41 protein-coding genes and 1 pseudogene (2 of these 42 cut by a window edge) are annotated in these 57,671 nt (G+C 72.5%); 14 read left to right on the top strand and 28 right to left on the bottom strand.

Features of this window, described 5'->3' with window-relative positions:
- The 21 genes from ACGF15_RS11685 to ACGF15_RS11585 form a co-directional block, all read right to left on the bottom strand.
- On the bottom strand, positions 1–917 hold the 5' portion of the coding sequence (locus tag ACGF15_RS11685) for a ketosynthase chain-length factor (RefSeq protein WP_392798085.1). Its footprint begins 304 nt before the window's first position; the window shows 917 of its 1,221 coding nt (coding positions 1–917); it begins with the start codon at positions 915–917; its stop codon lies beyond the left edge, outside the window.
- Positions 914–2,185 carry a beta-ketoacyl-[acyl-carrier-protein] synthase family protein gene (locus ACGF15_RS11680; RefSeq protein WP_345609772.1) on the bottom strand — a complete coding sequence of 424 codons (1,272 nt, stop codon included), beginning with the start codon at positions 2,183–2,185 and terminating at the stop codon, positions 914–916. Before ACGF15_RS11680 ends, ACGF15_RS11685 begins: the two co-directional genes overlap by 4 nt.
- A complete protein-coding gene (locus ACGF15_RS11675; protein WP_345609774.1) occupies positions 2,182–2,511 on the bottom strand; it encodes a TcmI family type II polyketide cyclase in 330 nt (109 codons plus the stop codon). The genes ACGF15_RS11680 and ACGF15_RS11675 overlap by 4 nt, the downstream gene beginning before the upstream one ends.
- A 45-nt stretch (positions 2,512–2,556) precedes the next feature.
- On the bottom strand, positions 2,557–4,023 hold the full coding sequence (locus ACGF15_RS11670; protein ID WP_362614778.1) for an FAD-dependent monooxygenase: 1,467 nt from the start codon (positions 4,021–4,023) through the stop codon (positions 2,557–2,559).
- 71 nt (positions 4,024–4,094) lie between these two features.
- The gene (locus ACGF15_RS11665) at positions 4,095–5,069 is read right to left on the bottom strand and encodes a hypothetical protein (RefSeq protein WP_392798080.1); all 975 of its coding nucleotides are present in this window, start codon (positions 5,067–5,069) and stop codon (positions 4,095–4,097) included.
- A gap of 6 nt (positions 5,070–5,075) precedes the next feature.
- A complete protein-coding gene (locus ACGF15_RS11660) occupies positions 5,076–6,833 on the bottom strand; it encodes a biotin carboxylase N-terminal domain-containing protein (protein ID WP_392798077.1) in 1,758 nt (585 codons plus the stop codon).
- On the bottom strand, positions 6,826–7,416 hold the full coding sequence (locus ACGF15_RS11655) for a flavin reductase family protein (RefSeq protein WP_345614004.1): 591 nt from the start codon (positions 7,414–7,416) through the stop codon (positions 6,826–6,828). Before ACGF15_RS11655 ends, ACGF15_RS11660 begins: the two co-directional genes overlap by 8 nt.
- 134 nt (positions 7,417–7,550) lie before the next feature.
- The gene (locus tag ACGF15_RS11650; RefSeq protein WP_345614003.1) at positions 7,551–9,263 is read right to left on the bottom strand and encodes an FAD-dependent monooxygenase; all 1,713 of its coding nucleotides are present in this window, start codon (positions 9,261–9,263) and stop codon (positions 7,551–7,553) included.
- Positions 9,264–9,810: 547 nt separating this feature from the next.
- Positions 9,811–10,755, bottom strand: coding sequence for a MarR family transcriptional regulator (locus tag ACGF15_RS11645; RefSeq protein WP_345614002.1), 945 nt, complete (start codon positions 10,753–10,755; stop codon positions 9,811–9,813).
- A gap of 198 nt (positions 10,756–10,953) precedes the next feature.
- A complete protein-coding gene (locus tag ACGF15_RS11640) occupies positions 10,954–12,423 on the bottom strand; it encodes an MFS transporter (protein WP_345614001.1) in 1,470 nt (489 codons plus the stop codon).
- Between the two features lie 82 nt (positions 12,424–12,505).
- Positions 12,506–13,165: a hemerythrin domain-containing protein gene (locus tag ACGF15_RS11635; protein ID WP_345614000.1), complete on the bottom strand. Its 660-nt coding sequence runs from the start codon at positions 13,163–13,165 to the stop codon at positions 12,506–12,508.
- A gap of 95 nt (positions 13,166–13,260) precedes the next feature.
- Positions 13,261–14,580 carry a cation:proton antiporter gene (locus ACGF15_RS11630; RefSeq protein WP_345613999.1) on the bottom strand — a complete coding sequence of 440 codons (1,320 nt, stop codon included), beginning with the start codon at positions 14,578–14,580 and terminating at the stop codon, positions 13,261–13,263.
- A gap of 33 nt (positions 14,581–14,613) precedes the next feature.
- Positions 14,614–15,228, bottom strand: a complete 615-nt coding sequence (locus tag ACGF15_RS11625) for an NAD(P)H-dependent oxidoreductase (protein ID WP_345613998.1) — start codon at positions 15,226–15,228, stop codon at positions 14,614–14,616.
- Positions 15,229–15,238: 10 nt separating this feature from the next.
- On the bottom strand, positions 15,239–15,640 hold the full coding sequence (locus tag ACGF15_RS11620) for a nitroreductase family deazaflavin-dependent oxidoreductase (protein WP_345613997.1): 402 nt from the start codon (positions 15,638–15,640) through the stop codon (positions 15,239–15,241).
- A gap of 124 nt (positions 15,641–15,764) precedes the next feature.
- Positions 15,765–16,238, bottom strand: a complete 474-nt coding sequence (locus ACGF15_RS11615) for an ester cyclase (protein ID WP_256525753.1) — start codon at positions 16,236–16,238, stop codon at positions 15,765–15,767.
- Between the two features lie 61 nt (positions 16,239–16,299).
- Positions 16,300–16,845, bottom strand: a complete 546-nt coding sequence (locus ACGF15_RS11610; RefSeq protein WP_345614021.1) for a nuclear transport factor 2 family protein — start codon at positions 16,843–16,845, stop codon at positions 16,300–16,302.
- Between the two features lie 41 nt (positions 16,846–16,886).
- Positions 16,887–17,261 (bottom strand): dehydrogenase, encoded by a 375-nt coding sequence (locus ACGF15_RS11605; protein WP_345613996.1) that lies wholly within the window; start codon positions 17,259–17,261, stop codon positions 16,887–16,889.
- Between the two features lie 267 nt (positions 17,262–17,528).
- Positions 17,529–17,732, bottom strand: a complete 204-nt coding sequence (locus ACGF15_RS11600) for a transcriptional regulator (RefSeq protein ID WP_345613995.1) — start codon at positions 17,730–17,732, stop codon at positions 17,529–17,531.
- Positions 17,729–18,355, bottom strand: coding sequence for an OvmZ protein (locus ACGF15_RS11595; RefSeq protein ID WP_345613994.1), 627 nt, complete (start codon positions 18,353–18,355; stop codon positions 17,729–17,731). The genes ACGF15_RS11600 and ACGF15_RS11595 overlap by 4 nt, the downstream gene beginning before the upstream one ends.
- 927 nt (positions 18,356–19,282) lie before the next feature.
- Positions 19,283–21,685 carry a glycoside hydrolase family 65 protein gene (locus ACGF15_RS11590; protein WP_392798067.1) on the bottom strand — a complete coding sequence of 801 codons (2,403 nt, stop codon included), beginning with the start codon at positions 21,683–21,685 and terminating at the stop codon, positions 19,283–19,285.
- Positions 21,682–22,425, bottom strand: coding sequence for a beta-phosphoglucomutase family hydrolase (locus ACGF15_RS11585; protein ID WP_345613992.1), 744 nt, complete (start codon positions 22,423–22,425; stop codon positions 21,682–21,684). Before ACGF15_RS11585 ends, ACGF15_RS11590 begins: the two co-directional genes overlap by 4 nt.
- A gap of 331 nt (positions 22,426–22,756) precedes the next feature.
- On the opposite strand from ACGF15_RS11585, the gene ACGF15_RS11580 reads away from it, so the two are divergent.
- Together ACGF15_RS11580 and ACGF15_RS11575 are read left to right on the top strand one after the other, a co-directional pair.
- Positions 22,757–24,154, top strand: coding sequence for a cytochrome ubiquinol oxidase subunit I (locus ACGF15_RS11580; protein WP_345614020.1), 1,398 nt, complete (start codon positions 22,757–22,759; stop codon positions 24,152–24,154).
- Complete coding sequence (locus ACGF15_RS11575; RefSeq protein WP_345613991.1) at positions 24,154–25,194, top strand: cytochrome d ubiquinol oxidase subunit II; 1,041 nt, start codon at positions 24,154–24,156, stop codon at positions 25,192–25,194. Before ACGF15_RS11580 ends, ACGF15_RS11575 begins: the two co-directional genes overlap by 1 nt.
- Here ACGF15_RS11575 and zwf read toward each other — a convergent pair.
- The 4 genes from zwf to ACGF15_RS11555 form a co-directional block, all read right to left on the bottom strand.
- Positions 25,157–26,608: a glucose-6-phosphate dehydrogenase gene (zwf, locus tag ACGF15_RS11570; RefSeq protein WP_345613990.1), complete on the bottom strand. Its 1,452-nt coding sequence runs from the start codon at positions 26,606–26,608 to the stop codon at positions 25,157–25,159. The two genes, ACGF15_RS11575 and zwf, sit on opposite strands and share 38 nt — an antisense overlap.
- A gap of 3 nt (positions 26,609–26,611) precedes the next feature.
- A complete protein-coding gene (gene gnd, locus ACGF15_RS11565) occupies positions 26,612–27,643 on the bottom strand; it encodes a phosphogluconate dehydrogenase (NAD(+)-dependent, decarboxylating) (protein WP_392798062.1) in 1,032 nt (343 codons plus the stop codon).
- Between the two features lie 76 nt (positions 27,644–27,719).
- Positions 27,720–29,789, bottom strand: a complete 2,070-nt coding sequence (gene tkt / locus ACGF15_RS11560) for a transketolase (protein WP_392798059.1) — start codon at positions 29,787–29,789, stop codon at positions 27,720–27,722.
- A 235-nt stretch (positions 29,790–30,024) separates the two neighbouring features.
- Positions 30,025–30,861, bottom strand: a complete 837-nt coding sequence (locus ACGF15_RS11555; protein WP_392798056.1) for a universal stress protein — start codon at positions 30,859–30,861, stop codon at positions 30,025–30,027.
- Positions 30,862–31,113: 252 nt separating this feature from the next.
- Here ACGF15_RS11555 and ACGF15_RS11550 point away from each other — a divergent pair, with 252 nt between their 5' ends.
- The 8 genes and pseudogenes from ACGF15_RS11550 (at position 31,114) to ACGF15_RS11515 (ending at position 45,631) form a co-directional block, all read left to right on the top strand.
- The gene (locus ACGF15_RS11550) at positions 31,114–31,425 is read left to right on the top strand and encodes an antibiotic biosynthesis monooxygenase (protein WP_392798053.1); all 312 of its coding nucleotides are present in this window, start codon (positions 31,114–31,116) and stop codon (positions 31,423–31,425) included.
- 166 nt (positions 31,426–31,591) lie between these two features.
- Positions 31,592–31,957 carry a hypothetical protein gene (locus ACGF15_RS11545; protein WP_392798050.1) on the top strand — a complete coding sequence of 122 codons (366 nt, stop codon included), beginning with the start codon at positions 31,592–31,594 and terminating at the stop codon, positions 31,955–31,957.
- 265 nt (positions 31,958–32,222) lie between these two features.
- Positions 32,223–32,948, top strand: coding sequence for a tRNA-dependent cyclodipeptide synthase (locus ACGF15_RS11540; protein ID WP_392798047.1), 726 nt, complete (start codon positions 32,223–32,225; stop codon positions 32,946–32,948).
- Between the two features lie 277 nt (positions 32,949–33,225).
- Positions 33,226–33,476 (top strand): annotated as a pseudogene (locus ACGF15_RS11535) (IS5/IS1182 family transposase); the annotation flags it as partial.
- A gap of 250 nt (positions 33,477–33,726) precedes the next feature.
- The gene (locus ACGF15_RS11530; RefSeq protein WP_392798044.1) at positions 33,727–35,280 is read left to right on the top strand and encodes a beta strand repeat-containing protein; all 1,554 of its coding nucleotides are present in this window, start codon (positions 33,727–33,729) and stop codon (positions 35,278–35,280) included.
- An 832-nt stretch (positions 35,281–36,112) separates the two neighbouring features.
- Positions 36,113–37,372 carry a serine/threonine-protein kinase gene (locus ACGF15_RS11525; RefSeq protein ID WP_392798041.1) on the top strand — a complete coding sequence of 420 codons (1,260 nt, stop codon included), beginning with the start codon at positions 36,113–36,115 and terminating at the stop codon, positions 37,370–37,372.
- A gap of 80 nt (positions 37,373–37,452) precedes the next feature.
- Entirely contained in the window at positions 37,453–40,437 is a 2,985-nt protein-coding gene (locus tag ACGF15_RS11520; RefSeq protein ID WP_392798038.1) for a DEAD/DEAH box helicase, read from the top strand.
- Between the two features lie 13 nt (positions 40,438–40,450).
- Positions 40,451–45,631 carry a class I SAM-dependent DNA methyltransferase gene (locus ACGF15_RS11515; protein WP_392798036.1) on the top strand — a complete coding sequence of 1,727 codons (5,181 nt, stop codon included), beginning with the start codon at positions 40,451–40,453 and terminating at the stop codon, positions 45,629–45,631.
- A 48-nt stretch (positions 45,632–45,679) separates the two neighbouring features.
- Here ACGF15_RS11515 and ACGF15_RS11510 read toward each other — a convergent pair whose 3' ends face one another.
- Positions 45,680–45,883 (bottom strand): DUF397 domain-containing protein, encoded by a 204-nt coding sequence (locus ACGF15_RS11510; RefSeq protein WP_392798033.1) that lies wholly within the window; start codon positions 45,881–45,883, stop codon positions 45,680–45,682.
- Positions 45,880–46,758: a helix-turn-helix domain-containing protein gene (locus tag ACGF15_RS11505; RefSeq protein WP_392798299.1), complete on the bottom strand. Its 879-nt coding sequence runs from the start codon at positions 46,756–46,758 to the stop codon at positions 45,880–45,882. Before ACGF15_RS11505 ends, ACGF15_RS11510 begins: the two co-directional genes overlap by 4 nt.
- 149 nt (positions 46,759–46,907) lie before the next feature.
- Between ACGF15_RS11505 and ACGF15_RS11500 the strand changes: the two genes are divergently transcribed.
- The 3 genes from ACGF15_RS11500 (at position 46,908) to ACGF15_RS11490 (ending at position 51,786) form a co-directional block, all read left to right on the top strand.
- On the top strand, positions 46,908–47,348 hold the full coding sequence (locus ACGF15_RS11500; protein WP_360650770.1) for an ATP-binding protein: 441 nt from the start codon (positions 46,908–46,910) through the stop codon (positions 47,346–47,348).
- Between the two features lie 107 nt (positions 47,349–47,455).
- A complete protein-coding gene (locus ACGF15_RS11495) occupies positions 47,456–47,917 on the top strand; it encodes a hypothetical protein (protein WP_392798030.1) in 462 nt (153 codons plus the stop codon).
- Positions 47,914–51,786, top strand: a complete 3,873-nt coding sequence (locus tag ACGF15_RS11490; protein WP_392798027.1) for an AAA domain-containing protein — start codon at positions 47,914–47,916, stop codon at positions 51,784–51,786. Before ACGF15_RS11495 ends, ACGF15_RS11490 begins: the two co-directional genes overlap by 4 nt.
- 57 nt (positions 51,787–51,843) lie before the next feature.
- Here ACGF15_RS11490 and ACGF15_RS11485 read toward each other — a convergent pair whose 3' ends face one another.
- Positions 51,844–52,902, bottom strand: a complete 1,059-nt coding sequence (locus ACGF15_RS11485; RefSeq protein ID WP_392798024.1) for a beta family protein — start codon at positions 52,900–52,902, stop codon at positions 51,844–51,846.
- Positions 52,903–53,471: 569 nt separating this feature from the next.
- Between ACGF15_RS11485 and ACGF15_RS11480 the strand changes: the two genes are divergently transcribed.
- Positions 53,472–57,671, top strand: the 5' portion of a protein-coding gene (locus tag ACGF15_RS11480) for a DEAD/DEAH box helicase (RefSeq protein WP_392798021.1). 2,709 nt of this gene lie beyond the right edge of the window; 4,200 of the gene's 6,909 nt are visible here — the first part of the coding sequence; it begins with the start codon at positions 53,472–53,474; the stop codon falls past the right edge of the window.

Here is a 57,671-nt window from a genome sequence, read left to right as displayed (position 1 = left end):
GGGACCGCGGCGGCGTCGGCGAACACCACGTCGATGTCGCCGGGCGCCAGCCCCGCGTCGTCGAGGGCGAGTTCGACGGCCTTGCGCAGACCGGGCGGGCGGCCGCTGCCGGGGGCGGGGTCGAAGGTGGAGCCGTAGCCCGCGAGGTGCCCGTAGACCGTGGCACCGCGCTCGGTCGCGGCCGCCTCGTCCTCCACGACGAGGATGGCGCCGCCCTCGCCGGGGACGTGCCCCGCGGCGGAGGGGGCGAAGGGGACGTAGGCGCTGCCCGGGTCCTCGCCGGTGGACAGCCGGCCGCCGGCGAGCTGGGCGACCCAGCCCCAGGGGCAGATCGAGGCGTCCACCGAGCCGGAGACCACCAGCCGGGTGCCCTTGCGGATCTGTCGGCGGGCCTGGGCCAGCGCGTCGAGGCCGCCCGCCTGGTCCGAGACGACGACCCCGCTGGGGCCCTTCATGCCGTTGCGGATCGATATCTGGCCGCTGTTGACCGCGTAGAACCAGGCGAAGGACTGGTAGGCGGAGACGTACTGGCTGCCCTCGGCCCACAGCTTCTGCAGCTCGCCCTGGCCGAACTCGAAGCCGCCGGAGGAGCTGGCGGTGACCACGCCCATGGAGTAGGGGGGCAGGTCGGCGGGGACCACCCCCGCGTCCGCCAGGGCCCAGTCGGTGGCGACCAGGGCCAGGCGCGTCATGTGGTCGGTCTGGGCCATCAGGCGGCTGGGCAGGTGCTCGGAGGCGGTGAACCCCGGCACCTCCCCGGCCAGCCGCGCCGGGTAGGCCGAGGGGTCGAAGCGGGTGATCCGTCCGATGCCGCTCTTGCCGACCCGGGTCGCCGCCCAGTACGCCTCGGTTCCGAGCCCGTTGGGTGCCGTGATGCCGAGGCCCGTCACCACGGCGCGCGGGGTGCCCGTGCTCATGCCGCTCTCCTCTCCGGCCGGGCGAGCACCATGGCGCTCTGGAAGCCGCCGAAGCCGCTGCCGACGGTCAGGACCGTGTCGGTGCGGTGCTCGCGTGCCGTCAGGGGCACGTAGTCGAGGTCGCACTCCGGGTCGGGGGTGTGCAGGTTGGCCGTGGGCGGCACGACGTGGTGCTCCATCGCGAGGACGGAGGCGGCGATCTCGATGGAGCCGATGGCGCCCAGCGAGTGCCCGATCATCGACTTGATGGAGGAGACCGGCGTCCGGTAGGCGTGCTCGCCCAGGCTCTTCTTGAGCGCGGCGGTCTCGTGGCGGTCGTTCTGCTTGGTGCCGGAGCCGTGCGCGTTGACGTAGTCGACGGCCTCGGCGTCCAGCCGGGCCTCCTGCAGCGCCACCCTGATCGCCTCCGCCATCTCCACCCCGTCCGGGCGCAGTCCCGTCATGTGGAAGGCGTTGCACCGGGAGGCGTATCCGGCGATCTCCGCGTAGATGTGCGCGCCGCGGCTGCGTGCGCCCTCCAGCTCCTCCAGGACGAAGACCGCGGAGCCCTCCCCGAGGACGAACCCGTTGCGGGTCCCGTCGAAGGGCCGGGAGGCGTGCTCGGCGTCGTCGTTGCGGGGGGTGGTCGCCTTGATGGCGTCGAAGCAGGCCAGGGTGATCGGGGAGATCGGCGCGTCCGTCGCCCCGGCCACCATCACGTCGGCCGAGCCCTCCCGGATGAGTTCGGCCGCGTGCCCGACGGCGTCGATGCCGGAGGTGCACCCGGTCGACACGACCGTGGCGGGGCCCTCCGCGCCCACCGCCCAGGCGACCTCGGCCGCGAAGGAGCTGGGGACCAGGTAGTTGTAGAGGTGCGGGACCGTGTAGGCGGGGTCGACCTGCCAGAGCCGGCCGCCGTCGCTCACGACGCGGTACTCCTCGTCCAGGCCCATCGTCGCGCCGACCGCGCTGCCGATGGTGACGCCCGTGCGGTAGGGGTCCGCGCCGGCCGGGTCCAGGCCGCTGTCGGCGACGGCCTCCCGGGCCGTGACCACGGCCAGCTGCGCCGCCCGGTCCATCCGGCGGATCTCCTGCGGGCCCAGCCCGTGCGCCTCCGGGTCGAAGTCGATCTCGGCGGCGACCCGCGAGCGGAACGGGGAGGGGTCGAAGAAGGTGATGCCGCGGGTGGCGGTGCGGCCCGCGGTGAGCAGGCTCCAGAAGTTCTTGACCCCGATGCCGTCGGGGGCGGTGACGCCCACCCCGGTGATGACCACGCGTCGGGCGCTCACCCCCGTCCCTCCCAGTCGTAGAAGCGGGTGGCGAGGGCGTCGGCCGGGGACCGCCAGGTGGCGGGGTCGTAGGCCTCGATGAAGGGCTTGAGGTCCTCGCTGATCCGCTGGAAGCGCGGGTCGGTCTTGGCCGCCTCGATCAGCTCGCCGCCGTTGTCGGTGTCGAAGTCCTGCAGATGGAAGTAGAGGTTGCGGTAGGAGAAGAGCTGACGGCGCCGGGTGCCCATCAGCTGCGGCATCTCGGTCGCGTCGAACTCCCGGAAGAGCCGGGCGACCTCCTGGGCGGACCCGGGGTTCATCCTGGCCACGATCAACGTGCTGTGCATGGGGTCTCCGTAGGTGTCGGGCGTCTCGTGGAGCGGGTCGCCGGTTCAGCGCGCCGGGCCGAACCAGCGGTCCAGCGCCATCGGCAGATCGGCGAAGCTGCCGGGCGCGGCCCACGCCACATGGCCGTCGGGGCGCAGCAGCAGGGCGCTGGTGTTGCCGAGGCAGCCGGCGGTGGGGCCGGGCACGGTGGCGGTGACGATGTCGACGCGGTCCGCCCAGGGGGCGGCCCGGCGGCGCAGTTCGGTGTTGTCCCGGAGGTCCAGCAGCACGCCCCGGCCGGTGCGCAGGGCCTCGGTGCTGGACGCCGGCTGCCCGGCCCCTTCGAGGGGGACGTGCGGCAGCCGCAGGCCGAGCAGCGGGTGGGAGCCGCCGTCGAGCGGGTAGTGGATGTCCAGGCCGCCGACCATGGCGGCGAAGTGCTTGCTGACCTCGGGGTAGCGGATCAGCTCGTGGAGCACGTCGCGCAGCGGCTGCATCTCCGCGCCGCTCAGGAACAGCAGCCCCTGTGCCTGGGTGTTCATCAGCAGCCGCTTGCCGACCGGGTGGCGCTCCTCGTGGTAGGTGTCCAGCAGCGGCTCCGGGGCCTGGCCCCGGACCACCGAGGCGAGCTTCCAGCCCAGGTTCACGGAGTCCTGGATGCTGGTGTTCATGCCCTGGCCGCCGGCCGGGAGGTGGATGTGCGCGGAGTCCCCGGCGAGGAGCACCCGGCCGCGCCGGTACTCGGTGACGAGCCGGGTGGCGTCGCCGAAGGAGGAGACCCACACCGGCTCGGCGTGCGAGATGTCGTCCCCGGTCAGCCGCTGCCAGGCGTCCGCCACCTCCTGCCAGCTCGGCGGGGTCTCGCGGCGGCGGGGCGGGGTGCCCCGCTCGCAGACGATCAGCCGGGTGGTGCCTCCGGGGAGCGGGCCGACCATCACCATGCCGCCGGTCAGGGTCTCCCCGATCATGCGCGGTTCGAGGGTGATGCCCTTGACGTCCGCGAGGAACATCTCCATGGTCGCGGCGGTGCCGGGGAAGTCGAAGCCGGCCGCCTTGCGCACGGTGGAGCGGCCGCCGTCGCAGCCCACGAGGTAGTCGGCGCGCAGGGTGCGGACCCCGTCCGGGCTGCGCACCTCGACCTCCACGCAGTCCTCCTTGTCGGTGACGGAGAGGAGTTCGTGGCGGCGCCGGATGTCGGCACCGAGCTGGGTGGCCCACTCCTCCAGCACCGTCTCGGTGGCGGACTGCGGGATCGTCTTCGCCGCCTGGTGCGCGCCCCTGAGGACCCCGAAGTCGACGGGCAGGCCGCCGAAGTGGCCCACGTTGCTGAGCTCGATCTCCCCGAAGCGGGAGAGCAGGCCGCGCTGGTCGAAGATCTCCATGGTCCGGGCGGTGAAGCCCAGACCGCGGGACTCCCCGGTGCGCCGGGGCAGCTTCTCCAGCACGATGACGTCGGCGCCCGCGAGACGCAGTTCGCCGGCCAGCATCATGCCGGCCGGTCCCGCGCCCGCGACGATCACTTGTGCATCCATCGGTCCTCCTCGTGGGATCCCGCCGAGGGCGGGGAACGGATCCTGCGGTGCGCTGCAAGGGGGTCGCCGCATCAACGGCGGAAGCGGGCCATCCCCTGGTTCGCCGCGTGCGCGGCCGCCGCGTGGCGGGGGTCGGGGGCGAGCGCCTGGTGGCGAACGGCGACCTCGGCGAGCTTGATGGCGTGCTCGTCGCCGATGGCCGCGGCGGTGGCGAACACCTCGGGGAGGTCCGGCGCTCCCGAGGGCACGGCCGTCGTGCCGGCGGGCCGGGTCACGGAGAACCAGCCGAGCATCGAGGCGCTGACGTCCCGTGCCACCCGGTAGGAGACGTGGTGCTGGGCGGCCGGCAGGTGCTCGACGACCAGGCGGACGGCCGCGGGCCCGGTGATGGAGTGGATCAGCGGCACCGGGTGCTGCTGGGGCACGGAGGCGTACACGCCGGAGTACTCGGCCACCAGGCCGTCGAGCAGGGCGGTCGCGCTCCCGCCGGACTCCGCCTCCTCGCCGGGGGCGGGGTAGGCGTCGCCGGGGCTGATCCGGGTGTGGGTGGCGTAGCGTGCGGCCCAGTAGCCGAGCCCCTGGGCCAGTTCGTCGCGGAGCAGCCGGTCGTCGGCGCCCGGTTGCGCGCGGGAGACGGCCCGGACCGCGTGGGCCGTGCGGATGACCCCGTGGGTGAGGACGCCCGACATCCCGGGGAGCAGCCGCGGCCACCAGCGCGCCAGCACCTCGCGCCAGGGGTCGAGGGCGAGTTCCCGGGCGAAGAGGGCGGTCCAGTCGGCCACGCGGTCGAACCGGCCCAGCGCGGAGCGCCAGTCCTCCGGGTCCGCCGGGTCGATGGTCCACCGCGCCCCGGGCGGGTCGTGGTAGGTGTGGGTGCGGAGGTTGCCGTCGACCCATCCGGGCACGGCGTCCGCGTATCCCATGCAGGCCAGTGCCTCGGCCGCCATGGGGGCGTGGTTGACGAACCGGGGGCCGTGCTCGAACCCGACTCCGCGCAGCCGCTCCAGGGCCCCGCTCACGGCATCGTGGTAGGTCAGTGGTGCCACGGGCCGTCAGTCCTTGATCTCGCAGATGGCGGCACCCGTGCTCACGGTGGCGCCGGCCTCGGCGGCCAGGCCCTTGACGGTGCCGGAGCGGTGGGCGTTCAGCGGCTGCTCCATCTTCATGGCCTCCAGGACGACGATCAGATCGCCCTCCTCGACCTTCTCGCCCTCCTCGACCGCCACCTTCACGACGGTGCCCTGCATCGGGGACGCCAGCATGTCGCCGGAGACCGCGGCCCTGCGCGCTCCGGCTGCGCGGGGGCGGGACCTGCCGCGTCCGGGGGGTGCGGCCCCCGCGCGCGCCAGGGCGGGAAGGGAGGGGAGGACCACTTCGAGGCGCTGCCCGCCGACCTCGACGACCAGCCGTTCGCGGGCGGCCTCCGCCTCGGCTCCGGGGCCCTCGCCGACAGGGGCGAAGGGCGGGATCTCGTTGACGAACTCGGTCTCGATCCAGCGGGTGTGGACGCGGAAGGGGTCGGCCGTGAACGCCGGGTCGGCGACGACGGCGCGGTGGAAGGGGATGGCCGTGGCCATGCCCTCGACCTCGAACTCCGCCAGCGCCCGGGCCGCCCGCTGCAGCGCCTGCTCCCGGGTCGCCCCGGTGACGACCAGCTTCGCCAGCAGCGAGTCCCACGCCGGGCCGATGACCGAACCCGACTCCACCCCCGCGTCCAGCCGCACACCCGGACCGGTCGGCGGGGAGAAGCGGGTGACCGTGCCCGGAGCGGGCAGGAACCCGCGGCCCGGGTCCTCACCGTTGATACGGAACTCGAAAGAGTGACCCCGCACCGCCGGGTCCCCGTACCCCAGCTCCTCACCGTCCGCGATCCGGAACATCTCCCGCACCAGGTCGATCCCCGTGACCTCCTCGGTCACCGGGTGCTCCACCTGCAGACGCGTGTTCACCTCCAGGAACGAGATCGTGCCGTCGAGCCCCACCAGGAACTCCACCGTCCCCGCACCCACATACCCGGCCTCCTTCAGGATGGCCTTCGACGCCGCGTACAGCTCCGCGTTCTGCTCCGGCGTCAGGAACGGCGCCGGCGCCTCCTCCACCAGCTTCTGATGACGGCGCTGCAACGAGCAGTCACGGGTGGAGACCACGACCACGTTGCCGTGCCGGTCGGCCAGGCACTGCGTCTCGACATGACGCGGCTTGTCCAGGTAGCGCTCCACGAAGCACTCACCGCGACCGAAGGCGGCGACCGCCTCACGGACCGCGGAGTCGTACAGCTCCGGCACCTCCTCCAGGGTCCGGGCGACCTTCAGACCCCGGCCACCGCCACCGAAGGCGGCCTTGATCGCGATGGGCAGCCCGTGCTCCTGCGCGAAGGCCACCACCTCCTCCGCACCGGCCACCGGGTCCGGGGTGCCCGCCACCAGCGGGGCACCCGCACGCTGGGCGATATGACGCGCGGCCACCTTGTCACCCAGATCCCGGATCGCCTGCGGCGGCGGACCGATCCACGTCAGCCCCGCATCCAGGACCGCCTGCGCGAACTCCGCGTTCTCGGACAGGAACCCGTACCCCGGATGCACCGCGTCCGCACCCGAGTCCGCCGCGGCCTGCAACACCTTGCCGATGTCCAGATAACTGGCCGCCGGAGTGTCACCGCCCAGAGCGAACGCCTCGTCCGCCGCACGGACGTGCAGAGCATCCCGGTCCGGATCCGCATAGACCGCCACGCTCACGATCCCCGCATCCCGGCACGCCCGGGCCACGCGGACAGCGATTTCGCCACGGTTGGCGATGAGCACCCTACGCATCGCGGCCGGCCCCGGTCCGGCCCGCCGCGGGGGCCTTCGGCCCGGTCCGGGCGAAGCGCCCGTCCGGGGCGTCCAGGGGGCCCAGTGTCCCGTCGTAGAAGATCAGCGGTTCCCGGGGGCTGCCCGGCGCCGCCAGTTCCAGCACCTCGCCGACCACGATGTCGTGGTCGCCGCCCGGGTGGACGGCCACGGTGGAGCAGGCCAGATACGCCAGGGCCTCGGTGAGGACCGGGGGGCCGTCCGGGGCGAAGTGGTGGGGGACGCCGTCGAAGCCCTCGGGCCGCCGGCGGGCGAAGGAGCGGGCCAGTTCCTGCTGGCTCCCCGCGAGGACGTTGACGGCGAAGGTGCCGTGCCGGCCGATCACCGCATGCATCCGGGATTCCCGGTGCAGGCAGAACAGCACGAGCGACGGTTCGAGGGAGACCGAGGTGAAGGAATTGACCGTCGTGCCTTCGGCCTGGCCCTCGGTTCCGGCGGTGATGACCGTCACCCCCGTGGCGAAGAGTCCGCAGACGCGCCGGAATTCCTTCGCTTCGATCGGCTGTTTCACGCGACTGTCGATCAGTGAGCGCGCTGCGGACATGTGCATCCCTTTCATGACGGTTACCGGTCTCGGGGAACGCGCGCATACCCGAGGGCTGTCCCGCGGTTCCCGATGGACCGGCGGGACGGCTCCTGGTGACTGCGGATCATTGACATGTCGTGATCGGCAGCCCCTCAGAGGAGCTTCCGCACCTTGGATCCGGCCTTGAGGATCCCGAGCAGGAATTCCCTGCCGACGTTGTTCATCTCCGGGGGCGCCTGCACCGAGGCCCAGTAGAGGAATCGGGCCATGGTCGCGGTGGACGGGTAGATGAACCGCTTGCTCTCGTCCTTCCAGCCGAAGACGGGATTGACGATCGGCGATTCCTCGAGGAGCTTGAAGACGATGTCGGCGGCCTCGTCTCCGCTCAGGGCCCCCGCCTCGTACTTCTCGCAGGTCTCGGAGGTGGTTTCGAGCAGGATCTTGAACCTGTCGCTCTGCGGCCACCACAGCCCGGGGTAGTCGTTCTCCTCCAGCTCCCGGAAGTGGCGCTGGTCCTTGTCCCGGAAGTGCTTCAGCCGGGCCCGGGTCAGACGCATCGTGCCCGGGGTGATGAACGAGCCCCACACCCGGAACACGGCGTTCCAGAGGCGGAAGTGCGAGAAGGCGATGAAGGAGCTGTTGACGATCTCGTCGTTGTAGCGGAGCAGTCCCTGCTCCAGGCGCTCCACGTAGGCGAAGCGCTCGGCCGAGAAGTCGCCGTCCTTCAGGGCCTCCAGCAGGCGGGAGGTCAGGGCGTCGACCACTTCCAGGGTGTTGGACAGGCCGCGGGAGAACAGCGGGTCGAGGAAGCCGGCGGCGTGGGACATCAGGCACCAGCGGTCGCCGATGGTCTGCTTGGAGGAGTACTGGAGCCGGTCCGTGGACACCCACTCCCTGACCCTGGCGGCGCCGTCGAACTGCCGCTTGACCGCCGGGTACTTGTCGAGGAAGAGCGCGAACTCCTCGTCGGGGGTGAGGTCCTGGGGCTTGGGGTAAGTGCGCTCGTCCATCGTGAGGCCGACGCTGCACAGCGGGTTGCGCGAGTCCTTGTGGTTGTCGAACGGGATGATCCAGAACCAGCCGCGCTCGATGAGGTGGTGCATCGTGCCGGTGTGCCAGTCGGCCGGGGGCCGCAGCGCCCGGGGGTGGCCGCTGACGTCGTCGAAGCGCTTCACCCCCACGTAGTGGGTGAACATGGAGCGGGAGTGGTGCTTGAAGCGGGCCGGCTTGTCCCGCAGGTCGAACTTCTGCGCCAGCGGGGAGCGGAACCCGGAGGCGTCCACCACGTACTTCGCGCGGAAGGACTCGGGCCGGGCACCCGGGGCGCCGCTGCGGCCGGTGACCGTGACGCCGTCCTCGTCGAAGTCGACGTCCTCGGCCCGCCAGCCCTGCTTGGCCACGCACCCGTACCGGACGGCGACATGGAACATGAACGAGTCGCTGTCCTGCCGGAACATATGGCTGTTCTGGTGGAAGATCTTGGGCAGCGCCAGCTGCGTCGCCTCACGCGGGTCGGGCTCCTTGCCGACCTCGTGCTTCATGAAACCGAAGTGGGCCTTGGTCCCGAAGGTGGGGCCGATGTCCCGGGTGCTCTGCTGCACACTGGCCAGGCTCTTGAGCTCGGGAAGGTCGTGGCGCTCGGAGAGGATGTGGATCCACTCGACGAGCTGCGGAGTCATCGATTCACCGACCGCGAATCGCGGATGCAGGGTCGCGTCGACGAGAAGAACCCTCGCCCCGTGCTTCGCGAGAATCGCTCCGGTTACCGATCCGGCGATCCCGGAGCCCAGGATGACGACATCGTACGTCGCCTCCGGGGGAATGCCGTCCGCTCCTTCGGGCCTTTCTTTCTTCTGGTCGACCACGGGCCTTCTCCTTCGTCAGGTGGGTGCGATCGGGTGCGAAGAGGGCACAAAAAAGGGGCCCTTCCGGTGGTCTGCGAAATGACCTTTGGGAGGAGCCCGAAAAACGGCACGACTGTACTACCGGAGAAAGCGTGACAGGAATGGGGCGGACGGTCAACCCCCGTCGGGGAATTGCCCTCCGGCCTCGGATGCCGGCCTTCGGGGCGGTCGACCCACGGGCCCCGGGGGGCCGGTTTGCGCCGGGGTTCGCTCCCCCGGGGCGCCCTGCGCACAGGGCCGGGGGGAGCCCGGCGGCGCCGCGGACGGGCGGCCGTCACGGCTCATGACACGCGTAGAAGCACCGGTCCGCCGACGGGGCCCCGAGGCACCGGGCACGGGCCGGACGCGCCGCCGGCTCCGGCCGGGACGGCCGCCGGGTGGGGACGGCCGCCGCGTACGGACGTCGGTGGGACGGCCGCCGGGTGGGGACGGCCATGTGGGATCGGACGGCCCCCGGCACCTGGCCGAGGGCGGGGCGAGGCGGTGCGCCTCGGGACGGGCCCGGAGCTCAGCCGCGCCGCCCGGCTCCCTGGGAGACCCCGGGGTGGGCGGGTTCCAGCAGCCGGACGAGCAGGGCGCGCAACTCCTCGTCGCCACCGGGCCCGAGCAGCTCCGCGACGTCCTCGGCCAACTCGTCGACGGCACGGGCGACGGTCTTGAGCCGGGTGTGCCCGAGTTCGGTGAGCTCCAGGGCGTGCCGGCGCCGGTCGTGCGGGTCCCGGCCGCGGTGGACCATGCCGCCGTCGACGAGTTCGTCGACGAGCTGCGAGGTGGCGGGCCCGGTGATGGCCAGCTCGGTGGCGAGCCGTTGCTGCGGGCAGGGGCCGTGGTCGGCGAGGATCGCCAGCGGTCCGTAGTGGCGGACCCGCAGGCCCGTCCCGGACAGCTTCTCGTCGCCGAGGCGGCGAAGGCGGTGGTGGGCCTGCTCGACGAGGTGCTCGGTGCCCCGCACGAGGCCCTCGGCGCCGGGCGCGAGGAGTCTCGCCAGCAGGGTGTTGAGGCGGGCCACCTGCTCGGGGGCGAGGGCGGCGGTCAGCCGCGCGTCGCGCGCGGCGACCGCGCGGCGGCCCGCCTCGACCGCGGCGCGGCCCTCGTCGGTGAGGGAGAGGACGTACTGGCGGCGGTTCTCCGGGTTGCGGGTGCGCAGGACCTGCCCTCGGCCCTCCAGGCGGTCGATGACCGCGACCATGATGGTCCGGTTGATGCCGAGGCGCTCGGCCAGGTCGAGCTGGGAGACCCAGTCGCCGCGGGTCAGCGCGTCCAGGACGAGGAAGTCCCGGGAGTCGTCGGCCGGTCCGTCGGCGAAGGTGGCGAACTGCGCGTGGACGCGGCGCAGGAGGTAGCCGACGAAACCGGTGAGGGCCTCCGGCAGGACGCCGGCGACCTCGGCCGTCGCTTCCGTCTCCGAGACGGGGCCTCGCGTCGCGTCCAGCTCGCCTCGCACGATCGTCATCTCCCCTTCGGAACCGGGTAACCGAGTATACGGCGGGCCGCCCGGGCGGGCGGCGGCCCGGCCGCGCCGCCCGCCCGGGCCGCGGTGCGGCCCGGGCGCGCGAGCGCTCCGACGCCGAACCCCGCCCGGAGGGGGGATGGCCCGGGCGGGGCGGCGGGGGAACCGGCGGCGGCCCGGGGGCGGGCCGCGGCCGGTCCGTCAGTGGGACTGCGGCTGCGGAGCCGCGGCCTTGATGGTGCCCAGGGTCACGAGGAGGGCGATCAGGTAGATGCCGCCGCCGATGAGGAGCCCGTAGGAGTATCCGGTGGTGAGCGCCTCGGAGCGGTCCCCGGGCAGGTTCGCCTCGGTGATGACCGAGGCCGTCGCGGCCAGGATGGCGAGGCCGACCGCGCCGCCGATCTGCTGGCTGGTGTTGATCAGGCCGGCCGCGATGCCGGTGTCCTCCGGGGAGACCCCGCGGACGCTGATGACGGTGACGGTCACGAAGACCAGGCCGAGGCCGAATCCGCAGACCAGCTGGGCGGGCAGCAGGACGGCCAGGGCGTTCTGGCCGGGCTCCAGGAAGCTGAGCCAGACCATGCCGACGATGCCGATGACCAGGCCGAGGGAGATGACCGAGCGTTCGGGGGCCTTGGCCAGCAGCTGCGGGCCCACGCCGCCGGCCGCGAAGCCGATGCCGATGGCGAACGGGAGGTAGGCGAGGCCGGTGATCATCGGCTCGTACCCCTTGACGATCTGCATGTAGAGGGTCAGGAAGTAGAAGGTCGCGAACATGCCCGCGCCCACCAGGAACATGACCGCGTTGGCCCCGGCCCGGCTCTTGTCGGCGACGACGGCGCCGGGCACCATCGGCGCCCGGCTGGAGCGCTGGATGGCGACGAAGGCGGCGATCAGGACGACCGCGGCGGCCAGGCCGATCAGGGTGAGGCCGTCGTCGAGCCCCTTCTCACCGGCCCGGTTGATGCCGAAGACGAGGGAGCCGAAGCCGAAGGTGGCGGTGAGGGCGCCGGGCACGTCGACCCTGCCGCGGTCCCGCTCGCCCTCCTTGAGGACGCCGGTGCCGATCAGCACGGCGATGGCGATGGGGATGTTGATGTACATGACCCAGCGCCAGCTGAGGTACTCGGTGAGCGCGCCGCCGAGCAGCAGCCCGACGACCGAGCCGAGCCCGCCCATCGCCCCGTAGACGCCGAGCGCCTTGTTGCGCGCCGGTCCCGCCGGGAAGGTCGAGGCCAGCAGGGAGAGCGCGGTGGGTGCCGCGATGGCCGCCCCCACGCCCTGGAGGACGCGGGCGAGGAGCAGGATCTCCCCGCTGCCCGCGAGGCCGCCGAGCAGCGAGGCGAGGGTGAAGATCACCAGGCCGGTGCGGAACACCCTGCGGCGTCCGAAGAGGTCGCCGGCCCGGCCGCCGGCCAGCAGCAGGCCGCCGAAGGCCAGGGCGTAGGCGGTGACGACCCAGCCGAGGTTGGCGTCGGACAGGCCCAGTGCGCTCTGCATGCTCGGCAGGGCCACGGCCACGATCGTGTTGTCGAGCACCAGCATCAGCTGGGCGGCCGCGATGACCGCGAGCGCGAGGCCGAGCCGCTCGCCGGAGGGGGCCGGCGCCCCGGAGCCCGGGGGTGCGACCGGTCCCGGCGGGGAGGCTTCGGTTCTGTCCTGCATAGACATGAACGTCTCCAGAGGTGATTCGGGGGGTGGATCCGCCCGCCCCCGCCCCGGGGGAGGGAGGGGTCGGGCCCGGGGAACGGGTTCAGGCCTCCGACGTGTCCGCGGCCGCCCAGATGTCCAGGGCCTCGTAGGCGGCGCGCCACTCGTTGTCGTAGGCGGCGCGCAGGGGAGGCGGGAGCTTGCCGAGGACGGTGGCGACCCGGGCGGCGTCGATGTCGTCCAGGAGCCAGGGGAGGTAGCGGTTGGCGTCGCTCCCGATCCGGTCCTTCTGCTCGGCGCTGAACGCGGACCACTGCTCCTGGCTCATGGTCAGGTCCATGAGCGCGAGGGCCTCCCGCTCCTCGTGGTCCAGATGGGCCCGCAGGTCCGTGCAGAGCTGGTCGACCAGGCCGCCGAGGCGGGCGGCGCCGGAGTCGCGGTCGGCCAGGGCCGCGTCGATGTCCGCCAGCAGCGGGTCGATGACGGCGTGCTCGGCCTCCATCGCGTCCAGCAGCGCGATCTCGGCCTCGGCCTCGCGTCCGGCCAGCGCCTTGTGCATCACCGGCCACACCGTGCGGTCCTCGGAGGTGTGGTGGGCGACGAGGAACTTCTTGAACAGCTCCCATCCCACGGCGGTGCTGAGCACGTGCCGCGGGTCCTCGTCCACCCGGGAGGTGATCCGCGCGATGCGCTCCAGTTCGCGGCGGAGCGCGTCGTGGATGGCGAACATCATCGTCATGTCGAGGTTCCTGAAGTCGCCCATCGTCCCATCCCTCTCCCTGCACGGGTCCGTCCTGGGACGACAGTATCGTCAATCCACCTATCTATCAACTTGAGAATCATCAGGATTCCAAAGACTCAGGGTGCCGGGACCGCTCCCGCGGCCCGGGCGCCCTCCGGCGGCCGGGTCCCCGCCGGTGCCTCCTCGGGGCGCCGCTCCTCCCCGTCCCGCATCCCCCTGCGGATCCGGTTGAGCGCGGGCGAGGTCACCACGGTCGTGGCCAGGGCCATCAGCACCAGGATCGTGAACAGGTCCCGGCCGATCACCCCCAGACCGAGCCCGACGTTCAGCACGATCAGCTCGGTCAGCCCGCGGCAGTTCATCAGCGCGCCGATGGACATCGCGTCCCGCCAGGACTGGCCGGAGAGCCGTGCCGCGCCCGCCCCGCCGCCCCACTTCGCCACCACGGCCACGACCAGGACCGCCCCGGCCCACAGCCACTGCACCGGGTCGGCGGCGAGCAGCGAGACGTCCGCCCGCAGCCCGGTGGTGACGAAGAACAGCGGGAGCAGCAGCGGGACGGCGAACGCCCTCAGCCGGGCGGCCTGGTCCTCGATGACCGGGTTCCCGCGCGGTGTCACCGCCCCGAAGACAAACGCCCCGAACAGGGCGTGCACCCCGATCAGGTCCGTGGTCAGGGCGCTCAGGCACAGCCCGCTGAAGAGCAGGACCAGGACCCGGCCGTCGGTGGACGCCCGCCCGGCGCGCGCGGCCAGCCGTGCCAGCAGCGGCCGCAGCACCCCGCCCATGAGGAGGGCGAAGCCGACGGCGAGCAGCGCGGTGGTCAGCGCCTCCGCCGGGGAGCCGGCGGTGGACACGGCGACCACCCCCGCGAGCAGGCACCAGGCGGTCACGTCGTCGAAGGCCGCACAGGCCAGCGCCAGCGCGCCCACCCGCGTCCGGTCCATGCCCCGGTCCGCCAGGATCCGCGCCATCACGGGGAAGGCCGTGATGCTCATGGCCACCGCGATGAACAGGACGAAGGGCAGCCGCGCCACGCCCTCGGGCGCGAAGGACCCGTACATCCCGAGGGCCAGGAGCGTGCCGAGCCCCAGGGGCAGGACGACGCTCGCCATGGACACCAGCGCCGCCGTCCCGGTCTGCGTGACGAGGGAGCCGATCCTCAGTTCGTGCCCGACGAGGAACATGAAGACGAGCAGTCCCAGGTTGCCCAGGAGCCCCAGGTAGGGCAGGGCGGACGGCGGGAAGAGCCACGCCTGCGCGCCGGGCCACAGCCATCCCAGGAAGGAGGGGCCGAGCAGCAGGCCGACGGCCATCTCGCCGACCACCGGCGGCTGTCCGGCCCTGCGGACGAGGCGCGCACCCAGGGTGCAGAGGATGATCACCACGGGGATGGCGACCAGGAGATCGGGGAGGGGGTCACTCGCAGCGGCCATGGCCATCGGTCCTTCAGGAGGAGGTGAGGGAGCTCAGGTGCCGTACGGGCGGACGGACTTGGCGTCGCGCAGCGCCCGGGCCCACCAGAGCAGCTGGTCGAGCATGAGCTTGGCCGCGGCCCCGGCGCCCTCGGAGTCGACCGGAAAACGCCCCTGCGCGTCGTAGTGCTCCAGGATGCGGGGGAAGAAGACCGCGTCCTTCATGCCGACCGCGTGGAACTCGGCGAAGATCTGCCGCAGGTGCTCCACCGCCCGCACTCCGCCCGACAGGGAGAGCCCGTAGCCGACGAAGCCGACGGGCTTGGCCTCCCATTCGGACTGGAAGCTGTCGATGAGCGTCTTCAGCGGGCCGGGGACGCTGCGGTTGTACTCCGGCACGACCACGACGAAGGCGTCGGCGGCGGCGAGCCGGGGACGCAGGGCCAGCGCGACCGGGTCCTGCGCGTCGAGGCTGCCGGGCAGCGTGTGCGCGGCCACGTCGACCACGTCCAGGACCAGGTCGTCCCGCCGCCCGGCCAGCGCGGTGAACCAGCCGGAGACGTCCGGGGCCAGACGGCCCTCCCGCGCCGAGGCCACCACGACGGCCACCCCGACGGGCGGCCCGCCGCCCGGTGCGCCCGCGCCCTGCGCGGCCCCCGGGGCACCCATCCCCGGCTCCTCAGCCCGTCGCCGCGGAGCGCGCGGCGACGGGCGTGAGGGAGAGGAACTGGGTCGCGTCGACCCGGGAGAGGATGCGGCGGGTCAGCGCCGGCATCTTCGTCGTACCGTCGTCGGTGAAGACCACCGGATCGGTGACCCGGATCCGCCGGCCCCGGGTGGTGATCTCGCAACCACCCTCCGCCAGCACGTTCTTGACCCAGTCGGACCCCGGCCCGTAGGGCAGGGTGATGATGATGTCCCCGCCCCGGCGGAACAGCTTGACCGGGGTGGTGAAGGCGCGGCCCGACTTGCGGCCGCGGTGGTGGACCTTGCCGAAGCCGGGCATCCGGCTCAGGACGGGGCCCACCAGGTGGTTGGCGACCGCCTTGTTGAAGCGGGCGACGCGTCTGTCGATCGGCACAGCTGCCTCCTCTTCCTCCGTCGTTCGGGGGGACCGCCCGGGGCGCGCCCGCGGGCGCGCCCCCGCGGCGGCAGGGGCGGGGGCGGCTCCCGGCGGAGCCGCCCCCGTCGTCATCGGTGCACCGTCAGGACTGCTGCGGGGCGCCGGCCTTCGGGGTCAGCGGCCCCACCGGCTTCCCGCCGGACTTCAGGAAGCGCTCCAGCGTGAAGTTGTCCACGATCCCCCAGCGCTCGGCGATCTTGTCGCCCTCGAAGCGGAACCAGATGATGGCCTGGTGCTGGACCTGGAGCCCGGTCGGCTGGATGCCGATGAAGGGGCCGGTGTGCTTGCCGTGCATCACCCAGCGGATCGCGGCCCGGTCGCCCTGCGAGATGAAGTCGAGGATCTCGTACTTGATCTCGCTGAAGGCGGACTGCTGGATGCGGATGGTGTGCTTGAAGGCCTCGGGGCCGCGCATGGAGTCGTCGTGGCTGCCGTGGTTGCGGAAGTCCTCGGTGAGGTAGCGGTCGGCGGCCGTCAGGTCCCCGAGGTCCAGTCCCTCGTGGAAGACTTTCTCGACGAGCGCGCGCTGCTGTTCGGGCGTGAGGTTGGTGGGCATGACGGTTCTCCTGTGAACTCGTGGATGGGTGGGACGGGAGAGGGCGCCGGACGGCGCGGTCTCACGAGCGGACGCGGGGGTGCTCCAGGCTCCGGGCGTCGACCTCGGTGACACCGCCGGGCGGGGTGCCGGTGCTCCACACGATCCGCAGCCGCAGCCGTGCGAAGCGCCAGCCCGCGGCGGTGCGCCGCGCGGTACCGGTGAACCGCCCGCCGATCTGGAAGTAGGCGGAGGGCTGCGGCGGCAGGGGCGAGCCGAAGTGCACATGCGAGGCGAGGAGGCTCCAGCCGATCTCGGCGCGGTCGCCGTCCGGCTCGACGAAGGCGAGGGAGCCGTGGTGGTGCGTACGGCTCCAGCGCTCCATGATCTCCCTCAGGAAGCGGTCCGCCCCGGCGAGGCCCTGGTGGCTGCCCACCGGGAATTGCAGTTCCACGTCCTCGGTGAACAGGGACGCCGCCCACTCCTCGTCGAAGCCGGACCGGACCGGACCGCCCTCGCCGGAGCCCGGCCGCGGGTCCGTCCCGGGCGGGGCGAGTCCCTCGTCCAGGCTCGTCAGATAGCGGTCGATCAGGTTGTTCAGGGCCGCGATGTCGGCCAACCGCGCCACCTCGGCGGCGAGATCGCCGGTCCCGGACCCGGGGGCCCCCGTCACGGCACCCGGTGCGCGTCGGTCCGGGCGTCCGTCGCGTAGATCACCTTGTCGTGGGTGTCGTGGACGACCGCCTTGCCCTTGCCGGTGAAGGTGCCGTCGCCCTCCAGCCGGGCCTCGAAGTCGATCTTGATGTAGGCGGCCCGGAACCCGGTGGGGCTGATCTGGGTGACGTCGGTGTTGAAGTCCTCCCTCAGGAAGAACGTGAACGTGTCGTCGCCGGTGGCCGTCCAGGAGCCGGCGCCCGTGCTCTTCTTCGTGACGACGACGAGCGAACCGTCCTCCTGGAAGGTGACGGTGTAGTCGTCCACCTCACCGTCGTGCGTGACCGTACCGGCCCACTGTCCGGCGGGGGTACTGGGGGAAACAGACATCGACCACACTTCCTCTGTCGGCTGCAGACAAAAAGAATCCGCGTCCGGCACGGGGCCGGACGCGGATTCGGGTCGGAGCGGGGGCCGCCGAGACGTCCGACCCGCCGATCGCGAAGCGATCATGGAATCAGAACGTGGAGCCGCCGGAAGAAGTGTGACACTCAATCTTCTGAACCGTCAACCCGCTTATGCGGTAATGAGCCTCCGGGATCCCCGGCGCCTACACGCAGCACGTCTCCGCAGCTCGTCAGGGGTGATGACGCTCCCTCAGACCCCTGGCCCCCCGGCGGACAGGGGCGCCGCCCGCTGCCTCAGGGCGATGAGTTCGTCGAGGTCGTACTCGGCCCGCTGCTTCCTGCCGTAGCGGGTGATCTTGCCCCGGGACGCCCATTTGCGGATCGTCGCCTCGCTGACCCCCATCGCCAGCGCGGCCAGCTCGGTCGACACCGTCCTGCGCCTCTGCCCCGTCATCGCGTCCCCCTCTCCAACTGGCCGGCCACCATCAGCCACTGCGTCGGCGGCAGCGCGTGTCCGGCGTCGCAACTGATCCGGCCGGGGGCCGCGGCCGGTCCCCCCGCCTCGCGCCCCACGGCGCGCAGGGTGCCCGTGCACTCGGGCTCCACACACGCCCCGAGCGCCACCCCGCGCACCGGCGCGGGCCCGAACAGGGCACCGAGCCGCTGGAGCAGATCACGCACCTCGTCGTCGAAGGCGACGGCCGCGTGATGCCCGGCTATCCACTCCACCTCCTCGCGGAGGAAGGGCACCAGCGACTCGACGCCGCAGCCCTGCAGCCCCTTCACCCCGCGCTCCTCCACGACCAGCCGCGCCCAGGAGGCCAGCACGTCCGCCGCCTCCGTCCGCAGCTCCACCGTCCGTTCGTCGAGCACCATGCCGACGGATCTGGTCCCGCTCACCCGTTCCCGCATCCGGGGTGAGCGCGCGACCAGGGCGTGGTCGCTCTCGCGGAACAGCTCCAGCACCGTGAGCAGCTGCCCCCGTAAGCGCTCGACGCACATCGGGCAGATGCGGCCACAGAGCGCCGCGCAGTCCCGGCCGGTGTGGTCGGCGGAAAGTTCAGGGTGCTTGTGCATGTGACTCCTCGAGTCCTTCCTTCGCTGTCCGTGCCGACGGCCCCCGGGACGCCCGGGGCCGCGCACGGGAGGGGCGGAAAACGGGACGTGGAGCGGACGGGGAACGCGGGTCCGCCGTCGATCGCTCCGGTCCGATGCGCTGATCCGAGACAGTGGTCCGACTCAGCCCGCGCCACGAGCGCGCGAGCCCACGCCCGCGGTGGCGGGACGCACTACGTACAGCTCCCGGCCTGCAGGGACGGCCCGCGCGGCGAGGGCGGCGGCGCCACCCCCGCGTCCGAACGCGAAAGACCTTGCGCACACGGCGGACAAGCGTGCGTTCACCCCCCGACGACACCGCTGCAGATGGATCCGACCGCACGTCCCCCGGGACGGGAGACCCGCGTCTACTCCAGAGCCGAGGACAGATGAGACACCCATCCGGGGACGACTGGCAACCGGACCGTACTGTCCGAAAGGGAACAGACGACTACGCGAGCGTTTCCTTTCGCGTCGAAGTGGCCGTCACACCCGGGGAGACGGACAGCGCAGCACAACACCACGCCGGAGAGCGGAATCTGACACACCGTCACTTCCAGAACGGACATTCCGGTCCGCCCGGGCAAGCGTGCAGGTGACCGGTACACGTTCCTCCGACCCCGGAGCCCACCCGGAGCCCGGGCCCTCTAAGTGAGGGATTCGGCCACCCCTGAATACGCCCGCGGCAACCTCTCCTGACTCTCCGTTCACTATATTCCCGTTCAACCACACAGTGAGACGAAGGTCACAGACTGAGCGGTAGGTCGTGTGTCCGACGCGCCCCGGGCACCCGCCCCGGGACCGCCGGAGCGGACGCCGGCCGCGGCGGCGGGCCGGGGCAGCGTGCCGGCGCCCGCCCCGACGCACGGCGTCCGTCGGCCCCGGCCCCCGGACGGGACGGAGGGGGCCTCAGGGCCCGACCTGCTCCCCTCCCCCGGCCTCCTCCGCCTCCGCCAGTCCCGCCGGATGCCTGCCCCGGGGCTGCTGGGGCTCCGGGCGTGCGGGCACCTGGGGCACCGGGCGGTCCGCCGGCGCCCCGGCGGCCACCGTCACCGGCTCCCCGTGGTGCAGCACCTCCAGCGGCTCGCCCTCCAGCAGCACGTACCGGGCGCCCGCGGAGGAGATGTCCACCTTCAGCCTGCGCCCCCGCACCGTCAGGGTGAACACCACCCGGGTCAGCGCCTCGGGAAGACGCGGGGCGAAGCCCAGGCGGTCCGGCTCCCCGTCGCGCCCGACGTGCCGCCGCATCCCCCCGAAACCGACGACCAGCGCGATCCACGACCCGGCGAGCGAGGCGATGTGCAGCCCGTCGCGGGTGTTGTGCTCCAGGTCCGCCAGATCCATCAGCCCGGCCTCGCGGAGGTAGGCGTAGGCCAGCCGCAGATGACCGGTCTCGGCGGCGAGCACCGCCTGGCAGCACGCCGACAGGGACGAGTCCCGGACGGTCAGGGCCTCGTAGTAGGCGAAGTTGCGCGCCTTCTCCTCGTCGGTGAACTCCTCCGGGCACTCCATCATCGCCAGCACCAGGTCGGCCTGCTTGACGACCTGCTTCCGGTACAGGTCGAAGTAGGGGTAGTGGAGCAGCAGGGGGTAGTGCTCGGGCGGGGTCGCGTCGAAGTCCCAGCGCTGGAGGCGGGTGTACCCGGCCGACTGCTCGTGCACGCCCAGGGACTCGTTGTACGGCACCGCCATCCGGTCCGCGGCATCCCGCCAGGAGGCGGCCTCCTCCTCGTCGACGCCGAGCTCCTCGGCCCGGTCCGGATGGCGGGTGGCCGCGTCCGCCGCGGCCCGCAGGTTCCGGCGGGCCATCAGGTTGGTGTAGAGGTTGTCGCGGGCGACCGCGCTGTACTCGTCGGGCCCGGTGACGCCGTCGATGTGGAAGACGCCCCCCGCGTCGTGGTGGCCGAGGGACCGCCACAACCGGGCGGTCTCGACCAGCAGTTCCAGCCCCTCGGCGCGCTCGAAGTCCTCGTCGCCCGTCACCCGCACGTAGCGGACCACGGCCATCGCGATGTCGGCGTTGACGTGGAAGGCCGCCGTCCCGGCCGGCCAGTACGCCGAGCACTCCGCGCCGTCGATCGTCCGCCAGGGGAAGGCCGCACCCGCCAGGCCCAGTTGGAGCGCGCGCTCCCGGGCGGCCGGCAGCGTGCGGTGCCGCCACCGCAGCACCGGGGCGACCGAGCGCGGGGCGGTGCAGGTGAGCACCGGCAGGACGAGGGACTCGGTGTCCCAGAAGGAGTGCCCGTCGTACCCCGTTCCGGTCAGCCCCTTGGCGGGGATCGCCCGCTCCTCCCCGCGGGCCGCCGCCTGGAGCACATGGAAGAGGGCGAACCGCACCGCCTGCTGGATCTGGGCGTCGCCCTCCACCTCGACGTCGGCGCCCGCCCAGAAGCGGTCCAGGAAGGCCCGCTGCTCCGCGACCAGCCCGTCCCAGCCTGCGCTGAGCGCCGCGGCGACCGCGCCGTCGACCTGGTCGTGCACCGCCGGCAGCGAGCGCTCCCCGGACCAGCCGTAGGCGACGAACTTCACCAGCCGCAGGCGCTGCCCCGGGACCAGGTCCGCGGTCACCGTCAGGCGGCTGACGTCCGGCTCGCTCTGCGCCGTCCACCGGGTGCCGTCCGGGCCCTCGACGAGGTGGTCGGCGGCCGCGCCCACCCGCTGCCCGCTGCGCTCGGTGCGGTGCACCAGCCGCAGCCGGGTGTCCTCGGCGAAGTGCTCCTCCGCCACCAGGGGCGACCGGGTCACCGCGGCCACCCGGGGATCCCCCTCGGTGTGCGGCAGCTGCTCGTTGGCGACGAGCTCGGACTGCACGGCCACCGTGGCCGGGCCCCCGAGCGGCTCCACCTCGTACACCAGCGCGGCCACCGCCCGCTGGGTGAAGGAGACCAGGCGCCGGGAGGTGATGCGGACGGTCTGGCCGCCGGGAGTGGTCCAGCGCGCGGTCCGGGCGAGCACCCCGGTGCGGAAGTCCAGCACCCGCTCGTGCTCCAGCAGCCGGCCGTAGCGCAGGTCGCAGGGGTGGTCGTTGACGAGCAGCCGGACGACCTTGCCGTCGGTGACGTTGATCATCGTCTGCCCGGACTCCGGATAGCCGTACCCGGCCTCCGCGTAGGGCAGCGGATGCTGCTCGTGGACGCCGTTGAGATAGGCGCCCGGCAGCCCGTGGGGCTCGCCCTCGTCGAGGTTGCCGCGCCAGCCGATGTGCCCGTTGGAGAGGGCGAAGACCGACTCGCTCTGCGCCAGCACGTCCAGGTTCAGCTCGGTCTCGCGCAGGCACCACGGCTCGACGGCGAAACAGGAATGGGTGATCACCGCGACTCCAGGAGTTCGGACAGGTCGCGGACCACCACGTCCGCCCCGTGTGACCTCAGACGCTCCGCCTGCCCCACGCGGTCGACGCCGACGACCACGCCGAAGCCCCCGGCCCGCCCGGCCTCGACACCGGCCAGCGCGTCCTCGAAGACCGCCGCCTCGGCGGGCTCCGCCCCGAGGACGCGGGCGCCCTCCAGATAGGTGTCGGGGGCGGGCTTGCCGCGCAGCCCCCGCTCGTGCGCCACCACGCCGTCGACCCGAGCGTCGAACAGGTCCTCGATCCCGGCCGCCGCCAGCACGTCCCGGCAGTTGGCGCTGGAGGACACCACGGCGCACCGCAGCCCGGCGGCCCGCACCGCGTGGACGTAGCCCACCGACCCCTCGTAGGGCTCCACTCCGTCCTCGCGGATCCGGCGCAGCACCAGGGTGTTCTTGCGGGTGCCGAGCCCGTTCACGGTCTCGGCACCCGGCGGGTCCTCCGGCGAGCCCTCGGGCAGCCGTACCCCGCGCGAGGCGAGGAAGGTGCGCACCCCGTCCTCGCGCGGCCGGCCGTCGACGTACTCGTCGTAGTCCTCGACCGCGTCGAAGGGCGTGAACACGGTTCCCTCGCGCTCGGCGCGAGCGCGGAGGAACCCGTCGAACATCTCCTTCCAGGCGGCCGCGTGCACCTTCGCGGTCCGGGTGAGCACCCCGTCGAGATCGAACAGGCAGGCGCGTACGTGGTCAGGAAGCCCCAGCATGCCGACGAGGCTAGGAGCGCCGGGCGGTCTCCGGCGGGAGGAGGCCCGCGCGGCGCGCCGGGAGGGAACCCGCCCGGTGGAGGCTCGGGCGGCATCCGGAGCAACGCGGCCGGGTGAGCCCGCCGGAGTCCTGCCTGCGGTGTTTGGGTGAGCGGCGACGGCGCACCCACGCGGGGAGGACCTTCACGGTGGACTATCAGGCAGGGCAGGTACGCACGGGTGCGGGCCCCGTGCGCGGCGGGGCCGGGTCCGGCGCCCGGTGGGCCCGGTGACCGGGGCCCTGCAGCTGCTGGCGCAGGACCCGCCGCAGCTGCTGCCGGCCCGGGAGCTGATGGCCTTCAGCCTCGGCACCCACATCCTGCTGGTGCCGCTCGGGGTCGCCCTGCCCTTCATCACCCTGCTGATGCACTACCGGGCGCTGCGCACCGACGACCCGGTGGCCTGGCTGCTGGCCCGCCGCTGGTCGGCGGTGATGGCCGTGCAGTTCGCGGTGGGCGTGGTCACCGGCACCGTGCTCTCCTTCGAACTCGGGCTGCTGTGGCCGGGGCTGCTGGGGCGCTGGGGCGATGTCTTCGGCCTCGGCTTCGGGGTCGAGGCCTGGGCCTTCTTCCTGGAGGCGGTGCTGATCGCCGTGTACCTGTACGGGTGGCGCAGGCTGGGGCGGCGGACCCACTTCGCCCTCGGGGTGCCGCTGCCGCTGGTGGCGCTGCTGGGGGCGTTCGGCATCCTGGCCGCGAACTCCTGGATGAACACGCCCCGGGGCTTCCGGCTGGACGCGAACGGCGATCCGGTGGACGTGGACGTGCGCCAGGCCGTGTTCACGCCCATGTTCGGCCCGGAGTACTGGCACTTCGTGGTGGCGATGTTCATGACCGCGGGCTTCGTGGTGGCGGGCGTCTACGCCACCGGAATGCTGCGCGGGCGCCGGGACCGCTACCACCGGCTGGGCTTCACCGTGCCCTTCACGGCCGCCGCGGTGCTCGCCCCCGTGCAGATGTTCCTGGGGGACTTCATCGCCCGGTCCGTCTTCCACCAGCAGCCGGTGAAGTTCGCCGCGATGGAGCTGGTCTGGGAGACCGACACCCATGTCCCGGAGTACATCTTCGGCCGCCTGAACCCGGACGGTTCGGTGTCCGGGGGAATCAAGATCCCCCAACTGGACTCGATCCTCGCCGGGTTCAGCCCGAGCACCCGGGTGACGGGGCTGACCTCGGTGCCGCCGGGGGACCGCCCGACACCCGGCCAGGCGACCATCGTGCACACGGCGTTCGACGTGATGGTCGGCATCGGCAGCGTGCTGCTGCTCCTCGCGCTCTGGTACGCGTGGGCGTGGTGGCGCCGCCGCGACCTGCCCCGGTCCCGCTGGTTCCTCATCGCGGCCGCGGGGTCGGGCGCCGCCTGCCTCGTCGCCGTCGAAGCGGGCTGGATCACCACCGAGGTGGGCCGCCAGCCCTGGATCGTCTACGGCCACATGCGGGTCGCGGAGGCCGTCACCGACACCCCCGCCGGCACCCTGTGGGTGGTCTTCGGCGTGGTGGTGGCCGGCTATGCGGCGATGCTGGCGGTGTTCCTGACCGTCCTGCTGCGGATGCGCACCCGCTGGCGCCTGGAGGACGAGCGGAGCGGGGTGCGCGAGGGCCGCCGGCCCGCCGCGGCCGAGTCCCCGGAGCACGCCACGCCCTACGGGCCCCGTCCCCCGCACGCCCCGTCCTCCGGAGGCCGCCGGTGATGGCCGATCTCGTCGCCTGGGTGCTGGTGCTGGCCGTGCTCGCCTACGCCTGCGGGGGCGGCGCCGACTACGGCGCCGGGTTCTGGGACCTCCTCGCGGGCGGGGCGCGGCGCGGGAGGCGTCCGCGTGCGCTGATCGACCACTCCATGGGGCCGGTGTGGGAGGTGAACAACGTCTGGCTGATCTTCGTGCTGGTGGTGATGTGGACCGGGTTCCCGGCCATGTTCCAGGCGGTGTTCACCGTGCTCTGGGCTCCGCTGACGCTGGCGGCGGCGGGGCTGGTGCTCCGCGGGGCGGGGTTCGCCTTCCGCAAGCCCACCCGGCGACTGGCCGAACGGCGCGTCTACGGTGCCGCCTTCGCGATCGCCTCGGTCCTGACCCCGTACTTCCTCGGTGCGGCGGTGGGGGGCGTCGCCTCGGGACGGGTCGCGCCGGGCGGCAGCGCCTCGGTGTCCGCCTGGACCAACCCGACCTCGGTGCTGGCCGGGCTGATGACGGTGGCCGCCGCCGCGTTCCTCGGCGCGGTCTTCCTCTCCGGCGACGCCCGCACCTACGGGGACCCGGACCTGGTCGGCTACTTCCGGCGGCGGGCCCTGGGAACGCTGGTGGCCCTGGCCGCGCTGGCCGGCGTGGGCATCGTGCTGACCCGGGACGACGCGCCCTACGTCCACGAGCGGTTGACCGGCGGCTGGGGGCTGGTGCTGGTGGCTGCGGCCGCGCTGTGCGCGCTGGCCGCGGCCTGGCTGCTGGTGCGCGACGCGCCCACGCTGCCCACCCGGGCGGCCGCCGTCGGCTCGGTCGGCGCGGTGGTCGTCGCCTGGGGCCTGGCCCAGCGCCCGTATCTGCTGCCCACCTCGCTGACCGTGGCCGAGGGGGCGGGCGCAGAGGCCACGATGGGCTGGCTGGTGGTCGTCTCGCTGGTGTCGGTGGTGCTGGTGGGTCCGGCGCTGGTGCTGCTCTACCGTCTGGACTCCCAGGGCGAGCTGCTGCCCGATCCGCTGCTCAGCGGTCCGGAAGACTCCAGCGGTACGGAGCGATGAGCCGGTCGATCCGCTCGGGCCCCCAGGAGCCCGGTGGGTAGGGCTCGACGGGCGGAGGCTCCTCCAGCAGCGGGGTGGCCGCCTCCCACAGGCGCTCGATGCCGTCGGAGCGGGTGAACAGGGACTGGTCCCCCAGCATGGCGTCCAGGATCAGCCGCTCATAGCCCTCCAGCGCGTGCGCCTCGTTGAACGAGCCCGCGTAGCCGAAGACCATCTCGGCCTGCTCCAGGCGCATCGAGGGTCCCGGCTGCTTGGTCCGGAAGCGGGCGGTGATGCTCCCGGGGTCGTCGAAGTCGATCGCCAGGACGTTGCCGTGCGGGCCGTCCGCACCGGCGTCCGGTGCGAACATCCGCAGCACCGGTTCGCGGAAGCCCAGGGTGACCATGTGCCGCCCCTGGGCGAGGGACTTGCCGGACCGGAGGAAGAACGGCACCCCGGCCCAGCGCCAGTTGTCCAGCTCGACGCGCAGGGCCGCGAAGGTCTCGGTGTCGGAGTGCGGGTCCACCCCGGGTTCGTCGCGGTAGCCCGTGTACTGGCCGCGCACCACGTGGGCGGGGTCGATCGGGCGCAGCGACTGGAAGACCTTCTCCTTCTCGTCCCGCAGTGCGCGGGCCGTGAGGGAGGTGGGGGGTTCCATCGCCACGAACCCCATGAGCTGGAAGAGATGGGTGACGATCATGTCCCGGAAGGTGCCGGTGCCTTCGAAGAACCCCGCCCGCCCCTCGATCCCGATCCGCTCCGGCACGTCGATCTGCACATGGCTGATGTGGTCCCGGTTCCAGACGGGTTCGAACATGCCGTTGGCGAACCTCAGGGCGAGGATGTTGTCCACCGACTCCTTGCCCAGGAAGTGGTCGATGCGGAAGATCCTCGACTCGTCGAAGACGGCGTGGAGGGTGGCGTCCAGGGACCGGGCGGACGGCAGGTCGGTGCCGAAGGGCTTCTCCACGATCACCCGCGTGCCCTCGGCCAGCCCGGTGTCGCCGAGGAGTTGGACGACGGAGGCGAACGCGGCCGGTGGCACCGCCAGGTGGCAGAGCCGGCCCGGGCGGCCGCCGAGCGACTGCTCGGCCCGCCGCACGGCGTCGAGCAGGGGCTGCGGGTCCTCGGCGTCGGCGGCGCCGAAGGAGAGCGCCGCCTCGAACTCCTCCCAGGCCCCGCCCTCCGGCTTGCTCCGGCCGAACTCGGTGACCGCCTCGCGGGCATGGGCGCGGAACTCCTCGTCGCCGAGGGCGACGGCGGCGGGGGCGGAGCCCACGATCCGGTAGTGCTCCGGCATCAGCCCGGCGTGGGCCAGGTGGAACAGGCCGGGCAGCAGCTTGCGGCGGGCCAGGTCCCCGGTCGCGCCGAAGAGCACGATCACATGGTCGTCCGGGCGGGGGCCGCGGCCCGTCGCCGGGGTCGGCAGCGGCACGGTTCAGCCCGCCTTCTCGGCGTGCCCGCCGAACTCGCCGCGCATCGCCGACAGCACCTTCCCGGTGAACTCGCCCAGTCCGCGCGAGCCGTAGCGCTCGTACAGGGCGGCGGTGATCACGGGTGCGGGCACGCTCTCGTCGACCGCCGCCAGGACCGTCCAGCGGCCCTCCCCGGAGTCGGACACCCGGCCCGCGAAGCCGTCCAGCCCGGGCGACCGGGCCAGCGCGTCGGCGACCAGGTCGACCAGCCAGGAGCCGACCACCGAGCCGCGTCGCCAGACCTCGGCGACCTCGGCGACGTCGATCTCGTAGGCGTAGGCCCCGGGGTCCCGCAGCGGGGCGGTCTCCGCGTCGACCGTCCGCTCGCGCAGACCGGCGTCGGCGTGGCGGATGATGCTCAGGCCCTCGGCGATGGCCGCCATCATCCCGTACTCCACGCCGTTGTGGACCATCTTCACGAAGTGGCCCGCGCCGCTGGGCCCGCAGTGCAGGTAGCCCTCGGGGGCGGTGCCGGTGGTCGCGGTCCGGCCCGGGGTGGGCTCCGCGCTGCCCCTGCCCGGGGCGATGGTGCGCAGCAGCGGGTCGAGGCGCCGGACCGCCGCTTCGTCGCCGCCGACCATCAGGCAGTAGCCGCGCTCCAGGCCCCAGACGCCTCCGGAGGTGCCGCAGTCGACGTAGTGCACTCCCTGCGGGGCGAGCCGGCGCGAGCGGGCGATGTCGTCGCGGTAGTAGGAGTTGCCCCCGTCGATGACGACGTCGTCCGTGTCGAGGAGGTCGGCCAGTTCGTCGACGGTGCGCTGGACGACGCCCGCGGGGAGCATCAGCCAGACGTTCCGGGGCCGGTCGAGCCGGCCGACGAGGTCCTTCAGCGAGGTGGCCGCGACGGCGCCCTCCCGCTCCACCTCGCGGACGGTGTCGGGGTCGAGGTCGTACACCACGCAGGTGTGGCCGTCGCGCATGAGGCGGCGCACCAGGTTGGCGCCCATGCGTCCGAGCCCGACCATGCCCAGTTGCATGGGGGTGTTGGTGGTCACGGTGATCCTCCCCGTCGCTTCATGGTGGCCTTCCTCCGTACGCTCTGCGCCGCGCGCCGCGGGGACGCGGGCGCGGTCATGCGGCGGACCGCGGTTGCTCCCGGCCCGCGAGCACGTCCCGCGCGACCTGGGCGACCCGCTCGGGGGTGAACCCGAACTTCGTGATCAGCTTCTTCAGCGGGGCCGACGCGCCGTAGGTGTGCATGCCGACGACCGCTCCCCGGTCGCCGACGTAGCGGTCCCAGCCGAAGGTGGACGCCTGCTCGACCCCCACGCGGGCGGTGACGCCCGGTGGCAGCACGGCCTCGCGGTACTCCCTCGGCTGCCGGTCGAACAGTTCCCAGCAGGGCATGCTCACCACGCGGGCCGCGATGCCCTCGGCGGCGAGTTCCTCCCGGGCCGACAGGGCCAGCGAGACCTCGGAGCCGGTGGCCAGCAGCAGGACCTGCGGGGCGCCGTCGGGCGCGTCGGCCAGGACGTAGGCGCCGCGGGCCGTGCCGGAGGCGGAAGCGAGGACCGAGCGGTCGAGGGTGGGCAGGGCCTGGCGCGAGAGCACCAGGGCGGCGGGCTCGTGGCGCAGCGCGGCCACCGCCCGCCAGGTCTCCACGACCTCCCCCGCGTCGGCGGGGCGGAAGACCAGCAGGCCGGGCATGGCCCGCAGGCCCGCGAGCTGTTCGACCGGCTGGTGGGTGGGGCCGTCCTCGCCGACGCCGATGGAGTCGTGGGTGAAGATGTGCACCACGGGGATCTCCATCAGCGCGGACAGCCGGATGGCTCCCTTGGCGTAGTCGGAGAAGATGAGGAAACCGGACCAGTAGGGCCGCAGCTTGGTCAGCGCCATGCCGTTGGCGATCGCCGCGGAGGCGTGTTCGCGCACTCCCAGGTGCAGGTTGCGCCCGCCCGGCTCGTCGGGCTCCAGGTCCCCCGCGCCGTCGAAGGTCAGCCGTGTCTTGGTGGACGGCGACAGGTCGGCGGAGCCGCCCAGCAGCCAGGGCACCCGCTCGGCCAGCGCGTTGAGGACCCGGCCCGAGGAGTCCCGGCTCGCCAGGCCCTTCGGGTCCGGCGGGAACTGGGGCAGGGCCGTCTCCCAGTCCTCGGGGAGTTCCCGGCGCTGCATGCGGGTGATCTCGTCGGCTTCCGCGGGCCAGGCGCGGCGGTAGGCCTCGAAGCGCTCCTCCCAGGCGGTGCGCAGCCGCTCCCCGCGGGCCCCGATGCCCCGGGCGAAGTCCTCGCGGACCGCCTCGGGCACATGGAAGCGCTCGTCGGGCGGCAGGCCGAGGAAGCGCTTGGTGCTGCGGACCCCCTCCTCGCCGAAGGGGGTGCCGTGGGCGCGGGGGGAGTCCTCCACGGGCGAGCCGTACCCGATGTGGCTGTGCACCACGACCAGGGTGGGGCGCTCGGTCTCCGCGCGGAAGGTGTGCAGGGCGCGGGCCACGGCGTCCAGGTCGTTGGCGTCCGCCACGGTGGTGACGTTCCATCCGTAGGCCAGGAAGCGGGCCGCCACGTCCTCGGTGAAGGTGATGTCGGTGTGGCCCTCGATGGTGACCCGGTTGGAGTCGTAGATCCAGCACAGGTTCGCCAGCCCCTGGTGCCCGGCGGCGGAGGCGGCCTCGGAGGAGATGCCCTCCATCATGCAGCCGTCCCCGGCGAGGGCGTAGACGTCGAAGTCGAAGAGGTCGAAGCCGTCCCGGTTGTACCGGTCGGCGAGCCAGCGCCCGGCCAGCGCCATGCCGACCGAGGTGGCGACTCCCTGGCCGAGGGGGCCGGTGGTCGTCTCCACCCCGCTGGTCCAGCGGTACTCGGGGTGCCCGGGGCAGCGGGAGTCGAGCTGCCGGAAGGCCCTGAGGTCGTCGAGGGAGACGGCGGGCCGTCCGAGCACTTCGTAGTCCGCGTCCACCGCCCGTACGCCGGACAGGTGCAGCAGCGACCACAGCAGCGCGGAGGCGTGCCCCTCGGAGAGGACGAAGCGGTCCCGGTTGGGCCAGACGGGGTCCTGCGGGTCGAAGCGCAGGAACCTCTGCCACAGGGTGTACGCCACGGGGGCGATGCCCATGGGGGTCCCGGGGTGGCCCGACTCGGCCTGCTGGATGGCGTCCATGCACAGGCCGCGGATGGTGTTCACCGACAGCGTGTCCTGATCGGTCATGGGCAGCGGTCCGATCTGTTCGTGACATCTGCCCTTCCAGTACACGCCACATCGCCGGTGGCCGCATGCCCGCGGCGGCGGCCCCGGCGCGGGCCCCCCGGGTCAGGTGCGCGGGCCCGTCTCGTCCGCGGTGCGGGCTCCTCCGGTCCGCGGTGCGGGCCCCCCGGGTCAGGTGTGCGGGCCCCTCCGGTCCGCTGGTCCAGGCCGCTCGGGTCAGGTGTGCGGGACGCCCCGGTCAGGTGTGCGGGACGACGGCGACCGGGCAGGGGGCGTGGTGGATCACCGCGTGGGCGGTGGCGCCGAGGTGGCCCCTGCGGGCCGTCGTGCGCCGCCCCACCACCACGATCCCGGCTCCCGCGGCCGCCTCGACCAGGTGCCCGGCCGCCCGTCCGACGGCGGCCTCCTCCTCCACCTCCAGCTGCGGGAACCGCTCGCGATGGGGCCGCACCGCCTCGCTCAGCGCCGTCCTGGCCGCCTCGGTGCTCTCCTCCTCGTGCGGGTGCAGGGCGTGGTGCACCGGAGTCAGGTGCCAGGTGTGCACGACGCGCAGGGGGGCGGAGCGGCGGGCGGCGAACTCGAAGGCGAAGCGCAGCAGTTCCTCGCCGGCCGACCGGAGGTCCACGCCGACGACGACACGGCCGCCCGGGTCCGCCCGGGTCCCCCGCACCAGCACGACGGGGCCGTGCGCCTGTGCCGCCACCTCCTGGCCCACGGATCCGGCGGTGAAGCCCACGGAGGCACCGACGCCGTACGAGCCGAGCACCACCAGCTCGGAGTCCGCCGAGGCGGACACCAGCACGGTGGCGGGCGCGTCCTCCACCTCCTCCTCGCTGGTGGTGACTCCGCCCTGGCGGGCCCGGGCCCGCTCCTTCATGGCGGCGAGCAGGTCCCGGGCGCGCTGGGCGCGGACGTCCCGGGCGGGCCGGACGGCCACGACGGCGTGCTCCTGCCAGAGCGAGGCGTTCACCAGGCGCAGCTCGGCGCCGCGGAGGGCGGCTTCGTCGGCGGCCCAGTCCACCGCCGCCGCACTCTCCTCGGAGCCGTCCACTCCCACCGCGATGCGTCCCGACATGCCGGCTTCTCCTCGTGTAGGCGTCGTGCTCGGACGGCCGCCGCGCGGCCTGGCCGGGAGGGCCGGGGCGGAGGGGCCGTGATGCATGACAAATGATGCTCTTCCGGACGGAGCGAGTGAGGTATCTCGGACCCGGTGTCGGGCGGGCCGGGACCGCGCCTCCCCCGCCCGGACGGCGGCGCATCGGTCACGGATGCGCCGCAGGCAGCCTCCGGGGACGGCGCGTAGCGTGGGGAGGTGGAGGCGAGGGTCATGACCGGACAGGTGCTGAGCGAGGTCAGCGCGGTCGTCGCCCCGGAGCGGGAAGGCGAACTCGTGGCGGCCTACCGAGCGCTCGTCGCGGGCCCCCTGCCCGACGGGGTGCTGCGGACGGAGTTGCTGAGCGGCCGGGACGGCCGCTGGCGCATCCAGACCCTGTGGCGCGACCGCGCGGCCCTGGAGGCCATGCGCCGGGGCCCGGAGGGCCCGGCCGCTCCCCGGCTCTTCCGCGAGGTGGGGGCCGAGCCGGAACTGGCGCTGTTCGACGTCGAGGCCCGGGGCGCGGCACCGCACTCACCGGCGTGACGCGGCCCGGCCGGACGCCCTGCCGAGCGGTGCGGTCGCCCGTCGGTGCGGAGGGGCACGAGGAGTTCCCCGAAGTTCCTCATAGGGCTCGGCTGAACAGCACACACGGGGCACTGCCCGAGGGGAGGCTTGGCGCATCGATCCCCGGCGAAAGGAACGGACGAGGGTGCGACGCTTACGCTTCAACGGGACGGGCAGCGGCGTCAACGGCTGCCCGTCCCTGCACGAGGACCTCGATTCGGGAGAGGTCATCGTGCACGGCCCGCCGCTCACCGACCCCGCGGACATCGCCCGGCTCAGGCGCCTGGGCGAAGGGGAGGTACCGATCGTGGTGCCGCGTGAACTTCTCGTGGGCTGGGGGCCCAAGGACATGACCCGCAAGGCGAAGACGATCGGCATGAACGGCTTCGGTCGGCTCTTCACACAGTTCGAGGGCACTCGCCGCACCGAGCGCGAGGTTCGCCAGTTGACCGACAACCTGACCAAGAGTCAGGCCGCGGCGAGAGCCGCCCACCTCGTACCCACGAGCTGATCACGGGCCGCCAGCACGGTGTCCTCACGCTGCCAGGATGCGCCCCCCGCGCTCTGGTCCGGGCAGCTGGGACCAGAAAAGGATTCTCACCCGACGCGACACTCGGGGCGCCGGTCCGGACTCCAGCCGCAGAGGACGAAAAAGTCCACCGATTACGCCGGCGGACCGCCATTCATCATCGAGGGCAAGATGAGTGATAGGCTATATATGGGCATGTCCGGCCTCAAACCCACTTGCCGAGACGCCCGCTGTTCAAGGAAGATACATGCCCCGAGAAGAAGAATCAGACGGGTACATCTCAGAATTCACTGCAGAGCCGATCACATCTAACTGTCGATCGATCTACAGGCGGCGTGAACACCTTGTTGTCGTTGTCAGTCCCGGCAACAGCTACTTTCGCACCCCCATTATGACCAGGCTTCTGGACTGGGCTGACCGCACTTTCCGGCACGTCGCAGTACTCCACCCAGACACGGGACTGGAGTGCTCGTTCACTGCCATCGGATATTCCCCTGACCGCGCCCGGCTTCGCGCTCGCCGCGAGATCAGCCAGAGCAGGCGCCGCGTACGCAGGGCTTGGGATCAAGCGAACGTTCCGATACAGCGACGCCTTGAAGTGCTGGTCTCCGAATTCATGAACCATCCGGCTTACCGCTCCGTACTGAAGACAGCGGAAGAGCAAATGCAGCGAGATTTGCGATTCCGTACCATGTGTCAAGGAGTAACGAGAGATGCGATCGCCCATTGGGCATTGCACGCTGGACGCCAGATCCCACATCTCGATGATCCACCCCTGGATTACATACTTGCCGAACTTCCGTTCTTCCTCGCATCGCCGCAAATCTTGCAGACCTCGTCATCGACGATGTGCTACCACCGCCGCCTGGAATTCATTGAGTACCTATACCACTCCGGAGGGCCTTTGAAGCCGAAGCGTAATCAAGGGTTCGTCCGCCTTCGATCGGCGCACCCGGCTGAGGGGCAGGAGTGAGCCCTCTTGCTCTCTTACGGCAGCTGTAGACAGCTGCTCGTGTGCTGTCTGATCATGGTGTGGTGTCGGCGTATGCGTGCCATTGCTGGTGGCAGAGGCGGGCGTGGTGTTGACAGCGGCGGCGCCAGGTGGACCACCAGAGCAGGTGCTCGCGGTCTCGCCGGGGCGGGGGCAGGCTCAAGGCCCTCAGCAGGCGGAGGAGTTCGCGGCTGCTGAGGGGGACGAGGCCCTGACCAGCTGCGATGAACACTGGAAGAGCTATCTGCAGCTGCCGTGACATGGCATCTTCCCCGCCAGACTCGCCAGGCGGATCCTTGTCCTCGCCGACCGAGTCGGCGAAGGCTCCGGCACTCCCGTCCGCACTCCGTCCACCACGAACAGCCCGATCAGTAGAGGCAGTTCAACGGCGGCTACGCCCGACTCCGGGCGCTCGGCGAACGCCGCTTCACCCTGCTGAAGTCCTGGCGACTGCTCCGGCGAGCCAGATGTGCCACTCGCCGCATCGGCACCGCCGCCCAGGCAGCCCACGCGCAGCCGACCCGGAACCGTTCAGGACGAGAAACCCGCTCCGGCCCTGGACGTGAGAAATCACCACCGCAGCTCGACCACGCGAATCGTGAGCCATGTCCAGGCTGTGCCACCCCGCATTCAAGATCTCCGGCCCCGGTGAACGGAGCGTCGACCCTGCCCGATGGCGGAAGCGTACGCTGGGTAATATTCTGTCCCCAGCTGCAGGGGGAGTCCGACCGCGAATGGTGGCGATTGTTCACTCACCGAAGTGGCCGGACTGGAAGCCTGGTTCAGACAGGCTCCGCAGCCAGCCTCAAGAAACCCCAAAGAATCAGCAGGCTTCATCATGAACGGCGGAATTCAATCCGAAGACCACCAAGAATCCTCAGGGCGGCGGAGAAAGCATCGTGTGGCCTTGAGGGCCGGGATCGGCGTAGCCGCGGCCGCGGGACTCTTCACTTTCGGACTCGAAGGTGTCGGAGCGGCTGCGGCAGAAAGTCCCAACGTATGCGTTGCCGCCAACGGCGAAGTCCGAACCCCGGAGCAGGTTTCGGGCACCGCGACGTGCTCAGCCTCCGGACAAGGGTCGGTCGCTCTCGCGAACGGCGACAGCAGCAGCGCAACGGTCGACGGTGCTCACAACACGGCCCGCGTCAGAGGCGCCGACAGTCATTCCACGGCAACCGGGGGTGACGGGAACACCGCCATCGTGACTGGTGACGGGAGCAGCGCCACGGCGAGCGGGGGTGACGGGAACACCGCCACCGTCCAAGGAGACTTCAGCACCGCGCGCGCCGATGACGGTGACGGGAACACGGCCACCGTCGAAGGCGACGCCAGCCGCGCCTTCGCAACCAACGGTGACGGGAACACTGCCACCGTGAACGGCGGAGGAAGCCTTGCCGAAGCGGGTAACGGTGATGGGAACACCGCCACGGTAGACGGGGAGCGGAGCGGCGCCAGGGCCACCGACGGCGACGGAAACACCGCGACCGTGAACGGTGATGCCAGCGGCGCGTCTGCAGGTTCGATCGGAGGCCTGGGAACAGGTGACGGGAATACGGCCGTCGTGAACGGCGACCGCAGCAGCGCCCAGGCGGGGCTCGGCGACGACAACACTGCGATCGTCAACGGAGACGACAGCAGGGCAACGACAGCAGGTGGAGGTGACGGAAACACCGCCACCGTGGACGGGAACGGCGGCAACGCCACAGCAGGTGGAGGTGACGGGAACACCGCCACCGTCCAAGGAGACTTCAGCACCGCGCGCGCCGATGACGGTGACGCGAACACCGCCACCGTGAACGGCGAGGTAAGCCTTGCCGAAGCGGGTATCGGTGACGGGAACACCGCCACCGTCGAAGGCGACACCAGCCGCGCCTATGCAACCAACGGTGACGGGAACACCGCCACCGTCGAAGGCGACGCCAGCCGCGCCTTCGCAACCAACGGTGACGGGAACACCGCCACCGTGAACGGCGGAGGAAGCCTGGCCGAAGCGGGTAACGGTGATGGGAACACCGCCACGGTAGACGGGGAGCGGAGCGGCGCCAGGGCCACCGACGGCGACGGGAACACCGCGACCGTGAACGGTGATGCCAGCGGCGCGTCTGCAGGTTCGATCGGAGGCCTGGGAACAGGTGACGGGAATACGGCCGTCGTGAACGGCGACCGCAGCAGCGCCCAGGCGGGGCTCGGCGACGACAACACTGCGATCGTCAACGGAGACGACGGCAGGGCAACGGCGACTACTGGCGGCTGCGTCGCCGAGGCAGGCGCCGGCCAGCAAGTGACGTGCCCCCCCGTCCCCGCCGTCGAGTAGAGCCCGCCGAGGGCCGCCTACCGAGGGAGAACTCGCGGTTCCGCCGGGGCTGACACGGCAGCTGTAGTTCCGGTGTCTGTGCTGGTCGGAGGGTTGTCGGGGCGGGGGTGGGTAGGGGTACGGCCACCGTGATCATGAGCGTTTGTGACGACGTATCACGACACGGTGGCCGTGGAAGCGACGAGAGCCGACCGCCGTTTCGGTCCGGCTCCCGCTGCCCGGCGCCGGGTCCCTGCCGCGCCGGCGGCACAGCGCCGACTCGCGGGGACCCTCCCGACGCGGGGCGAGTTCTTCGAGCAACTCGCCGAAGTGTGCGCGGGAGATCCCGCACAGGGCAGGACGGGAACAGGCCGTACGGGCTCAGGCATGCGTCACAACCCGCCCAACCCGTGCGGCCCTTCCCGCGTCACGGGCGCTCCCAGAGTCGCCAGCCTCGAACGTGCATGACGGTCCGTCAGCTTGCTGACGGGCCCTTTCGCTCGTCGCGGTGGCCTCTTGTGCAGGCGGGCAGGTGGGGCTTCCCGTTCCTGTGGGCGGGGAGCCCCGCCGGGCTTTCGGGCCGGGCCGTTGCCGGCGGGCGTCGCGGCCCCGCGAGGACGGTGGCCGCGGCCCGCACCGGTGGTGAGCCGATGAGGGCGACGCTCGCGGCTCCGGATCACCGCCGGCGTCCTCACGGACCGGACCTCGGCCCGCACGGCCTCCACGCCACGGCACTCCCCGACCCGTCCTTGTGCGTCTTTGACCGTACGGGAGGGATCCCCGGGCGGATACGGTGGGCGGACGCACGAGCCCGTCAGCCCTGTCCCACCCGACCCGAGCAGGAAGGCCACCGGTGCACATCGCTCCCCTGAGCCCGCACGACCCCGCCGAGCTGGGCGGTTTCGAGTTGCTCGGCCGCATCGGGCAGGGCGGCATGGGACAGGTGTACCTGGGCGAGTCGCCGGGCGGGGAGCCTGCCGCGATCAAGGTCATCAAGCCGTCGGTCGTGGACTCCGAGACCAGGCAGCGCTTCGCGCAGGAAGTGGAGATCCTCAAGACGATCTGGGGCGCGCGGATCGCCGCCCTCCTGGACGCCGACGCGGAGGCCGATCCGCCGTGGCTCGCGACCGAGTACATCGAGGGCCCCGACCTGAGCCGTCATGTGGCACGTCACGGCCCGCTCCCCTCCCTGCTCACGGCCTCGCTCGGGGCGACGCTCGCCGAGGCGCTCGCGACCGTGCACAAGCAGGGCCTGCTCCATCGCGACCTGAAGCCGGCCAATGTGCTGCTCGGCCCCAACGGGCCGAAGATCATCGACTTCGGGCTCGCGGTCTTCGCCGAGTCCAGCGTGTCGCTGACCGCGCCCAACACGGTGGTCGGCACCCCGTCGTGCATGCCGCCGGAGCAGGCGCGCGGCGACCGGCCGCTGACGCCCGCGGCCGACGTCTACGCGCTGGGTGCCGTGATGCTGTTCGCCGTCTCCGGCCACCTCCCCTACCAGGCGGCCAACATCAACGTCCTCTTCCATCAGGTGACCGATCCGGACACGGCGCCCGACCTGTCGGACATGCCGGAGGACCTGGTGCCGCTGCTGACCGCCATGCTGGCGCACCGGGCCGGGGACCGGCCGGCCCTCGCCGAGGTCGTCCGGCGCTGCCGGTCGCTCATCGAGGCCCAGGGCGTCAAGGTCGCCCAGGCGCGGCGGCGGCTGACGACGCACACGGCGGCCCCCGCCTCCGAGCGGGAGGTCCTGCTCCCCACGGTCCTCGCACCGGCCCCGCCCACCGCTCCGGCCGGCCTGCCGGACACCGAGCCGTACGCACCGCCGGTGGCGACGCTGGTCCTCCCCCATGAGGCCCCGGAACCGACCCCGACCCGCGTCGACCGCCCCGCACAGGGCCCCGGCTCCCGCGCCGCCACGCCTCCGGCCGCACCGGCCGCGCCCGCCTCCCCGGCGCCCGCCCCGGACACGGACGCGGTGCCGGAGCAGGCTGCCACGCCCGCCCCGGCCCGCCCGGCCCGGAGCCGTTCGGGGCAGCGGTTGCACTCCGCCCAGGCCCGGATCACCGCGCAGCGGCTCCGCGAGGTCTACGCGGCGACCGCGTCCTTCTGAACCCGGCATTCCGCCCCTGGCAGACCCGCGATACTGGAGGGCCTGCCCCATCCGTCACGAGACAGCACAGGAGGCGCCGGGTGACCGCCGTCCAGACCAGCCCCGAGCAGAACGGCGACGTGCCGGACGCGGCGGGGCGGGAGCAGTTCCCGGCCGGCGCGCAGGTCCTCGTGCGCGACGAGGTGTGGCTGGTCAGGAACGCGGTGCCGACCAGGGACGACGGCAGCCGGGTGGAGGTGGTCGGGGTGTCGGACTTCGTCCGGGACCAGGAGGCCGTGTTCTTCACCCGCCTGGACACCGTCGAGCTGATCGACCCGCGGGACACCCGGCTGATCGCGGACGACTCCCCCAACTACCGGCGCTCCCGGCTGTTCCTGGAGGCGGTGCTGCGCCGCACCGCCCTGCCGCAGTCGGAGCGGCGGCTCGCCCTCGCGGACTCCTTCCTGCTGGATGCGCTCCCCTATCAGCGGCGGCCCGCCGAGCTGGCCCTGTCCGGCGCCAATCTGCGGCCGCGGCTGCTGATCGCGGACGTGGTGGGCCTGGGCAAGACGCTGGAGATCGGTCTGACGCTGGCGGAGCTGATCCGCCGTGGCCGGGGCGAGCGCATCCTCGTCGTCACCCCCCAGCACGTCCTGGAGCAGTTCCAGCACGAGCTGTGGACGCGGTTCTCCATTCCGCTGGTCCGGCTGGACTCGGTGGGCATCGAGCGGATCCAGCGGGAGATCCCGGCGGGGCGGAACCCGTTCACGTACTTCAAGCGCGTGATCGTCTCCATCGACACCCTCAAGAACACCGACCAGTACCGCCACCACCTGGAGCAGATCCGCTGGGACGCGGTCGTCATCGACGAGTCGCACAACCTGATCAACCGCGGCTCGCTGCGCAACCAGCTCGCCCAGACCCTGGCACCGCGCACCGACGCCCTGATCCTCGCCTCCGCCACCCCCCACAACGGCGACGCCCGCTCGTTCGCCGAGCTGATCGGGCTGCTGGACCCGGCGGCGATCCGTGATCCGGAGAACTACCGGGCCGAGGACATCGAGCACCTCTTCATCCGCCGCACGAAGATCAGCACCGAGGTCCGGGAGCAGATGAAGGGGCAGTGGGCGGACCGCGGCCCCTCGCAGGCGGTGCACTGCCCGGCCACCCCCGCCGAGGAGAAGGTCTTCGAGGAGCTGGCCGCCGTCTGGCTGCCCGAGGACGGCCGCCCGTCGGTGAGCTCGGTCCCGCTCTTCCCGTACACCCTGCTGAAGTCCTTCCTCTCCTCCCACGCCGCGTTCAGGGCCACGGTCACCGCGCGCACCAGGACCCTTCAGAAGAAGGACGACCCGCGGGGCACGGCGGCCGAGCTCGCCGCCCTGCACCGACTGGCCGAGCTGACCGCGGACCTGACCGAGGCCGACTCGGCGAAGTTCGGCGCGCTCGTGCGGCAGCTGAAGGACATCGGGGTCGGCCCGGCCTCGGACACCCGCGTCGTGGTCTTCTCCGAGCGCGTCCAGACCCTGGAGTGGCTCGCGGGCGTCCTGCCCGCGGCCCTCGGCTTCCGGGGCCGCGCGGCGAAGGACTCACTGCGCGTCATGCACGGCGGTCTCTCCGACGAGCAGCAGATGCGGGTCGTGGAGGAGTTCGGGCTCGCCGGGGCACCGGTACGGATCCTGCTGACGGGCGACGTGGCCTCCGAGGGCGTCAACCTGCACCGCCAGTGCCACCAGCTCGTGCACTACGACGTGCCCTGGTCGCTGATCCGCATCGAGCAGCGCAACGGCCGCATCGACCGCTACGGGCAGGCCCGTCCGCCGCAGTTCCACGCCCTGATCCTGACCAGCGGGATCGAGGGTGCGAAGGACGACACCCTGGTCTCCGAGCGGCTCCTGGAGCGGGAGGACCAGGCGCACCGTTCGCTGGGCACCGCCGAGGCCGTCACCGGCCTGTACCGCGCGGAGGCCGAGGAGAAGTCCCTGATCCAGGATCTGCTGCGCGGGCGGACGGTGGACGAGTCCCTCGACGGACACCGGTCCGACGAGGGCTCCGGCACGGCGGCGATGGACGACTTCCTCGCGGACTTCTTCGGCGAGGTCGGCGAGGTCGGCGAGGTCGGCGAGGTCGGCGAGGAGCCGGACGCGCAGGCCCATGCCGCCGGGGCCCCGGGCGAGGCGGCCGGAGAGAGAACGGCCGCGGACGCGGGCACGGCGACGGGCTCCGTCCTCCCCCGCCTCTTCGACTCGACCGCCCACTTCCTCGACGAGGCGCTGCGCGAGGTCTACCCGGACGCCCGCGAGCGGCTGGACCTCGACCGCGACGAGCAGTCCGGCCTGCTGTCCTTCCGCCCGCCGGCCGACCTGCTGCACCGCCTCAAGGCCCTGCCCGTGGACTACCTGCGGGAACAGCGGCTGCGCGAACGCCTCCTGGTCACCTTCAACCGGCGCCTGGCCCAGCACTCGCTCCAGCGGGCCCGCGAGGCGGGTTCCACCTCCAGCTGGCCGGAGATCTCCCTGCTGACCGATCTGCATCCGGTCGTCGAATGGCTGACGGACAAGGTGCTGGTCCGGCTCGGGCGCCAGGAGGCGCCGATGATCACGGCCAACGTGACGGAGCCCGTCTTCCTCGTGCAGGGCGTGTACGCCAACACCCTGGGCAGGCCGACGGTCGTCAGGTGGATGGGCGTGACGCGGCACGGGGCCGTGGACGACGACATGGTGTCCCTGCTGCGCCGCTCCGGAGTCGGCCCGACGATGGCGAACAAGCTCCGCTACCGGGACCCGGCGCCGCTGGCCGAGGCCGTCCCGGACGCGCTCGCCGCCGCCGAGGCCTTCATGCAACGCCACCGGGACGCCTGGGACCGTCCGCTGCGCGAGTCGATCGAGCACCACAAGCTGCGGCTGGGCGACTGGGAGCAGCCCACCCTCGCGGGCGAGCACACCAAGCGGCGGCTCACGGACCTGGCCGACGATCTGCTGACCACCGGGCAGCGCCCGATGCTGCGGGTCCTCGCCGTCCTGCTGCCCGACCCCGACGCCCCGCCCGCCGCCTCCGTGTCCCCGTCCGCCGCGCCCGCCGCCCGCTGAGAGAGCACCTGCCATGACGTACGACTCCCTGGTGAACCGCGGCGACTACTTCTCGGCCCACTACCTGGCCGAGGTGCTGCCCAAGGACCTGAAGACGGGCCTGCTCCAGACGTGGAAGGAGCGGGAGGAGGCGGCCGGGCCCCCGTCCGGGGCGGGTGGGACGGCCCCCGCCGAGGACCCGGGCACCGCGCGGGAGGACGCCGCCACGGCCCTGCCCGTCACCCCGCGGGCCGGGCTGCGGGCCCTGCGCCGCGACTACTTCCGGGCCCGGTCCTTCTTCGCCCTCCCGGAGGACGCCGAGGGCTCCGCCGCCACGCCCGACACCGGGAACGACGCGGTGACGTACGGCGCGCCCGCCTGGCGCGAACGGGTGCGCACGCTCAACGCGGACGTGCTGCGCGCGCTGGGCTATGACGCGAAGGCGGGCACGCTCACCGTGGAGCGGGCCGGCCAGAGTTACGAGGTGACGGTCGCCCACGCCGAGAAGGGCCTGGTCGCCCTCGACTGCGGCTGGGCCGCCGAGCCGGACGCCGCCCTGGACCCCGACGGCCCCGGCCGGCTCCTGGAACCGGTCGCCCTGGACGGCTCGACCAGCCTGGCCACCGGCTCCAAGCTGGCCTCGTTCCTCTTCGCCTGCGAGGACGCCCCCCGCTACGTCCTGCTGCTGGTCGGCGGCGTCGTCGTCCTCGCCGACCGCATGGTCTGGGGCGAGGGCCGCTATCTCGCGGTCTCCCTGGACCTCGCGCTCCAGCGCAACGACACCCGGGCGGGCGGCGAACTCGACACCGTCGCCGCCCTGTTCGGCGCCGACTCGCTCCGCACCCCTGAGGAGGGCGGCGAGAACCCCCTCGCCGCCCTCGTCGGCAAGTCCACCAAGCACGCGGTGGGCGTCTCCGGCGAACTGCGCGACGGACTGCGGCTGAGCGTGGAGCTCATCGCCAACGAGGTCCTGGAGCGCCTGCGCGAGCAGGGCGTGCACCCGCAGGACATCGGCGAACTCCCCGAACTGGGACGCCAGCTGACCCGCGAGTCGCTGCGCTACCTGTACCGCATCCTGTTCCTGCTGTACGCCGAGGCCCGCCCCGAGCTGGGCATCCTGCCGTCCGACTACCCCGAGTACCAGCTGGGCTACGGCCTCGGGCGGCTCGGCGAACTCGTCGCGGAACGGGACCTCGTCGACGAGAAGTCACGCCGCGGCTTCTACCTGTACGAATCCCTGGACCTGCTGTTCCGCAAGGTCCAGGACGGCTACCGGCCGCGCCGCACGCACGGCGAGGCGACCGGGACGGCGGAGACCGGCGATGCCGCCGACGCCACCGGTTCGAAGACCAGCGAGGACCTCGGGCTGCGCTTCGAGCCGCTGCACTCCACGCTCTTCGAACGCGACTCGATCCGACTGATCGGCGCGGACACCGTCACCGACCCCCGCCACGACGCCGACGAGGCCCTCGCCCGGGGCGAGTCCGTCCGCTACCTCGACACCCGGCTGCGCAACGCGACCCTGTACGAGGTCCTGCACAAGCTCATGCTCACCAAGGGGAAAAGGGGCGAGCGCGGGGGCTTCATCTCGTACGCGCAGCTGGGCATCAACCAGCTCGGCGCGGTCTACGAGGGCCTGATGTCGTACTCCGGCTTCATCGCGGGCGAGGAGCTGTACGAGGTCGCCAAGGGCGGCGACCCGAAGGACGGTTCCTGGCTGGTGCCCAAGTCGAAGGCCGACGAGTACCCGGACGCGGTCTTCGTCCGGCGGCAGGACCGCAACACCGGCGAGGAGCTGCGGGTGCGCTACGCCCCCGGCTCGTTCGTCTACCGGCTGTCCGGCCGCGACCGCCAGACCTCGGCCTCGTACTACACCCCGGAGTCGCTGACCAAGGTCACGGTGCAGCTGGCCCTCCAGCACCGCCTGGACCAGGACGGCACGGTGACCGAGGCGCGCGAGCTGCTGGACTGGAAGATCTGCGAACCGGCCCTCGGCTCGGGCGCGTTCCTCAACGAGGCGATCAACCAGGTCGCCGCCGAGTACCTGCGCCGCCGCCAGAAGGAGCTGGGCCGCTCGATCGACACCGAGCAGTACGCCGTCGAACTCCAGAAGGCCAAGGCGTACATCGCCCTGCACAACTCCTACGGCGTCGACCTCAACGAGACGGCGGTGGAGCTGGCCGAGGTCTCCCTGTGGCTCAACACCATGCACCCGGGCATGGAGGCCCCCTGGTTCGGCCTGCACCTGCGGCGCGGCAACTCGCTGATCGGCGGCCGGCGCGAGGTGTACGGGCCCGAGCGCCTGAAGAAGGGCGGCTGGCTGGGCACCACCCCGGAGCGCCACCCGCTGGCGGACGCGCAGGCGGGCGTAACCCTGCCGGAGGGGGCGGTGCACCACTTCCTGCTCCCGGCAAAGGAGTGGGGCGCGGTCGCCGCGGAGAAGGAGGCGAAGGCGCTCGCACCGGAGGCGGCGAAGGCGCTCGCCGCCTGGCGCAAGGCGGTCGCCAAGTCCCCGACGGCGAAGCAGACGGCCCGGCTGCAGGGCCTGGCGCGGCGGGCCGAGTACCTGTGGGACCTGGTGGTGCAGCGGCTGACGATCTCCGAGCGGGAGATCTCCCGGCGCGTCGACGTGTGGGAGGCGGAGGCGGACTGGCTGCGCTCGCCGAAGGAAGCGGTGCCCCGGGAGAAGGTGCTGGCCGACCTGACGGCGGTGGACACCCCGTACTGGCGGCTGAAGAAGATCATGGACGCGTGGTGCGCGCTGTGGTTCTGGCCGGTGCAGGAGGCCGGGCTGCTCAACGGCACGGACGGGCGGTACGAGCGGGCGGAGGCCGCGCCCGCGCGGGGCGGGGCCGGTGCGGGGGCATCGGCGGCGTCGGACGTGATCCGTACGTACGAGGAGGTCGACTTCCTCGGCAACGTCACCGTGAAGGAGGTCAAGCGCGGCGACATCGACAAGCGACGCAAGGGCAAGCGGCAGGGCGAGCAGGCCTTCGCGGGCCAGCGCCGCGAGGTCATCCCGCTGGCGGACCTGGACGACTGGCTGGACTTCGCGGAGGCGCTGCTCGGCACCCACGACGTGCCGGCGGAGTCCCTGGTCGCGTCCTTCGACTCGCTCGGCGCGCTGGAGCAGTACGAGGACGAACTGCCGGACTGGATGGGCATGGACCGCTCCCACTGGCTGGAGAGCCGGTTCCCGTGGGTGGGCGTCGCGAATGACGTGGCAGCCCAGCAGGGCTTCTTCCACTGGGAGTTGGAGTTCGCCCAGGTGTTCGGGGGGCGGGGCGGGTTCGATCTGCAGGTGGGGAACCCGCCGTGGGTGCGGCCTCGATGGCAGGAGGACCTGGTTCTGGCGGAGCTGGACCCGTGGTTCGTATTGGAAGAGAACCCCAGTGCGGCATACTGGAGGTTGCGAAAGAGTGAGTTGCTGAGCGCCGAGGAGCGCTACCAGCGTTTCCTCCTCGGCGAGTTGGCAGTGCATGCAGGTTCTGTAGCCACATTGGGCAGCGCAGCATCGTACGCCCTGCTGGTAGGAACGCAGGGCGACCTGTACCGAGCGTTCATTGCACAGGTATGGCAGCACCTTTCTCCGCGCGGTAACGCGGGTCTGATCCATCCTGACACGCACTTTGGCGGCGCGAGGGAGGGAGCTATCCGGGCTGCCGCATACCGGCATCTTCGAGTGCACGGACATTTCGTGAACTCATCTAGGTGGGCCTTCGATGACCTAAATTGGTCCCAAGAATTCGGAATGCACATCTACGGGAGTCCACGGGAGCCTGACTTCCTGCACTTGAGCGAGCTGCGCGGCGCTGACGTGTTGCCCGACTCGCTTGCCCACGACGGGAGCGGCGAGGCACCCGGCATCAAGCACAACGGCTCTTGGGATATCCGCCCACACCGTGAGCGCGTGGTACATGTCAACAAGGAACTATTGACCAGTTGGCGGACCCTTACCGGCTCGGCAGGTTCAAGCGCAGAGAGTCCACTGCTGTACGCCGTTCTACAAGGTGAGCAAGGCGCCATCGAAGCGCTGGCCTCATACGGCATGAGCCTGGCGGAATTCGATCCGCTGATCACGAGAGGCTACGACGAAGCTAACTCTAAGCGGGAAGGTCTGATCCGTTGGGGCAATCAGAGAGTGCGCTCTCTTTCAGATGTCATCCTCCAAGGGCCACATTTCGCTGCATCACTCCCCTTCTCCAAGGAACCGAGAATCCCCTGTCGGAGCAACCGGGACTGGGACTTGCTCACCCCAACGCAGCTTCCCGAGGACTATGTACCCGTAACAAACTACGTGCGCGCGCCTGGCGGAGAGATCGGTTCCAAGCCACAGGAGAATTGGCATGGAAAGCCGCCCACAGAGTACTTCCGACTGTCCTGGCGAAGGATGATCCCCTTCGATAGCAGTCGCTGCCTGCACGCTGCCCTTATCCCCCCCGGCCCAGCCCATATCCACACCGTGTTCTCAGCAGCTCTACCGGACGACCGGCGCACTACGCTCAACGTCGGCTTCTGGGCTTCTCTACCGCTCGACTACCTGCTCCGCATCACGAGCCGCTCGAACCTCCAGGTCGCAGAAGCCCACAAGATGCCCGCACCGGATCCTCAGCACCCCCTAGCCCCTGCTCTCCTCCTCCGCACCCTCCGCCTCAATGCCCTCACGAACCATTACGCCCCTCTCTGGGAGGAGCTGTTCGACCCCCGCTGGGCGGGCTACGAGGACTGGGCCAACCAAGGTTGGCCGCGCCTGAAACCCCTCGCTTCCGGCCTCAAGCCGACCTGGGAATACACCACCCCGCTTCGAGCAGAGGACGAACGCCGTGCTGTGCTCGTCGAACTCGATGCGCTGGTATCCGTGTGGCTAGGTATCTCCGCTGACCAGCTGGTCGCGATCTTCAAGTCCCGCTACCCGCAGCTGCACGACTACGAGGCGAAGACCTGGTTCGACGCCAACGGCCGTAAGATTGCCGAGAACTTCAACACCTACGGCCACGGTCAGACCAAGCAGGACTGGCTCGACTTCGAAGCCCACCTCGCCGACCCCGCCAACACTCCGCCCCCCGCCGGGTACGTCGCGCCCTTCTACAAGGCCGACCGTGAAGCCGAGATGCGGGCAGCGCACGCGCACTTCCAGGCGCGGCTGGACTCGGAGATCGCGGCCGGGCGGTGGACACCCCCGGCACGCAAGGCAGCCGGGGAGAACGCAGCGTGACGCGTGGCTGCCCCGGACCCAGAGGTCCGGGGCAGCCACGTCGTGGTTCTACCGGCTGGCGAAGCCGACGAACGCGGTCCAGGCGCATGCGTCGACCACGAGTCCAGGGCGGCTCGTGTCCTTGGAGTCACGCACATGGACGCTGCTCGCGCATTCAGCCACCTCCACGCACTGACCACCCTCGCCACTGCTGTAGCTACTCTTCACCCACTGAAGGTCTCGCACGATCGGTTCAGCCGCTGCCTTGTTCATGTCGCTCCAAGCAACTTCTCAATGAGGTCCAGCGATTCGCGAGGCGTGAGGGCCTGGGCGCGGAGAAGGCCGTACTGTTCTTCCAGCTCCCGGACAGACTTCCGCTCCGTGTAGAGACGACTATGGTTGTACGCCTCCACGTAGGCAATCCTCCGCCCCTCAACCGTTTCGATCAAGGTGAAGGGTCCGGCCAAACCAGCATGCTCCTGACGCCTGTTCGGCATCACCTGAATCTCCACGTTGCGCCGCTGACCGCAGAGCAGAAGGTGCTCCAGCTGGCCGCGCATCACAGCTTCGCCACCGAGCGGCCTCGTCAGCACAGACTCCTCGATGACGAAGCTGATCGTAGGTAGCGGCTGGCGAGCGAGGACGCCTTGCCTGGCCAATCGGGCCTGAACACGCTCATCGATCGTCTCCTCACCCAGAAGAGGACGCCGCATCGTGAAGACGGCCCTGGCGTACTCCTCGGTCTGCAGCAGGCCGTTGACCACATGTGTGTCGTACACATGCAGCTCAACCGCCTCCGCCTCCAACCTGGCCGCGTCGCGGAAGAACGCCGGGTACTGCGCCCGCGCGACCTCCTCCTTCATCTCCTTCAGGACCTCGCCCGCGTCCAGCAGCTCGTCCGCCTGGTCGATGAAGCGGGGCGGCGGCACACGGCGGCCCTGCTCGTACGCCGCGATCGTGGACACGGAGTAGCCCAGCCGCGCGCCGAACTCGGGCCGCTCCAGGCCCGCCCGCAACCGGAAGCGTTTCAGCTGCCGTCCGAAGACGCGCAGCATGCCCGAGCCGGGGTCCGGCGCGTGCCCGGAAGTCGTGTCGTCGCCTGTGCCGTCGCCGGTGTCGCCGTCCGGTCGCCGGGTGGGTTCGCTCATGCCCTGGATCACCTCCACCGGCCAACGCCGCTGCTCGTCGGCCGTCACGCTCCGCCTCGCCTACACACCGCCTCACGCCGCCTACCGCTACCGCGCGTAGGCGCGTCGTGTCTTACCGACCGTAGGCGGGCGACGGGAGCGTAGGCCCCATGAACAGCGAAACATCCCCCGTACCAGTGGTCCTTGAGTTCTCGATGCGCTTCACGTCCTCGCCGCGCGGCGCCCGTCTCGCCCGCCGTCTCGTCTCGCACCGGCTCGACAGCTGGGGCCACCCCTACGCGTCCACCGCCAACGAGTCCCTGACGCTGATCGCGGCCGAGCTCACCGGCAACGCCGTGCGCCACGGGCATGTGTCCGGGCGGGACTTCCACCTCCGGCTGACCGGCACGGCCGACACCCTGCGGGTCGAGGTCAGCGACACCCGAACCGAACGCGTACCGCCGCTCTCCTCCCACGAGCCGCCCGGGGACTCCGAGTCGGGGCGCGGTCTGCTCCTGGTGGAGCGGCTGGCGAGCCGGTGGGCGGTCGCGCCCCGGGTCGGGGGCCCGGGGAAGACCGTCTGGGCGGAGCTGTCCATTTCAGGCCAATGACCAGCGGGTTTTCGGCAAGCGGCAGCCCGGCTGTCGGTCGCTGCCGCTAGCGTCGTCGGTCCGTGTGCCCGTGTACACCGCACGGGGAACCAAGGGGGACACCGAACGTGCGCACCACCCACAGCGACCCGGCCGCCGGCTACCGCGTCTCCATCGTCGACGAGGACCCGCTGCGCGCCCGGCGCGAAGCCCGCGAACTGCTCGCCGCCCTGGCCGAGAGCGACCCGGAGGCCGCCCTCGACGTTCCGGGCGGCCCGCAGGAGAGCGTCCGTGCCACCGACAAGGGCGGTTCGGTCGCCGACCTCATCGGGCTGGTGTTCAGCGGTGGCTCGCTGGCCGCCGCCGGTATCCAGGTCTGGCTGGCCCGGGTCCCGCAGCGGACCGTGGTCGTCACCCGGCCCGACGGCGCGACGCTCACCATCACCGGCAAGCAGGCCCGCGCGGACGAGGCGCGGATCGAGCGCTTCCTCGAAGACCCCCAGGGCCCGGCGGACGGCGACGGCACCAGCACCGGCACCGGCACCAGCACCGGCACCGGCGGCGACGAGGACGGGCCGGGCACGGCGTGAGCGGCAACGACCGGTACGCCATGCTCATCGGCGTATCCACGTACGACAGCGAGCGCTACCACGATCTGCCGCCGGTCCGGGCGGACCTGCACTACATGCGGGCGGTGCTGGAGAGCACCGAGATCGGCATGTACAACGAGTGCGCGATGGTCGCCGAGCCGACGCGCGCCGACATGCTGCACGCCATCGAGGAGTTCCTGGAGGAGCGGCAGTCCAGTGAGACCGCCCTGCTCTACTTCAGCGGGCACGGGGAGTTCTGCGAGGCCGACGGGCAGCTGTACTTCCTCACCCGGGACGCCGACCCGGAGGACCTGCCGGGCACCGCCGTGCCCGCCGAGTTCCTGGAGCGGATGCTCCAGTCCTGCCGGGCCTCCTCGAAGGTCGTGCTCCTGGACTGCTGCTCCAGCGGCTCCGTCGTCCAGGGCTGGACGGCCAAGGGCGCTTCGGACGAGGGTCAGCGGCCCGCGCCCAGCACGCTGCTGCGGCCGACCGGCGTGTACTTCATCACCGCCTCGGACGCCCTCCAGGCCGCCTCGGCGATGGCACCGTCCGGGTCCTCCCTCGGCACCTCCCGGTTCACCGGCGAGATCGTCGAGGGGCTGCGCAGCGGGCGGATCAAGGACAGCGGCTGGATCACCCCCGACGACCTGTTCGAGTACCTGACCGCGCAGATGGTGCGCAACGGCGTCCCGGAGGAGCAGCGCCCCACCAAGTCCACCATCCGCGCGACGCACTCCCTCCCGCTGGCCCGCTCGGTGGCCCGGTCCGTCCAGCTGCCCGCCCCACCGGCCGGTGCCGCCGGGCCCGCCCCGGTCTCCCCGGCGCTGCGGAAGGCGCGGCTGCTGGCCGGGCAGGACGCGCAGGACGGCGTCGACCCGGCGCGGCTGCTGCGCTACTACGCACACTGTCTGGGCGCGCAGGCTGCGGCGGGGATGCGGCCCGACCGGGACAGCGGCCGCGGCTCGGCGTACTTCCTGCTCGGGCAGGGGTCGGAGACGATCCAGTCCGGCCTCGGGTCCGGCCTTCCCGCCCCCGCCCAGCTCCCCAGGCCCAAGAGCAGCGGCGCCAAGGTCGACGCGTCCGCGCTGCAGGAGTACTGGTACGGCTATCCGGCCGTCACCCTGCCCGAGCGCGGCCAAGGCGGCCGGGGGCGGGCCGCGGTGCAGATCGCGCCCCTGCTGATCCAGCCGATGGAGCTGGCGCCGGACGAGGACGGCCGGGACCGGCTGCGGCCGAGCGGGGTGCCCTCGCTGCACACCGGGATCGTGACGGAGCTGCTGGCGGACGACGCTGCCGCGGAGTTGCTGGCCGACTGGCAGCCGAGCTGGCAGGAGGGCAACGGCGCGCAGATGGTCAAGGCGGTGCGGGAGCTCCTGACGCGGCTCGGGCTCCCGGAGTTGGAGCCGCTGGACCTGTCCGCGCTCAGCGAGCGGTCCGTTATGGACTCCCTGCGGCCCGGCGCCCACAACGCCGCTGTGCTCCTCGCGCCCTCCGGGGTGGAGCGGCTGGCGACCGAGGCCCTGGTGGACAACCTGCTCCAGATCTCCACGCGCACCGGGCAGATCCCCGGCACCGCGCTGGACGCGCTCCTGACGGGCGGCGGCGGGGGTGAGGACGGCGGCGCGGGCACGGCCCCGGTCGTCGTGTCGCCGGGGCCGTGCAACGAGAGCCAGGAGCGGGTGGTCGCCTCCGCGATGACCCGGCCGCTCACGGTCTCCACGGGACCGCCCGGGACGGGCAAGAGCGAGGTGGTGACGGCCGTGGTCGCCACCGCGGTCGCCGCCGGCCAGTCGGTGCTGGTCGCCTCCACAAACAACGAGGCCGTGAACGTGGTGGCCGAGCGCTGCGACGCGATCTCCCCGGGGCTGCTGATGCGGACGGGGAACGCGGAGGCGCTGGAGCGCGAGGCCGCGAAGCTGGAGCGGCTGCTCGCCGAGCCGGTCGAGGCCCCCGCGAGGGGTGCGGCGACGGTCGCGGGCGAGCTGCGGAACCGGCACGGCCGGGCCGCCGCGCTGCGGGCGGAGGCGGCGCGGTTGGTCGGTGACGAAGCACGACTGCTTGAGCTGCTGCGGGAGCGGGACCACCGGGCGGACGGGCTCGGGCTGCCGGTGGCGCTGGTGGAAGGGGCGTGGGCCGAGGACGGGGTCGCCGCACTGGCCCGCTGGGAGCAGCGGGCGCGGAAGGCCGCCGCCGCGGGCTGGTTCGCCCTCGGCCGATGGCGCAGGGGGCGGGCGCTGGCCGCGTTCGCCGCCTCGGCCGGGGAGGCCCCGGCGAGCCCGTGGCCGGCCTGGGCGGCGGAGCGGCCCGTACCGGCCGGGCTCCTGCTGGACCTGGCGGAGCTGTCGGCCGTGGAAGGGGCGGTCCGGGAGCTCGTCCCGCAGCTCCTCGGCCGGGACGAGGAGGCGCTGAAGCAGGCGCGGCTGGCCGGCGGTGCAGGGCTGTCGGAGACCTCGGCCGAACTGGCGCGGGCGGTGGCCGCCGAGGCCATGGCGCGGGGGCGTTCGCTGATGGGCCAGCGGCTCCAGGCGCTGCGCCGGCGGTCCGGATTCCAGAAGAGCCAGCGGAACCTGATGGCACATCTGAAGGGGTGGGCGATCAGTACGCACTCGGTGCGCCAGCTCGAACTCGCCCCGCAGCTCTTCGACCTCGTCGTCATCGACGAGGCGAGCCAGTGCTCCATCCCCTCGGTGCTGCCGCTGCTGTTCCGGGCGAAGCGGGCGCTGGTCATCGGTGATCCCATGCAGCTCGGGCACATTCCCGGGATCACGGCGCAGCAGGAGCGGCAGGCCCGGGTGCGGGCGGGGCTGAGCGCGGCGCAGCTGGAGGACCACCGGCTCGCGTACCACGTGTACGCGTCGTACCACGCGGCCGCGCAGCACGGGGAGGCGGCGCTGCTCCTCGACGAGCACTACCGGTGCCATCCGGCGATCGCGGAGGTCGTCAACGGCTACTGCTACGCGGGCCAGTTGCAGGTCCTCACCGATGTCCGCAGGCAGGTCCCGGCGCTCGACCCGGCGGGGTCGGCGGATCCGGCTCCCGTGCTGGGCTGGGTGGACGTGCCGCACGGCGAGTCCGCGCGGGGCGCGGGCGACCGGTCCTGGCGGAACGCGGCGGAGGCCGCGCGGGTCCGGGAGACGGTGGACCGGCTGCTGGCGCGGCTTCCCGAGGAGGCGACGGTCGGGGTGGTGACCCCGTTCCGCGCCCAGAAGGAGGCCCTGGCGCGCGTGTGGGCGGACGACGACCGGGTGAGGGTCGGTACCGTGCACGCCTTCCAGGGCGGTCAGCGCGACGTCATGGTGCTCAGCCCGGTGGCCACCGGCAACACGCCGCCCCGGACGACGCACTGGGTGGCCCGTCAGGTCAACCTGTGGAACGTGGCCGTCACCCGGGCGAAGTCGCAGCTGATCACGGTGGGCAGCCAGGGCTTCTGGCAGGGGCAGGCAGGGCTGCCGGCGCTCCTCGCGGACCGCTCCGAGGTGCTGGGCGCGGACTCCTCGGCGGGTGCGGGCGGGTTCGTGGCGGCGCAGCCGCGGACCGGGATGCGCGCGGAACTCGCGGACCGGCTCCAGGAGTACCTCGGCGGCCGCGGTGTCACCGATCTGGAGCGCGAGGCCGTGGTCGGCGGGCACACGGTGGACCTGCTGTTCACCGTGGACGGGGCGAACACCGCGGTGCTCGTCGACACCGGCGCGGAGCACGACCGTGACCCGGCCCGCCATCTGCGGCTGACGCACGCCCGCGGTGACCTGCTGCCCGGGCTGCCGTCCGGCGGCGCGGGAGCGAAGCCCGGGCCGGTGGCCCGGACGGTCCGGGTGCCGGCCTGGCGGATCCTGGCCGGTGAGGCGGCGCTGGAGCCGCTCCTCGGCTGAGTGCCTGTCCGGGGCGTCCCCGGTCCCGGAGGTCGGGTGCCGCGCGGTGTCCCGGCCTCAGGGCCCGGTCCGGGGCGTCAGGCTCCGGACGGCGTACGTCAGGTGCTGGACGTTGGCCTGCTGCAGCCAGATCGCGGCGGTCCCGGTGCCTTTCGGGCCCTGGCCCCGCGCGCAGTCGCGCAGCCAGGTCTCGGCGGCACTGGCCGCGGCACCGCGGAACTCCGGCAGCGCGACGAGCTCCCGGGCCCCGGCCCGGACCGCCGCGGCCCGGTCCTGGCCTCCCGTCGGCACCTTCACGAGGACGAACGAGTCGCCGGTGGTGTAGCGGAGCACGCCCCAGGGCGGGCCGCCGGTGCCCGAGGAGGGGCCGCGGGTGATGCCGCGGGCGGAGTCGGCGCCGTAGTCCCCGTACACCAGGCGGCCGAGGTAGCTACGGGGGCTGCGGTGCAGTTCGTGCCAGAGGTGCCAGTCCGTGCGGGGTTCTTCCGCCCTCCCGTACTCGACGAGTTCCGCGGTCACGTCGGGAAAGCCGCCGCCCAGGACCGCCGCCGTGCGCCAGGGCGTCAGCGGCATCAGGGCGTCGAGTGCCCGCAGCGCCTCCTTCGCCGTGTCGGTGCGGTCGGCGCGGACGGCGCCCAGGTCGAGCAGCAGGTCCGCCTCGACCGCGGGGTCGAGGCGGGCGAGCAGGTCGCGGACGCCGTGGCCGAGGGCGTCGTCCCACTCGCTGGGCACCATGACCCGGATCGCGAGCCCGCTGCCCGTGCGCCGCGCGCTCTCCAGCGTGGTGGCCTGGTGGTGCCGGGGGCGCTCGGGGCCGGTCACCGGGCGCAGCGGGCTCACCTCGGCGACCGCGGACAGCACCGGGGCCAGTGCGGCCAGGTGGTCCTCGTCGGCGAACGGGGCGTCCACCCAGGCCGGATGGTTGCGGTGGACCTTGCTGACGGCGAAGACGTCCCTCTCTACGCCCGCGGCGAGGACGTCCGGAGGCCGGCCCGCACGGGAGGGAAGGTTCCACAGCGGCACGAGGGCACGCTGCACGGATGGGCTCAGCTGCCGGTAGGCCGTGCGGGCGTGCGGCCTCGCCGGAAGGACGGGAACGTACAGCGGTGCGGACATGGCGGCTCCCCCTCGGCTCGGCCGGTGTCCTCGTCTCGCGCGCTGCTCCCTCGTCGTCTCCCTGGCTCCTGCCAGGGTCCGCTGCCGCACCGCCGCAGGGAATGGCGCCTTTTCGGCCTTCCTGGCCGAAACCTGGAAGAACCTGGTAGCGCTGTGACCGGAGAGGTACTGTTCGTCAAGCTCGGCAGCCGAACCCCACGACGTCTGCACGTACCTGACCGTGCGTCTGCCGTGGCCCCGCTTGTCGACCCCGGCCGTGCCGCGCCCGGCTGCAACACGATTGGGCACCCGCGTGAACCACCGGATCCCCGGACCGACGGTCCGGCAGGTGTGCGCGCCGGCGAACGCCGGGCCGCATCCGGGCCCTCCCGCCGCCATGCCCCGCCCGCACACGGCGTGCGCCTCGGCCGCCCGCCCCGCGCCCACCGGCGGCAACCGCTCCCCCGTCCCCGCCGCGAGGGGCGTCGCGGTGGGCCGCGGAACGACATAGCCCCAGCTCACGGCCGACGCGCACAGCGCTCTACGGTGGAACGGATCAACATGGCATCGGCAAGGCGAAGGGGACCGTCGTGAAGCCCACCATGGCCGCCGCCCAGCTGCGCGGCAGTCTGACGCAGTACCTCACGACGACCTACGCCCTCGCCGACGAGGACACCCGCCGGGCCCTGGAGCGGTTCCTCGGGCACCCCGAGACGGGCATCTTCCGGGGGCCCTACCTGCGGATCAGGACCCCCTTCCACCTCGCCGACGACACCTGGCGGCGGGAGCTGGAGTGGACGGCCGGCTTCCCCGGCTTCGCCCCCTACCGGCACCAGGCCACCGCGTGGGCGCGGCTGTCCACCCTGCACGGTCCCGCCCGGCCGACGCTGGTGACCACCGGAACGGGCTCCGGCAAGACCGAGTCGTTCCTCGTCCCGGTCCTCGACCACTGCCGTCGGCAGCGGGCCCGGGGCCGCCACGGCGTCAAGGCCGTCCTGCTGTACCCGATGAACGCCCTCGCCACCGACCAGGCCGGCCGCATCGACGAGTACCTGGCCCGGCCGGAGCTGGCCCAGGTGACGGCCGGGCTCTACATCGGCGACCGGCCCGACACCGACTTCCGCCGGGTGATGACGCGGCGCGAGGAGATGCGCGTCTCGCCGCCGGACGTGCTCATCACCAACTACAAGATGCTCGACCTGCTGCTGCAGCGCGGCGAGGACCGCCCACTGTGGGAGGACGCCGACCTCGCGTACGTCGTGCTGGACGAGTTCCACACCTACGACGGGGCGCAGGGCACCGACGTGGCGATGCTGCTGCGGCGGCTGGCCGCCGCGACCGGGGCGTCGCGGCCCGGCAGGCCGCTCGGGTCGATCTGCCCGGTGGCGACGTCCGCGACCCTGGGCGAGGGCGCGCCGGGGAAGGAGGCCGGCGGCATCCTCGACGTGGCGTCCCGGGTGTTCGGCATGCCCTTCCCGGCCGACGCCGTGGTCGGCGAGGAGCGGATGTCGGCCGAGGAGTTCACGGGCGCCGTCGACTACGAGCTTCCCGAGCCGCCCACGCCGCAGGAGGTCGTCGAGTTCTCGGGCGGTCCCGGCGTGGAGGCCCAGCCCGCCCTGCTGGACCTGGACGGGCTGGCCACCAGGCTGCTGGGCCGCTCCGGTCTCGACGCCTTCCGCATCGGGCGCCTGCTGAAGCGCCACGACTTCACCCACGGTGTGCTGTCGCTGCTCGGCGGGGAGCCGCTGGACGAGTGGGGCCTGCGGGACCGGCTGGCCCGCTTCGGCTACGCCTGGGGGCGCACCGCGCGGGAGAACCCGCAGCTGGTCCTGCAGGCGCTGTCCCGGTTCGTCGCCCTGCTGTCGGCGGCGCGGGACCCGGAATCCGACGAACGCCGTCCCCGCCCGCTGCTGCACATCGAGGCGCATCTGTGGGTCCGGCCGGTGACCCGTGTCCTGCGTGGTGTCGGGGCGGCGCCGGAGTTCCGCTGGTACGAGGACGACCGCACCGCCGCCCGCCGGGCCGCGCTGCACGCGGCCCCGCCCGGCGAGGAGGAGGCCGACGGATCGTCCGGCGGCTGGCCCTCGCCCTCGTCCCGGCCGCAGCCGCTGCCCGGGGCCGACACCGCGGTCCGGCCCGCCGAGGTGCACCTGCCCGCGGTGTACTGCCGCAACTGCGGCCGCTCCGGCTGGGCGGCGCTGTCCCCCGAGGCGGATCCCCAGCGGCTGGTCATGGCGCAGGATCGGATCTGGCGGGCGGCGGTGGGCCGGGACAAGCGGCGCATCCGCTACTTCATCGCCGCGACACCGAGCGAACGGCAGCAGATGCTGGACGCGCTCAGCGGGGCGCGGCCGTCGGACGGCGGGGTCGACCCGCTGTCCGTGGTGGTGCTGGACGGCGGGCAGGGCACGTACCGGCTGCCGGCCGTGTCGGACGCGGGCGAACTGGTCGACGCCTGGTTCGCGCTGGCCGTCCTGGACAAGAAAACGGCCGACCGGGCCGCCAGGGACGACCGCTGCCCGGCCTGCCACACCGACAACAGCATCCGCTTCCTCGGTACCGCGCAGGCCGCCCTCGCCTCGGCGACCGTCACCCAGCTGTTCACCGGTGGCGACATCGCGCTCGTGCCGGAGGAGCGCAAGACGCTGCTCTTCAACGACTCCACCCAGGACGCCGCCCACCGGGCCGGATACGTGGCGAACGCCTCGTACAAGTTCTCGCTGCGTTCGCTGCTCGCGCACAACCTGGACGCGTCGGGCGCGCCGACCGCGCTCAACGACCTCATCGGGCACGTGCTGGAGTCGGTGGACGACCCGGAGGCGCTGGCCGCCGTCGTGCCGCCCGACCTCCACGACGAGCCCGGGGTCGACCGGCTGCTCTCGGGGCGCGGTACGGGCGACGCGCGGACGTGGAAGCTGATCGGGGAACGCCTCGCCTTCGCCACCGTGATGGAGTTCGGGCTGCGCAGCAGGATGGGGCGCACCCTGGAGCTGACGCGGACCGCCGCCGCCGAGGTGGCGGTCGCGGAGCCCGAGCGGGTCACCGCCCTCGCCCGCGACCTCCATCTGTCCCTGCCGGGCCAGTTGCTGGCCACCGGCGGACTGCCCACGCCCGAGCGCTACCTCGCCTATGTGCGCGGCCTGCTGGAGCGGCTGCGGCTGCGCGGCGCAGTGCACCACCGCTGGCTCGACACCTGGATGAAGGAAGCCGGCACGAACCGGTACCTGATCTCCGGCCGCAGGCCGGAGGGCATGCCCGCGTTCCCCGAGGGCGTCGCCCCGCCGCGCTTCCTGCTGGACGGGCAGAAGGACCGGTCGGAGTTCGACGCGATCACCGGGCGTCTGGGCTGGTACCAGGACTGGACCCGCCGCTGCCTGGGCCTGGACGCGGCAGGTGCCACGGAGTACCTGCGCCGTCTGCTGCCCGCCCTCGCCGACGAGCGGGTCCTCGCGGTGCGCACCGCACGGGACCGGCAGACCCGGCTCTACGGACTGCAGCCGGGACACATCGAGGTGCGGCTGCTCGACGACGCCGTCGTCAACAAGGCCTTCGTCGGCTGCGAGGACTGCGGCTGGCAGCAGGTGGTGGCGCCCGAGCGCCGCACCCGCTGGTACGGGCACCCGTGCCCGCGCTACCGGTGCAAGGGGATGCTGACCGCCCCGCAGCCGGGCATGCCGCGCAGCGGGGCCGGCGTCTCCGGGTTCGGCTCGGCGGTCCGCGAGCGCGACTACACCGGCGACTACTACCGCCGGCTCTATCTGACCGGCGGGACGTTCCGGGTGGTCACCGCGGAGCACACGGGCATGCTCGGCAGGCCGCAGCGGGAGCGTGTGGAGCGCGGCTTCAAGGCGGGGACGCACTACACCGATCCCAACGTGCTGTCGTGCACGCCGACGCTGGAACTCGGCATCGACATCGGCGAGCTGTCCGCCGTACTGCTCGGCTCGCTGCCCGGCGGGCCGGCCAACTACGTGCAGCGGGCGGGCCGTGCGGGCCGCCGGACCGGCAACGCGCTGGTGGTCGCCTTCGGGGGACGCCGGGCCCGCGACCTCTACTACCTGGATGCGCCGCGGGAGATGATCGCCGGGACGATCCTGCCCCCCGGCTGCTATCTGTCGGCGGTGGAGATCCTGCGCCGCCAGTACACGGCTCGGCTGCTGGACCTCGCGGCCGGAGGCGGGCTGCGGACCTCCGACGGCGAACCGCTCGCGCCGGTGCCCCGGTTGTCCTCGGCCCTCTTCGGCACCACGGGCTGGTGCCAGGACCTGGCGGACGCCGCGCAGACCCACGGGGCGGCGCTGGTGGAGGACTTCCTCGCACTGTTCCCGGCCGGCGACGGCCCCGACGGTTTCGACGGCGGGGGTGTCTCGGCCTATGCGGCCGAGGAACTGCGCTCCTATGCCACCGGCGGCATCGTCCGGGCCCTGCAGGAGGCGGAGGAGGACTGGACCGGCCGCCGCGAGGAGCTCCGCCGCAGGATCGCGGCGATCGACGAGGCCGCCGAGCACCTGGTCCGCACCGACGCCGTGCAGGACCGCGAGCGCCGGGAGCTGCTCGCCGAGCGGCGCGGCGCCGGGGATCTGCTGCGGGAGCTGAGCCAGTCCAGCGCCCACGGCACCCTGGTGGAACTGGGTCTGCTGCCGAACTACAGCCTCACCGACACCACCACGCAGCTGGAAGCGACGCTGTACTGGACCCAGACCCCGGACGAGGAGGACGGCGGCCGGGAGGACGGGGCGGGCGGCGACCCGGCCCAGCGGGTGTACCGCAGCGAGACCAGGGACTACGAG

The sequence above is a fragment of the Streptomyces sp. NPDC048001 genome, assembly GCF_043203115.1.
Taxonomy (GTDB): Bacteria; Actinomycetota; Actinomycetes; order Streptomycetales; family Streptomycetaceae; genus Streptomyces; species Streptomyces sanyensis.
This window is presented reverse-complemented; position numbering and strand designations above follow the sequence as displayed.

Excerpts from the sequence above, each read along its gene's own strand:
- ACGF15_RS11505 (WP_392798299.1), bottom strand. The coding sequence starts at position 46,758 with ATGAGCGAACCCACCCGGCGACCGGACGGCGACACCGGCGACGGCACA.
- ACGF15_RS11595 (WP_345613994.1), bottom strand. The coding sequence starts at position 18,355 with ATGCACAAGCACCCTGAACTTTCCGCCGACCACACCGGCCGGGACTGC.
- ACGF15_RS11515 (WP_392798036.1), top strand. The coding sequence starts at position 40,451 with ATGACGTACGACTCCCTGGTGAACCGCGGCGACTACTTCTCGGCCCAC.
- ACGF15_RS11600 (WP_345613995.1), bottom strand. The coding sequence starts at position 17,732 with ATGACGGGGCAGAGGCGCAGGACGGTGTCGACCGAGCTGGCCGCGCTG.
- ACGF15_RS11675 (WP_345609774.1), bottom strand. The coding sequence starts at position 2,511 with ATGCACAGCACGTTGATCGTGGCCAGGATGAACCCCGGGTCCGCCCAG.
- ACGF15_RS11645 (WP_345614002.1), bottom strand. The coding sequence starts at position 10,755 with ATGACGATCGTGCGAGGCGAGCTGGACGCGACGCGAGGCCCCGTCTCG.
- ACGF15_RS11555 (WP_392798056.1), bottom strand. The coding sequence starts at position 30,861 with ATGTCGGGACGCATCGCGGTGGGAGTGGACGGCTCCGAGGAGAGTGCG.
- ACGF15_RS11540 (WP_392798047.1), top strand. The coding sequence starts at position 32,223 with ATGCCCCGAGAAGAAGAATCAGACGGGTACATCTCAGAATTCACTGCA.
- ACGF15_RS11585 (WP_345613992.1), bottom strand. The coding sequence starts at position 22,425 with ATGCTGGGGCTTCCTGACCACGTACGCGCCTGCCTGTTCGATCTCGAC.
- ACGF15_RS11635 (WP_345614000.1), bottom strand. The coding sequence starts at position 13,165 with ATGGGCGACTTCAGGAACCTCGACATGACGATGATGTTCGCCATCCAC.
- ACGF15_RS11510 (WP_392798033.1), bottom strand. The coding sequence starts at position 45,883 with ATGAACAAGGCAGCGGCTGAACCGATCGTGCGAGACCTTCAGTGGGTG.
- ACGF15_RS11655 (WP_345614004.1), bottom strand. The coding sequence starts at position 7,416 with ATGTCCGCAGCGCGCTCACTGATCGACAGTCGCGTGAAACAGCCGATC.
- ACGF15_RS11605 (WP_345613996.1), bottom strand. The coding sequence starts at position 17,261 with ATGTCTGTTTCCCCCAGTACCCCCGCCGGACAGTGGGCCGGTACGGTC.
- ACGF15_RS11580 (WP_345614020.1), top strand. The coding sequence starts at position 22,757 with ATGGCCTTCAGCCTCGGCACCCACATCCTGCTGGTGCCGCTCGGGGTC.
- ACGF15_RS11625 (WP_345613998.1), bottom strand. The coding sequence starts at position 15,228 with ATGGGTGCCCCGGGGGCCGCGCAGGGCGCGGGCGCACCGGGCGGCGGG.
- ACGF15_RS11575 (WP_345613991.1), top strand. The coding sequence starts at position 24,154 with ATGGCCGATCTCGTCGCCTGGGTGCTGGTGCTGGCCGTGCTCGCCTAC.
- ACGF15_RS11660 (WP_392798077.1), bottom strand. The coding sequence starts at position 6,833 with ATGCGTAGGGTGCTCATCGCCAACCGTGGCGAAATCGCTGTCCGCGTG.
- ACGF15_RS11500 (WP_360650770.1), top strand. The coding sequence starts at position 46,908 with ATGAACAGCGAAACATCCCCCGTACCAGTGGTCCTTGAGTTCTCGATG.
- tkt (WP_392798059.1), bottom strand. The coding sequence starts at position 29,789 with ATGACCGATCAGGACACGCTGTCGGTGAACACCATCCGCGGCCTGTGC.
- ACGF15_RS11630 (WP_345613999.1), bottom strand. The coding sequence starts at position 14,580 with ATGGCCGCTGCGAGTGACCCCCTCCCCGATCTCCTGGTCGCCATCCCC.
- ACGF15_RS11615 (WP_256525753.1), bottom strand. The coding sequence starts at position 16,238 with ATGCCCACCAACCTCACGCCCGAACAGCAGCGCGCGCTCGTCGAGAAA.
- ACGF15_RS11550 (WP_392798053.1), top strand. The coding sequence starts at position 31,114 with ATGACCGGACAGGTGCTGAGCGAGGTCAGCGCGGTCGTCGCCCCGGAG.
- ACGF15_RS11640 (WP_345614001.1), bottom strand. The coding sequence starts at position 12,423 with ATGTCTATGCAGGACAGAACCGAAGCCTCCCCGCCGGGACCGGTCGCA.
- ACGF15_RS11485 (WP_392798024.1), bottom strand. The coding sequence starts at position 52,902 with ATGTCCGCACCGCTGTACGTTCCCGTCCTTCCGGCGAGGCCGCACGCC.
- ACGF15_RS11670 (WP_362614778.1), bottom strand. The coding sequence starts at position 4,023 with ATGGATGCACAAGTGATCGTCGCGGGCGCGGGACCGGCCGGCATGATG.